The sequence below is a fragment of the Desulfosarcina widdelii genome, assembly GCF_009688965.1.
Taxonomy (GTDB): Bacteria; Desulfobacterota; Desulfobacteria; order Desulfobacterales; family Desulfosarcinaceae; genus Desulfosarcina; species Desulfosarcina widdelii.
In genome coordinates, this window is record NZ_AP021875.1 from 5,874,165 (window position 1) to 5,931,835 (window position 57,671).

Genomic DNA, 57,671 nt, shown 5'->3' on the forward strand with positions numbered 1-57,671 from the left:
CGAAGAGATGCGCCTGCTGCAGCCCTCTTCCATGGTGCAGTTGAGCAAAAAAAATCCGGACCGGTTCATCAAACGTGCATTGAAGATCGTGCGCACCGGGTTCGGGCAGCCCTCGATCTTCAACAGTGACGCCATCGTCCAGGAACTGGTGCGCCAGGGCAAGAGCCTGGCCGACGCCCGGGAAGGCGGCGCCAGCGGGTGCGTCGAGGCCGGGGCGTTCGGCCGCGAGGCTTATTTTCTTACCGGCTATTTCAACCTGCCCAAGCTGCTGGAGCTTGCCCTGCACAACGGCGTCGATCCCCGGACCGGGTGGCAGCTGGGGCCGGCCACCGGCGATCCCCGCGAGTTTGTCGATTTTGATGCCTTGCTTACCGCCTGGAGCCGTCAGCTCGACCATTTTATCGATATCAAGATTCGCGGCAATAACATGATCGAGCAGATCAACGCCCGGCGGATGCCGGTACCCTTCCTCTCCCTTTGCATCGACGACTGCATTGCCAATGGCCGGGATTACAACGCCGGCGGCGCCCGCTACAACACCACCTACATCCAGGGGGTGGGGCTGGGCTCGGTCACCGATGCCCTGGCGGCCCTCAAGACGCACGTTTTCGAACGGCAGACAGTGAGCATGGATGACTTCCTGGGCGTTCTGGACGCCGACTTTGACGGGCATGACGCTTTTCGGCGGGAGCTTCTGGACAACACCCCCAAGTACGGCAACGACGACGATGCGGCCGACGCGATCCTGCAGATGGTTTTCGAAGCCTATTACCGGGCTGTCGACGGCCGCCCCAATACCCGCGGCGGCGTCCATCGGGTCAATCTGCTGCCCACCACCTGCCATGTCTATTTCGGCAGCGTCATCGGCGCCCTGCCCGACGGCCGCCGGGCCGGTTCGCCGCTGTCCGAGGGCATTTCTCCGGTCCAGGGGGCCGACCGCAACGGTCCCACGGCAGTGGTCCGGTCGGCAGCCAAAATCGATCACTTGCGCACCGGCGGCACCCTGCTCAACCAGAAGTTTTTGCCCCAGGTGTTGGCCGACGATCCCGGCATCACCAAACTGGCCCAGATGGTGCGCACCTATTTCCGCATGGACGGCCACCACATCCAGTTCAACGTGGTGGACCGAAAGACCCTTGAACAGGCCAAGCAATATCCCGACGACTATCGGGACCTCATCGTACGGGTCGCCGGCTACAGCGACTATTTTGTGGATTTGACAGCCGAGCTGCAGGATGAGATTATTCGACGGACTGTCCATGAAGAGATGTAAGCGATGACCTTCGAAACCATCCGCAAAAGTTCGGCGCCGGAAATGGTGGCCGAGCAGATCGTTGCCCAGATCACCGCCGGCGAACTTCAGCCCGGAACCCAACTGCCCGCCCAGCGGGATCTGGCCCGCATGCTGGGGGTAGGGCGCTCGTCGGTTCGCGAGGCCATCAACGCCCTGGTGGTGATGGGCTACCTGGAGCCGCAGCAGGGCAAAGGGACTTTCATCAAAGCGGTCCTTCCCGACGCCAATGGGGGGCTGGAGAAGCTCAATGCCGCCTTTGCCGCCGGTTCCATTTTCGACCTGATGGAGGCCCGCGAACTGCTGGAGTGCCGGTCGGCGGCCCTGGCCGCGGAACGGGCCGATCCCGGTCAAATCCGGATGTTGAAGCGTGTCACGGCCAATGTGGAAGCCTCGGACGAAACCTACGCCGCTTTTCTCGATGCGGATATCCGCTTCCACACGGCGGTGGCCGATGCCGCCGGCAACGTGGTGCTGTGCGAATTGACCAAGCTGGTTTTAGAGAAGGTCGTTGCCCATCACAAGCAGTTGAAGACCGCCCTGCTGCCGGCTTCTTACCGGGAGGTTTCCATTCGGACGGCCGAGCGGGTCGTGGAAGCCATCGAGGCTGGGGACGGCGATGCCGCCGCCCGCTGGATGGCCCGGCATCTTGGGGCCATTCGGGATGAACTGAAACATATTATCGGGTGAATTAACTCAACCAACTTTAGAGGTATTTACCATGCAAATTCGTGTTCTCACTGCTGCAGACGTCCGTGCTTCTCTGTCCATGAGCGCCGCCATAGATGCGGTGGCGGCGGCTTATTCTCAACTGGCCGCCGGCAAGGCCACCATGCCCTTGCGGTCCCGCGTCCACACGGATAAGGGCGTCTCTTTGCTCATGCCGGCCCATCTTCACGACACTGGCGACTTCGCGGTGAAAATCGTTTCCGTATACGGCGGTAACCCGGACCTGGGGTTGCCCACGGTAACGGCCACGGTGCTGGCCATGGATTCCCGAACCGGCATGCCCCTGGCCCTGATGGAGGGAGACAGCCTCACGGCCCTGCGCACCGGTGCGGCCGGGGGCGTGGCGGCCCGCTACCTGGCCAGAAAAGATGCCAAAACCGTTGCCTTGTTCGGGGCCGGCGTCCAGGGGCGTGCCCAACTCCAGGCAGTCATGGCGGTCCGCGATATTTCGCAGGTAGCCATCGTCGATCCTTTCGAGGCGTCTGCCCGGCGCCTGGCCGAAGAGATTGCCGGCTGGCCTAAGGCGCCGGAGGCGGTGGTGGAACCGTCCCCCCAGGCCGCCGTTGCCCAGGCCGATATCGTATTGGCGGCTACCACTTCCAAAACGCCGCTTTTCGACGGCAACGATCTGAAGCCAGGCACCCACGTGACTGGTGTGGGCGCCTTTACTCCCGAGATGCAGGAGATCGACCCGAAAACCATCCATCGGGCGCGGGTGGTGGTCGACCAGCGCGACGCGGTGCTGGCCGAAGCCGGCGACATTATCAAAGCCGAGGCGAAAATTGACGCGGAAATCGGTGAAATCGTCAACGGGGAGAAGCCCGGACGAGAGAATGACGAGGAGATCACCTTCTTCAAATCCGTTGGACTGGCCGTGCAGGACGCGGTGACCGCTGCGGCAGTGCTGAAGGCGGCCGAGGAGAAGGGGTTGGGGACGGTGATCGAAATGTCATAGGTAGAGGGTTGTCTATAAAGGGCCAGACTCGTCATGCCGGACTTGATCCGGCATCCAGAAGGATTCAAATCTCTGGATTCCGGCCTTCGCCGGAATGACGCTAAACTGGAAATATAATACTTTTACAAGACGATCAGGTATGTCGATGCTGGAAAAAATGCGCCAATGGACGCCGCCGGAACACTGGCGGAAAATCACTACCATCGACGCCCACACCGGCGGCGAGCCCTTTCGCATCATTACCGGCGGATTGCCAAAATTGGCAGGCGAAACCATCCTGGCGCGACGGCGAGCCATGATCGAGCGTTTCGACCACCTGCGAACGGCCCTCATGTGGGAGCCGCGCGGCCATGCCGATATGTACGGCTGCATCGTCACCGAGCCGGTGTCCCCCGGAGCGGATTTTGGGGTTCTCTTTTTGCACAACGAGGGCTACAGCTCAATGTGCGGCCACGGCATCATCGGCATGACCACTGTGGCGGTGGAGACGGGCATGGTCAGGGTCGTTGAACCGGTAACCACGGTGCGTATCGACGCCCCGGCCGGTCTGGTGACCGCCCATGCCCGGTTGCAGAACGGCCATGTCAAAAGCGTCTTCTTCCACAACGTCCCTTCGTTCGTCTATGCTCTGGACCGGACGGTCGACGTGCCCGGACTGGGAACGGTGCGCTACGATATCGCTTACGGCGGGGCGTTTTACGCTTTTGTCAGGGCCGAGGACCTGAACGTCACCACGGCACCGCAAGACTTCAATGTTCTCATAGACAAGGGTATGGCCGTCAAACGGGCCGTCATGGCCGCCGGCCCGGTTATGCACCCCTTCGAGGAAGACCTGAGTTTTCTTTACGGCACCATTATTGTCGGTCCGCCCCGCAGCAAGGGGGTACATTCCAGCAACGTGTGCATCTTCGCCGAAGGGGAGGTGGACCGCTGCCCCACCGGCACCGGGGTGAGCGCCCGCCTGGCCCTGCACCATGCGCGTGGAGAGGTCGGCATCGACGAATCTATCGTCATCGAGAGTATTTTGGGGACCCGCTTTACCGGCAGGGTCGTCGAGGCCACCACGTTCGGGGAGTTCGATGCTGTCATTCCCGAAGTGGAGGGCAGCGCCTGGATCACCGGTCGCAACGAATTCCTCATGGATCCGGAAGATCCGTTGAAAGACGGATTTATTTTCCGTTAGCATAAAACCCCGAGAAGCGAGGAGGACTCACGCCATGGAATTTATCGCCACCCGCAAAGAGACCCAAATTCTCAACCCTGCCAAAGACCTGGCCTTGCGATCCATTCCCAGCGAAATTCGTGTCGATCCATTGACTGGAAGGACGGCCCGCATCTGTCATTTCATGAAGCTGCAGTGGCAAAAGCCCGATTTCGATCAGTTGGTCGCGGGGACTGAGAAGACCTGTCCCTTCTGCCCGGACAAAGTCCTGAAAATCACCCCCTTGTTTCCCAGGGAAATCCTGCCGGAAGGTCGGTTGATCGACGAGGACCGGATTCTTTTTCCCAACATCGCACCTTACGACACCCTGGGCGCTGTGGCCACCATGGGTGACCGCCACTATATTCCCATGACGGAGATTTCCGTCGAGCGTATCGTCCGCTCGTTCAACCTGGCTTTTGACTTTTTCCGCCGGGTCGAAGCCGTCGACCATCCGGAAGCGGTCTACCACCTGATCAACTGGAACTATATGCCCCCCGCCGGAAGTTCCCTGATTCATCCCCACCTGCAGGTGTTCTCGACCGCATCGGCTCCCAATTTGATGCGCCAGGAGCTGGATGCCGCAAAGGGGTATCTGGAGGCTAACCAGAGCAATTACTGGGAGGATTTGGTTGCCCATGAAAAGGCGGACAGAGAGCGGTATCTCGGTGCCATCGGTCGGACCCATTGGATGAGTGCCTACGCCCCCATGGGCGTGGCCGGAGACGTTCTGGCCGTGGTTTCGGGAGCGCGCTCCACCCTGGAACTCACCGACCAAGATCTTCGGGATCTGGCCGATGGTCTCACCCGTCTCATGGCAGGCTACGACCGGATGGGCATTTACAGCTTCAATATGAATTTTTTCACGGGGGCCAAAGACGATGCCGCCGCCCGTTTCCATCTTCTCTTCTCGCCCCGGACATTTTTTAACCAGGCCTTGGGAGCCACGGACGTTGGCGCCCTGCGAAATCTGTTCAACGAAACGATTTGCATGGCCTTCCCGGAAGAGATTAAGACGATGTTGGAACCTGATTTCGACCTACTTTAGTCGGGAAATGATCAGCGCAGTGCCTTTTTGACGGTTTTGGCCATTTCAAGAAGGGTGTAGGGCTTTTTCAAGTAGCATGCGGCCCCCAATTTCAGGGCCTGGACAACCCTCTGGGTTTCGGAATAGCCGCTGGCGATGACGGCCCGCTGCTTGGGATGCGTCTTTAGAATTTGCCGGTAGGTTTCCAGACCATCTATTCCAGGTTCCATGATCATGTCCAGGATCAGCAGATCGGTCCGATTATTGGCCATCCATGCAACCGCTTCTTCGCCGCTGGCAACGGCGTCGGTCCGGTAACCCAGTTTTTTCAGCATGCCGGTGGCGACAATGCGCTGCTCGGCAACGTCGTCCACTACCAGGGCGTGGTCACCGTTGCCCATGAATTTTTCGACCGCCTCGTCTTCACGATCACGCTCGGCAATCTGACGGCTGGACGGAAGATAGAGGTCGAACCGGGCACCTTTTCCGGGGTGACTGATTACATCCACATAGCCGCCGTTGTCCTTGGCCGTTCCCCAGACCACAGCCAGACCCAAACCCGTTCCGCTGCGTCCCATCACCTTTTTGGTGAAAAACGGTTCGAAGATCCGTTCCATATCCTTGGTCGCCATCCCTTGCCCGGTATCCGAAACGGAAAGGACGGTGTAGGCTCCGGGTTCGATCAGCTCATAGCCGGTATGGGCGGAATTCAGGATACAGTTCCGGGTTTCAATGGTTACCGTGCCGCCTTCGGAGATGGATTCGGCGGCGTTAGACACGAGGTTCATTACCGTTTTGCCAAGTTGGGCAACAGCCCCCGTAACGGTGCTCAAATGCGGATCTAAAACGGAGGCGAAGCGAACACCGGGATGGTACCTGGCCAATTCGGCGTGTTCGGGGCTGCCCAGGTATTCGGTGACAACGGCGTTCAAGTCGGCCACCTGCCGGGTCGGCACGCCGCGACGAGCCAGGGTTAACAGGTCTTTGACGATGGCTGCGGCCTTTTCTCCGGATTTTTTAATGGTTTCCAAAGGCGTTCGCAAAGAGCTGTCCTGCGGAAGATCCATGAGCAAAAGTTCGGGATAGCTCATGACGCCCGAGAGAATGTTGTTGAGGTCATGGGCCACGCCTCCGGCCAGGGTACCGATGGCCTCCATTTTTTCCGACCGCTGGATTTTGGCCTGCAGTTCCTGCTTTTCCTTTTCGGCGGCCTTCAATTCGCTGATATCCATGACGGCGACAATGGCTCCCTGGCTGGCGTCTTTAGGCGTCAGGGGCCGAATTTTGATGTGGCAGGGCAGATGGGTGCCGTCTTTTCGAACGAGGTGGGTGTCGGGCAGGTCGATGGAGGACTGACCGATCCGGTAAGCCATTTGTCTGACATGGTCCACTTTGGCGATGTCCGGGAAAAAGCGGAGAATGTCGGGATCGACGGGTTCGCCTGAGTCATAGCCGATCATTGAGATCATGGTTTCATTGGTCCACTGCGATTTTCGATCCTTAACCTGGGCGATGCCTACCGGCGAGGCCGCCAAGGTGGTTTTTAACGTTTTTTCACTCTCTTCCAGGGCCTGCTGGGCTTTTTCGCTGGCCCGGGAATACTGATAGGCCATGTACCCCAAAACAACGAAATTGACCGCGATGTTGATGATATCGGCACTGTTTTCCAGAAAAGGGGAGAGGGAGTGGGACGGAGAAGCCGCCTGAAAATGGATATTCAGGGCCAGATAAGTACCCATCAATAAGCATAGGGAAAGGATGTTGATCGCTTGTTTCCACGGTGCGATGAAAACGAAGACCGTAAGACTCAAAATGTAATACTGAAAGCCACTGTCCCAACCGTAGGCCAGGGCACACAGGCTGGAATGGAAGGCGACTTCAGTCACCCACAGCCCAAAGGCCAGGGCATGCTGTCGGCGATGATTCAAAAACAGGCAAAAGGCATCCAGAATCACGCAGAGAAGATTGTAAAAAAAGACATGGGCGGCGCCCAGAACCCAGAAGATGGGAATGAATGCACTGTGTCCCACCAGTGCGAAGACGAACATGAAATTGCTGGCAATAAAGTAGCGATGATAGCGGCCGGGCAGGTCGAATGGGATCCCGAACAACTTTCTGAAAAGGCGTTGACGATAGGTGGGTGGAGCCGCTGCGTCCAAAATGACACTCCTTCTTGGGTGCCCGTTTCCCGGACAACAGTGGAGTTATCGGCAATTTCTTTCAAATCTGAAGGAGGATCTGTATTGCCTTCATCGTGATGAACAGGGGTAAAAAGACTTTTCTAAAGCTGGGAGATCGTCAGGTAGGTGACGGGGTCCAGTTCGATGGTATTCGATGACTCAAAGCCCAGCCGTGTTACGATCTGATCCAGGGCGGAGAGAAAGGCGGTAAAATCGATGAGGTCGAAGCTGATTTTACCGGCGGGCGATGGGTTTTTGGGGCATGGTTGTTTTCATGAGGGCTCCCCGGGCAGGGATTTGCCTGGGGAGCCCGTTTTTGTTTGGGGTTATGGACTCAGGGGCGGCATAGATCTATTGGTCGGCGGTTTGCAGGAGTACATCCAAAGCGCCGCAGTTTTCGCATTCAACGTTGTGCCAGAGATACCTGTCCCAGCCGTGCCTGTAATGTCTACCATGCCTGCCATATAAAGGACTTGCCACCATAGCCGCGACCCACTCGGCGAAGGGAACGCCATCGACCTCTTCTGTGTAGAATTTCGGTGATCGTAGAATGGTGTGGTCCGTACCCGCTGCAATGTAATAGCGATAGTTGTAGGTATAATCGGCCGTAGCATAAGCGAAGCCGATCATCTGCTGGTGCCATTCGAGCCAAGGGGCATAGTCATCAATATTTCCATCATCATCTGCAACCGGCCAATTGTAGGGAGCGTTTTCATGATTGATATTTTTCATCACGTTATAGAAAAACACCTGGGTGCCGTCCCAGGCCGTGGTGTACTGGGCCAGTCGGCTGAAGGGGTGCCACCAAGCCAAGGTGGTGTAGATTTCGGCGATGGTGGTGTCCACTTGATAGCCATCGGGGAAAATCCATCGGGGCATCTGGACATTCCAGTTAAATACCCCTTCCGTGTTGAACTGGCCAGCCGTCACCCCGTTGCCCGCATCGCCCAGTAGATAGACCCGGGACCAGGGAAAGGCTTTCTTGATATAGGCAAAGGCCATGGCGGCGCCGTAGCTGCCGGCACTGGAACCGGTGACGAAAATGCGTCCGGGGTAGCGGGCGTTGTCCTTGAGCCATTTGAGCACCACCTGGAAATTGACGAAGCCGCGATGTTTGATTGTTTGCGGTACACCGCTATATGCCCCTAAAGAATCAGCATATTCCGCATCGTTGGCCCCCCAGTGCAGATCGCCGGTGCAGTAAGGGATGTATACGAATCCCCATTTCTTGAAGGGGTTTTTCGGGTTGCCGGTGTCAAAGATGCCCATGTCCGTCGTATCGGCGAAACTGGCTAAGGTTTCCTGCTGGTCTTCGGAATAGGTGTGCACATACAGGCAGTTCATGGAGTCCCAGCAGGCACCACCTCCCTGAAAAAAAATTACCAGGTCGTTCTGTTGGCCCTCTTTTGCAAAAAAAGTAAATTTTGAGTCATATGTTATTATTTGACCCGTTTCTGGATCTTTATGGGGTGGACAAGAAGAACATGAAGGGGTGAGCCCGAGGTAGGTAAAATTTGGGTACACTTCATCGGGATCGATCTCCGTCCACTCGCCTGTCGTGCCCGGGCCGAAAAAAGGCCGGTGCTTCTTGTGTTTGGCCAATGCCGGCGAGACGATCAGCAAGAAGGTGATCGAAAGGAGTATCGGCAGCAAAAATCGGACGTTTTTCATGATCGAGTGCTCCTGTATGATGTGGGTGTTGAAAAAAGGGACACAAGACAGTGGCCACGGGAAATCGGATCGCCTTTTCTATTGGTGACGCCGAAACCACGCACCAACTTTAAGGCGCTGCGGCGGCCCGCCAGGAGGAATATTTGATTGTATCGGAATCAGGGTTGCACAAAGTTTAGTGGAGTCTGGCGGGTGAGTCAACCCATATGGCACAATCAACTTTGGCTTCGCGGCAACGCATTGGTGTTTTACCGGCCCCGGAGAAAGGGATTTTCATCGCGGCCGTTAGGGTTCGATCCCCTGCCAAAGGTTGGGATGATAGAGACGATTCGATTCAAGACTGTCATTTTTGGTTGGTTTTGGTTGGTTTTAGGAAGACAACCCAAACGATATTCAAAACAATTTGACTCCGGCCAGGGCTGCTTTTAAAGATAAGAGGATGGTTTTTGTGCATTTGTTCGATTGTCTTCCCGCCTCATCTGGAAAGAGAAGCGAAAATTATTTACCTGTCAACCGGAGGAGAAGTCATGCGCCAATCATTTTCAAAACGACCGATGGTTTCCATCCTGTTTACCGTTTTCCTGATCACCGCAGTCGGCATCCTGCCTGCGGCCGCAGGGGAGAAGGTCATCATTTTTCACGCCGGCAGCCTGACCGTACCGCTGGCCAAGATTGAAAAGGACTTCGAGGCGGCCAATCCCGGTATCGTCGTCCTGCGCGAAGCCGGCGGCAGCACCAAGATGGCACGCATGATTTCCGAACTGGGCAAGCCCGCCGACATCATGGCCTCGGCCGACTTCAAGGTGATCGACAAAACCCTGATTCCGAAACACGCCGACTGGAATATCCGGTTTGCCACCAACCAGCTTGTACTGTGCTATACGGACAAGAGCCGCCATGCAGACGAGATCAATGCCGACAACTGGTACGAAATTCTGGCCAGGAAAGGGGTCGTCTGGGGCCATTCGGATCCCAACCTGGATCCCTGCGGGTACCGCAGCCTGATGGTGCTGCAACTGGCCGAGAAATTCTACAACCAACCCGGATTGTACGACCGGCTGATCGCCAACCGGCCCGAGAAGAACGTGCGGCCCAAATCCGTCGAACTGGTTTCGCTGCTCAAAACCGGCAACATGGATTACGCCTGGGAATACCTCAGCGTGGCCGTGCAGCACGAATTGAAGTACGTCAAACTGGACGATCACATCAATCTTGGCAACTACAAATATGACAAGTTCTACGCCCAAGCTCAGGTAAAAGTCACCGGCAAAAAGCCCGGCACCTGGATCACCCGCACCGGTAAATCCTGCACCTACGGCATTACGCAGGTCAAGAACGCCCCCAATCCCGACGGCGCCACCCGCTTTCTGGAGTACATGCTTTCCGCCGACGGCGGGTTGAAAGTCCTCAAGGAGATGGGCCAACCACCATTCGTTCCCTGCCGGGTGACGACCCAGGCCGTCAAGGATGCCCTGCCCGGAAACCTCGGGAAGCTGGTGGAGGTTCGTGAGTAATACGGTTCAAAGCGCAGCCCTGCCAGGGTCCAGGTCTCGTAGTCGGCAAAGCCGGGACCCGTTTCTCTGGCTGGCAGTGGCCAGCAGCGCCGTCATTGTTGCCTTCATCCTGGTTCCCCTGGTGGAGATGATGACGCAGCCCACCCTGGCTTCCCTCAAGGAAACGCTGATGGACCGGGATGTCATCCGGTCCATCAGGCTCAGCATCGTCACGTCAAGTTCGGCGGCCCTCATCGCCCTGGTGTTCGGCACGCCGCTGGCCTACCTGCTGGCCCGTCGCCGATTCCCGGGCAAGAAGATTCTGGAAAGCGTGATCGATCTGCCTATCATGATTCCCCATCCGGTGGTGGGCATCGCCCTTTTGAGTATCGCCGGCCGGAACCATCCCATCGGGCGGGTGATGCAGTCGGTGGGCATCGAGGTCATGGGGACTGTTACCGGACTGATTGCCGTTCTAACCTTTGTGGGATTGCCCTTTTACATCAATACGGTCAAGGCGGGGTTCGAAGAGATCTCGCCGCGGCTGGAGCATGTCTCCCGAAGCCTGGGGGCCTCGGCCGGCGGCACCTTCTTCCGGGTGACGCTTCCGCTGGCCTGGCGGCACATGGTTGTCGGGGCCATCATGTGTACGGCCCGGGCGGTGAGCGAGTTCGGCGCCGTGGTGATCGTGGCCTACCATCCCATGACGGCGCCGGTGATGATTTACGAACGGTTCACCGCATACGGCCTCAAGTACTCCCAGCCGGTGGCCGTTTGGTTGATCCTGGTCTGCCTCGTTCTCTTTCTGCTGCTGCGAATCTTCTCGTTGAAACCCAAGGCGGCGTCATGATCCGGATCGAGAACCTCAGCGTCCGCCTGCCGGGATTTTCTTTGGGGCCCGTGGACCTTTGCGTCGAAGAGGGAGAATTTTTCTGCCTGCTGGGCCCCACCGGGTCGGGAAAAACCCTCATCCTGGAATCGGTGGCCGGCCTCGTCCGGGTTTCCCACGGACGGATCATGGTTTCGGACCGGAACGTTACCGGACTACCGCCGGAACGCCGCGGTGTGGGCATCGTTTACCAGGACTGCGCCCTGTTCCCCCACCTGAGTGTCGAGAAAAACATCCATTACGGCTTGCGCTACCACAACGGCGTCAATTCGGACGGGCATGTCCGTTGCCGCGATCTTGTCGAGCGTTTAGGATTGGCCCATCTGTTGAGCCGGTCCGTGACCACCCTCAGCGGCGGGGAGAAGCAGCGGGTTGCGTTGGCTCGGGCGTTGGCCACGGCCCCCTCGGTCCTTTTGCTGGACGAGCCCCTGGCGGCCTTGGACCCCTGTTTCCGGGAGGAGATCCGCGATCTCTTCCGCAGCCTGCACAGCGAAACCGGAATTACCGTGCTGATGGTGACCCACGATTTTACCGATGCTCACACCCTGGCCCAGCGGGTGGCCATCCTTCACGACGGCCGTATCGAACAGACCGGCAGCGCCGACACGGTGTTCCGGAAGCCGGCCACGACCTTTGTCGCCGATTTCGTGGGCATGCAGAATGTCCTCCCGGCCCGTGTGGAAAGCGGTATTCTGATCGTCGACGGCCTGAACCTGGCCATGCCGGCGGAAAACGGTCACCATAGCTTTGCCGCCATCCGTCCGGAGCATGTTCATGTCCTGCCGAAAAGCCACGATGCCGGTGAAGAAGGAATTCCCGGCCGGATTCGTTCCATCGTCAACCAGGGTCTGTTTGCCGAACTGGCCGTGGAGGCCTCCGGCGTGACCGTCAAAGCCGTAATGCTGACCAGTTCGCTGATGGAGAATGAGTTTCGCCAGGGAGGGCAGGTTTCTCTGCGCATCGATCCGGCGGACGTTCATTTGATCTGAAAGCGGTTGTGCGTCACTAAAAGCAGGACATCACGTAATTTTTTCTTTCAATGGTTGAATCGAATGTCGAGCTACTCTCATTGAAAGAAAGGTTTTTTATGGGAATTGGATCGACTCAAATTATAGCACTCTTATTAACAGGTGTTGGTGTTGGTTTCGCTTCCGGATTGTTGGGCGTCGGCGGATGCTTCATTATGGTGCCCGTTCAGTTTTGGGCGCTTACATCGATTGGCGTTGACCCCACTATCGCGATCCGAATCGCTTTTGGAACGAACCTCGCGGTTGTTCTCCCCACTGCAATTAGTGGTGCATTTGGACATCATCGTAAAAAGGCAGTTTTATGGAAAACCGGCATTATCCTTGGAACATCCGGGCTGTTTGGCGCCTTTATAGGAGGAATTTTTGCGGCACGCCTTCCAGGCAGTATCCTTAAGATTGGATTCGGTTTGGCCATCTTGGCCGGCGCTATCCGGATGTTGACGGCGAAGCCTCCCCAGATTGAAAGAGAACCAATTGATAACAAACTGGCATACGTCCTGTGGGGCCTTCCGTTGGGAATCGTATCGGGTATCATCGGCATTGGGGGCGGCGTTTTGATGATACCCGTAATGGTGCTTGCCTTGAGGTTTAAGATGCACCAGGCCGTTGGAACCTCAACGGCGTTGATGATATTTGCATCGGCGGGCGGTATTCTGTCCTATCTTTTCAATGGGATAAATGTCGCTGGGTTACCCCCGTATTCAATTGGCTATGTTAACCTTTTGCAGTGGATTTTATTGGCCGGAACCAGCGTTCCCATGGCGCAGGTAGGCGCCAGGGCGGCCCACAAAATTCCGGCAAAACAGTTGAAGTATATTTTCATAACGGTGATGATCTACATGGGGTTAAAAATGATCGGGGTTTTTTCCTGGATGAATCTTCCGATTTAGGTCCGGATGTTACGAAGCAACAATAGGGGCGGAACAATGAACATTCCGCCCCCTATGCCTGCTCAGAAGCTTCGTTTGGCACCGGTCAGACCGAAATCCAGAAGTTCGATGACCGTTTCGCCTTCATTGGATACGGATTTGACCATAGCGTTGATCGGCACGGAAGGATGGAGCCAAGAATCGGAAAGGTACGTATTGCCCATGAAGGAAACTTCACTGTGCATTTTTGAAGTGCCTGCAAAGGTCCCTGCCGGGACCTTCACCGTTCCCCCATCAATCGCCTCCTGATTCTGGCACTCCAGACCTGACAGTGCCTTTTTATAAAGGCCTTTGGTCATCGATAGCATCGGGCCTTCGATCGTTTGAACATTTTGCCCATCAGGTTTGACTTTAACCCAGATAATGTCCAGGTCATCCAGTTTGCCGGTTTTATTCACCGTTTCCATTCCCACCACCAGCATTTGGGTGATGCTTTCTGCGCTTTGCGTCAATGAATGGGTTTCAATGATCCATCCATTTTGTTCTTTACCGACAATGGCCATCTTCATGATGCTGCGCTCGGTTGGGCTTGTCATCCCGGCAATAACATATTGGCCCACCTCGTAAGGGATGGGCCGTTTGAATTTCCCAGCGGCCCTGAAATTTTGAGATTTAGCGGCATTGAATTGTGTATCGATCTTGTCGACAAAAATCGGGTTGGGGGTTGGTGCGGTGATGCAGGAGACAAGGCATAAAACAAACATGGCTGTGACGATAGTACGAATCATTGATATTTCCTCCATGGTAAAGTGTGAATTGTGTTTGCTTTCAAGCAAGCAACGACCTTTCCTTCGTAGAAAACCTAAAAAGAGAAAATTTAAATTTACCTATCATAGCGGTTTTTTAATCAGCGGTTTGTTAGGTTAAAGTTAGGAGAAGGTTTGCTGTCGTCAGCCTTCGTCGAGCGGCATCTTATGAGCCAGTTTTTAATATTCGGGATTAACGACTAGATACTTTAGATGAAATTAACCATTTGAATTCACATTGGAAATGGTTGAAGAGTGGGGTCTTTTGGTTTATAGTAAATGCGCAAAAAACAGATACGGGTGGAAGCGTTCATGAAATAATGCGTTTCATTCGAAGCAAAATTATCTTAATCACTGAAGTTTCGCAGCTAATTTTTGGATATTTTAGAGGGATAATAAGTTGAAAATATTAGGAAAATAATTGAAAAGCGGCTCTGAGTTTAGTATATTAGACATCGCCAAACACCTAATATCACTAAAGAAAGAACCGCTATGAATTACCCTAATACATTTTCCCTCTCCTTGCAAAAACAATCTGATTCGGGCCGGATCATTGACGACCATGAACTCAATCGTGCGTTCACCGAACTCAAGTTCCGTTCATTGGCCCGACAAAGCAACATCACCAAAAAAAGAGGTTATGAAACACTCTCGCTCATATTTGTTTTCGTACTACTGCCTTTTCTCAAGCGAAGCCTCAACAGTTTCTGTAATGGCGGCTATATACAAAACTACGTCCAGGCCCATAAAGACACGTTCTACCGGTTCTTGAACAATGAACACTTCAATTGGAGAAAGCTGGTCCAGATGTTGGCATCAAAGATCATAGCCATGCGTAAGAATGTCCCATTGAAAGAAAAAGTATTGATCGCCGATGACTCCATCTGTCCCAAATCGGGCAAAGAGATCGAATTGGTCAGCTATCATTTCGATCACAAAGTCAGGCGTTCCATTCTTGGCAATCAGTATCTGCAATTGGGCTTTCATGACGGGTTACATTTTTTCCCTATCGATGGTGCCTTTCATACATCCAGTCACCGGCCCAACACTGATATGCGGAATATCGACAAGCGTACCAACGGCTGGAAACGACGCAAGGAAACGCTGAGTAAAAAAACCGACGTTCTGGTTCAGATGCTCGACAGAGCCTGGAAGTCGGGCCTCGATGCCAGCTTCGTCTTGTTCGACAGCTGGTTTGCCCACGACGATATTATCCGTCGCATCGTTGATGTCGGTTATGGCGTCATCTGCCGATTAAAGCGCAACCGGGTCAAATACGGTTATCAAGGCGGCGCATATACGCTCAAACAACTATGGCAGCAGGTCGCCAAGAAACAGACTGTCTGGATCAAGAATCGCACGATTAAGGGCGTATGCCTCAATGTCACGTTGAAAAAGACCGGCTCGGTTCGGGTACTGTTCGTTTCCGATGGTCGCAAACAGTGGCAGGCTCTGCTTTGCACCGATACCGAGCTGGAGCCATCCCGGATTCTTGACTATTACGCCCGCCGTTGGTCCATCGAAGTATACTTTAAAGATGCCAAGCAGATGCTTTACATGGGAAAAGAGCAAAGCAATACGTTTGACGCTTTGATTGCCAGCCAGAGCCTGGTTATGATTCGGTATCTGCTATTGGTCTACATCCAGATAAAACACGGGCTGAACGCCTGCGTTGGTCCGCTGTTTCGGCAAACGTCGGACGATCAGTCATTGTGGATGTTCAGCCGTGCCGTCTGGGACCGTGTCAAAGAACTAATTTTTAAGTCAAGCGATATACTTTCGTACCGTATCGAACCTGATTTACTTTTTCATTTTATTGATATCATAGAAGATCTCATCGCTGAACAAAGTCGATGGGTTACTGCGAAACTTTAGTTAATCATCATCAATATCGGAGTTAGAGTTGATCATAAGAGAAGAAACTGCAGCGGATATTGAAGCGATCACCGATGTCACGATTGCGGCATTCGAAAACCACCCGATCAGCAGGCAGACCGAACAATTCATCATCCATGCGCTGCGTGCCGCAGGTGCGCTCAGCTTGTCGCTTTTGGCGGAAATCGATGGGCAGGTCGTCGGGCACATCGCTTTTTCGCCGGTAGTCATTTCCGACGGAACGACCTCTTGGTAAGGCCTGGGGCCGGTTTCGGTTCTGCCGGATTGTCAGAAGCAGGGCATCGGCAAGGCATTGATCAACGAAGGCCTGTCCCGGTTGAAGGCAATGGGCGGTCAAGGCTGCGCACTGGTCGGCGATACGAACTATTACCGTCAGTTCGGCTTCAGGAAGTTTCCTGAACTGGTTCACGAGGGTGTTCCACCGGAGGTTTTCCTGGCATTGCCGTTTAACGAAAAAATACCCGAAGGTGTTGTCGTGTTTCATGAAGGATTTCGGGCAACAAGTTGACTCGACCCAATCAGAGGACCTTGGCAAACAGGAGAAGATAATGAAAGCGGTTAAGCGATACCTGATCCAGCCGGTTCTCAAGCTTTTGATTCGGAAAAACCTCGTTACGCAGCCGAAAGTCGTCGATCTCGAAGAGAGCCAATGCATTGGCTATAAGATCACCACGACGTTCAAAGACAATCAGAAAAAGAGGGACATCCCACCCTTTTACCATGAGGTATACGACAACGATAAGCTAAGCGCCTTCAGGCAGGACAACGACGATAAAATGTACTGCATTTTCGATTTCCACGAAAATGGTCAGGACTTTGACTATTACGTAACGGTAGAAAATAAAAAAGGCATCGGCGATGAGAACTATGCGCATGTCACCTTGCCCCCAGGCAGGTATGTTCAAGTAGAATTCATGAAGCGGAATCACGGTGCTGCGGCCCTGGTTGTCGGTTACACCAAGAAAATCTGGATCGAACTGAATGGTTATAGGGAGCGCAATTGCCCGATCTTCATTTTGTACGACGAAAGGTTCCACAGTAACTACAGGAAATATGGATGCGAGGGAGATAATTACCTGGGCGATCCCCTGGCCGTATTGCATATTCCGGTGGAATAGTGCCGGATGCCAGCATCGGGCGCTATTCTTCGAGGACTTGCTTTATTTTCGCGGAAAGTTCCGCTATTCGGTAGGGCTTCTGGATAAACGCATCAGGATAGAAGGTTCAAGGCGCTTCGGCAGTACATCTCCACGCCGTCAATCAGAATATCTTCATTGAAGCCGAAACGCGGATTGTGGATGCCGGCATAGGCGTCGCTGCCGGCGCCCAGGCAGAAGAAGCACCCCGGAGCCTTTTCCAGGAAATAGGCCATGTCCTCGCCGCCAAGGGTTTTCTCCGGCACCACCACCTTTTCGGCACCCACCACGTCGGCGGCGATCTGCTCCATGTGCGCGGCCATCTCTGCATCGTTGACGGTGGGGGGATAGCCCGATTCGAATTGGGTTTCATAGCCTGCCCCCATGGAATCGCACACCCCTTTGACGATTGTTTCTATCGTTTCGGGCCATTGCTTCCAGATGGTCCTGTCGAAGGTTCTGGCCGTGCCGGACAGAAAGGCGCGTTCGGGGATGACGTTGAAGGCGGTGCCCGATTGGAACTGGCCCACGCTGATGACCGAGGGGCTCAGCGGATCGATTTTACGGCTGACGATGCGCTGCAGGGCATTGACTACCTGGCAACCGATTTCCAAAGCATCCACGCAAAGATGCGGCATGGCGCCGTGACCGCCCTTGCCCTTGATGGTGATGTCGAAGCGAAACATGGAGGCCAGCAGAGCACCGGCCCGGATGCCGATGGTCCCCTCGGGAATCGTCGGCCAGATGTGGCAGCCCAGGGCGTAATCTACGTGAGGTTCTTCCATGACCCCGGCTTCGATCATCGGTTTCGCCCCGCCCGGCCCTTCTTCAGCCGGCTGAAAAACGAACTTGATACTGCCATTAATCCGGTCTTTGATTGCATTCATGGCCGTGGCGGCCACCAGGGCCATGGCCACATGGCCGTCGTGGCCGCAGGCGTGCATCACACCGGGATGCTCGGAGGCAAAGGGCAGGCCGGTCTCTTCATCAATGGGCAGGGCATCCATGTCGGCCCGGACGAGCAGGCAGGGACCGGGGCGGCCGGTTTCCAGCAGCCCGACCACGCCGGTGCTGGCGATGCTCGTGGTTACGTCCAGACCTTCCCGCCGCAGGTAATCGGCTATATAGGCACTGGTTTTTTCTTCTGTGTAGGCCAGTTCAGGGATGCGGTGCAGGTCCCGGCGTACGGCGACCAACCTGTCTTTGTAATTCTGGAGCTGCGATTTGATGTCCATACGTTCTTCCCGATTAACGGTCGATGGCCTCGCCGCAAAAGGCGCAGCAATCCCATTGATCGATACGATGGCCATGTTGCGCCTTCGTATCTACGGATAGTAACACTACGCGAAAAACAAGCTGCAGGCAAGCACGGCGAAGATAATTCCGGCCGCATCGGCAGTCAGGGCCGCGGCCATGGCATGGCGGATGCGCCGCACCTGCACCGCGCCGAAGTAGACGGCCATGACGTAGAAGGTGGTTTCGGTGGAGCCTTGCAGGGTGGAGACCAGCACCCCGGTGTAGCTGTCCGGACCGATGGCCGGGTCGTTGATGATGGAAGCCAGGATGCCGTAGGCGCCCGATCCGCTCAAAGGACGCATCAGGGCCATGGGCAGGGCCTCGGCCGGCAGACCGAATCGTCCGGTAACCGGTGCCAGGGCGCCGACCAATAAATCCAGAGCCCCGCTGGCCCGCAGCATGCCCACGGCAACCAGAATGGCCACCAGGTAGGGGATGATGCGCAGGGCCACCTGAAAGCCCTCCTTGGCCCCGTCTACGAAAACCTCGTAAACGGGCACCCGCCGAAGGGCGCCGAAAACCAGAAACCCCGCCATCAGCAGGGGCAAAATCCAGGGGGAAAGGGATTTGCCGAAAAGAACCGCCGCGAGAATCAGGGATGCCAAGGCCGCCAGCGCCAGAATACTCACCCAAAGGGGATAGCTGTCCTGCGCCGCTTCAAGAGATGCGGTCTCCTCCGGTTGCGATTCATCCACCGGCTTGTCATCTTCGCCTTCCGTGGTAGGGGAGATCGGTGCAAAACGCTGATAGCCTTTGGCCGCAAGAATGGCCACGGTGGTCGAGCCGATGGTGGCCAGCAGGGTTGTGGGCAGGATGATGGCCGGGTCAGCGCTGCCCGCCGCAGCCCGCAAGGCGATCACCCCGGTGGGCAGCAGGGTCACGCTGGAGGTGTTGACGGCCAGAAACAGGGCCATGGCATCGGTGGCCGTACCCGGCTGCCGGTTGAGACGATCCAGTTCCTGCATGGCCCGGATACCGAAGGGGGTGGCAGCGTTGCCCAGTCCCAGGGCGTTGGCCGACAGGTTGAGGACCATGGCGCCCATAGCCGGATGGTCGGCGGGAACATCGGGAAACAGGCGTACCATCAGCGGACGGATCAGGCGTGCCAGGATGGTGAGCATTCCTCCGGCTTCGGCTACCTTCATCAATCCCAGAAAGAGGGTCATTACCCCTACCAGGCCGATGGCCAGTTCCACGGCACCGCCGGCCGATTCGACCATGGCGGAAGAGAGGGCTTCCATGGGGGCGGGGGTCTCGCCTGACGGCTGGAAGACGACCTGTTTCCATCCGGCAAAGAGAACCGCCGCCAGAACGATGATCAGGAAAATGCGGTTCACGCGTCTGCGTCCGCCTTTCCGGCGTCATCAAACGGCTTGAGCAGGATGCGGGCATCGACAATGCTCAGTCCCTGGTGGTGGACGATGACCGGATTGAGGTCCATTTCCTGGATCTGGGGATAGGCCTCGATGATATCCGAGCAGGTCAGCAGCAGGTTGACCAGGGCCTTTTTGTCGTAGGGCTTGTCTCCCCGAACGCCGTCCAGAATGGGATAGGATTTGGTATCCTTGATCATCATCTGGGCCGACCGGCGGGTAATGGGAAGGACGCGGAAGCTGACATCCTTTAAAATTTCCACCAGGACGCCGCCCAGGCCATACATGATCACGGGGCCGAACTGGTCGTCGATTTTGGTGCCGATGATGACTTCGGCGCCTTTTTCCACCATGGGGGACACCAGGACCCCTTCGATGGTCGCATCGGGTTTATAGGCTTTGGCGTTTTTAACGATCTGCCGGAAGGCTTTTCTCACCCGCTCCTTTCCCGAAAGGTTGAGCATAACGCCGTTGGCATCGCTTTTGTGCAGAATGTCCGGCGAGGCGATCTTCAGGGCCACCTTCCCGCCCATCTCTGCGGCCGCCTGGGCCGCCGCTTCGGCCGTGGTGACGATCCGGTCCCGGGTGACCTTTGCGCCATGCAGGCCGAGCAGCTTCTTGGCCTCGGCTTCCAGCAGCGCCGTCCGACCGTCTGCGTAGACACGGTCGAAGATCTTGGATGCTTCAGGTTTGGCCTTGGCGCCCCAATCGAAAACGAAGCTGGAGACGGCGTGGTAGCTTTTCAGATAGCGGCCGTACTGGGCCAGAACACCAATGCTCTTGCAGGCCACATCCAGACTGCCGTAAACCGGCACACCATAGTAGCGCAGCAGATCCAGGCTGTGGGGCTTTTCCGAATTGTAGAGGCTGTGCACCACGATGGCTTTCTTTTTGGATGTTATCATTTTGCCCATCTGGTGGGCGGCGTCCTCTTCCATCAGGGCCAGACTTTCGGCAAAACGGATGCCGTAGCCGCCGAACAGGCCCACGATGAGCAGCCCGCCGACGTTGACGTCGTTCAAAACGAGGTTGGCGCACTCGGCGAAGATGCGCGGGTTGTCGTCGGTTCCGCCAGCCACATCGATGGGATTTCTCACAGCGGCGCCATCGGGGAGAATGGCGCGCAGCTTGGCTTTGGTCTTCTCCTGCAGTTCGGGAATATGCACACCCAGATCGGTGAGGGTGTCGGCGGCAATGGTGGCGTGGCCGCCGCCATCGGCAAGGATGGCGATGCTGTTGTTTTTTATGGGGGGCAGGCTGGACAAGGCCTCGGCAGCGGGGAAGAGTTCGTCCGAATTCTCGATGACAACGATGCCGGCCCGTTCAAAGGCACCTTTGGCCACCCGGGACATTCCGGCCAGGGCCCCGGTGTGGGAGCCAGCCGACTTTTTTCCGGTGGCCGAGCGGCCGCTTTTCAGCAGAACAATCGGCTTTTTCTCGGTGGTCCTGTATGCCTGCTGCAAGAATTTGCGCCCTTCGCGCATGCCTTCCACATACATCAGGATGGCTTTGGTGTCGGGATCCTGGGAGAAGAATTCCAGGTACTCGTGAAAGCGGATATCCGCTTCGTTGCCCACGCCTACATAATAGGTGAAGCCTTTGCGGCTCTTCAACTTGGCCTCGGTGATCAGGGTCAGGGCCATGTTGCCGCTCTGGGTCAAAAGGGCAATATCGCCTTTGGGCGAATCCTTGAGGCCCACCAGGTTTAGATTGTCCTTGAGGTTGATCATCCCGGAAGTATTGGGACCGATCAGGCGGATGTGGTGCTGCCCGGCCACGTCGAGCACATCGTTTTCCAGCGCTTTGCCCCGGGCGCCGGTTTCGCCGAAACCCGTGGCCAGGATCACGGCGCCCTTGACCCCTTTCTTGCCGCAGTCTTCCAGGATCGACGGAACGGTCCGGGCCGGCGTGGCCACCAGGGCCACATCCACTTCACCCGGAATTTGGGAAACCGAAGGATAGCAGGTCAGACCCAGAATACTTTTCTCCTTGGGATTGACCGGATAGATCGATCCTTCGTAATGTTCGTCCAGAAGGGTGCGGATGGTCTGATAGCCGCGCTTGGTAGGCACCTTGGATGCGCCGATTACCGCCACGGAGCGGGCGTTGAGGACGTGTTCGAGTCCCATTATCTTCTCCTTTTATTTCTTCCGGTCTTCGAATTCCTGCAGCGATTCCTGTCTTTCCTTGGTCGAGACGCAGGCCAGGCAGGCCTCCACCTCGAAGTCCATCAGTGCTTCCAGGCTGACTTCTCCCAGGGCCATGTTGAGACCCTTCTTGATCATTTTCAGGGAGAAACCCGAATTGGCCGCGATTTTGTCGGCCATTTCCATTACCGTTTCCATCAGGCTGTCCAACGGTACGGCCCGGTTGACCAGCCCGATGCGCTGGGCTTCCACGCCGTCGATGTATTCGCCGGTAAAGAGCAATTCACGGGCCTTGCCCGGACCGACCAGATCCTGGACCAGTCGAAAGGCGCCGCCGGTGACCGATGAGGTGACCTTGGCCTCGGGACTGCCGATCTTGGCATCTTCGGCGGCGATGCGGATGTCGCAGGCCAGGGCCAGCTCGTAACCGGAGCCGATGGCGTAGCCGTTAACGGCGGCGATGGTGGGTTTTTCAAAGCGGATGATGGCCCGGGAGGCTTCCTGGAGCGCCACCAGATAATCCCGGTAGTCTTCGATGGAGCGAGTTTTGGACTCCTTGAGATCGGCGCCGGTGGAAAAGGCGCGTCCTTCGCCGGTGATCACCACCGCCTTGATCTGCTCATCCTCGCGGGCATCATCCAGGCAAGCCTGCATATCCAGCCATAGGCGCTTGTTCATGGCATTGAGGACCTTGGGCCGGTTGAGCCGGATGACGGCCACCCCATCCTTTTTGTCGTAGATGATACATTCGAGATCCATCGTTTCTCCTTTGTTGACGTGATCGGGCGTGGATACCCCCACCCGAAGGGGCAGCCCATAAACGCCAAATGCCAAAGACCGGCAGTCAAATGTCAGTCGGATGGTTCCACTCAATCAATGCGGGATCGGAGGAGATTGCATCCGTCATTTGAGCGCTGGCATTTGGCATGTTGATCGGGCACCCCGTACCCCATCGTTGCAACGTTGGGATGTACTGTCCGGTTTCCACCCGTGCCGACCGCATCCGCCGACCGTTGGCGGAAGACGCAACACTTGGGCCTCCCTTTGCGTAAATTTATCGGCGGGTCAAGAAAAAACTTGCCCATCAGGCCCATTTTTCCGTTGCTTCTCTCACCAGGCGCGCAATGGGCAGGCGCCGGGGACAGCGAACCTCGGCGGCCGTGTAGTCCGCCCGGATCAACTGCCGGCGCACCTTTTGGGGAATGGCCGCCAGTTTGGCTGCCGGATCATGCGTGTCCCCGTAGCTGTAGGCATACATGAGGTAGCGCATGACATCACCCACGGGAAGATTGCCGGCGACGGCATTCTCACAAATCTGCGTACAGCCGGCGCAGTAGCCTGAAAAAGTTGCCCGGGCATAATCGTCCAGAACCTGCCGGTCGTTTTCGGTCAGTGCGGTGCGGTCCACGGCAGCGGCAATATTGGCCATGAGAATCGACATGGTGGGCATCTGCGAACAGATTGCGGCAATCTGTGGATTTTCCCAAATGGCCTTGAGCTTGGCCTGCTTGTCGGTGAATCCTTTTTGCACGAAACGTCCGGCCAGTTGAAGTTCCCGGTCGCTGTCGGTGGCCACGGGGCCGCCGCCCTGGGTTTTCATGGCGGTGAGCCCGATGCCGGCATCCACGCAGGCGGCGACCGCCCGCTTCATCGTCTCGTCGTGCATGAGGCGGTAATTGTAAGTCATCATGATGCCGTCGATCCAGTTCAATCTGGAGGCGTCCAGCAGGCACTGCTGCATGTTGCTGTGAGTGGAGAAGCCGAAGAGACGGATTCTGCCTTTCCCTTTCTGCTCTTCGGCCCACGCGCGCATGTCGCTGTCCATGATGCCGGCGTCGCGAATGGCATGTACGAAAAAAAGGTCGATGTGGTCGGTGTTCATCCGTTTGAGGGAAGTGGCCAGATCCCTGCTCATTCCCCGGGGACTTCGAGAGGTGGACTTGGTGACCAAAAAGATTTTCTCCCGCTGGTCAGGATAGCGGGAGAAGAACTGCCCGATTCCTTCCTCGCTGCGTCCGCCGCTGTAAACATGGGCGGTGTCCCAGTAGGTGACGCCCCAGCGAATGGCCTGCTTGAGCAGGGTTTGGTTGGAAGGGATGTCGAACATGCCTCCCAGTGACAGGATCGGTACCTGGATGCCGGAACGTCCGAAAGTCCTTTTCGGCATGTCCTCGGGGCCGGCGGCCATAAGCGGTGCGGCAGCCTTTGCCGGATTGACGGATCCCAGCGGGGCCATGGCGGCGCCGATAGCGGCTGCGCCGGTGGTTTTGAAAAAAGAGCGGCGGGACAACGTTTTTTGATTGGTTTTCATTGTGGCACCTTAGATCGGTTTAGGGTTTCGAGTTTATCGTTAAACTAAAGAAGCAACCGATGCTTGCTTTCCCGGGTTTCATTTTCCGCAGTAACCCGTATGGCCCGACGGCCCTTGACCGGGCATTCGTGTTCGCAGACCCCGCAGCCGATACAATGGGCCGGGTCTACGAAAGGCAACTGAAGCCGCACCAGCAGGTTGATCCGGTCTCCTTCTACGGCCGTTTCGGTGAACGGATTTTGCTCCAGGACGATTCCGCCGGAACCAATGGCGCTGATTCGGGCCGGCGGCAGATTTCGTTCGTTGCCAACACTAAGATAATAGTCCCCGGTGGCAAACTGCTCTGCCGGCAGGGCAGTTCCATGGAACAGCAAGCGGTTGTCCGTCATGCCCTGAAGATGTAATTCTCCCTCCAGCCGGACCGGCCGGTATTCGCTACGGGTGAAAATCGCTTTAGGACTGACCGGACAGTTCTCCTGGCATACGATGCAGGGACGGTCCATGGCCCAGGGCAGGCAGCGGCCACGATCGATGAATGCCGTACCGATGCGGACCGGACCCCGTGAAGTGAATGACTTCCGGCCCAGGCGTTCGTCGACGGAAAGGGGCCGGATGGCGGCGGTGGGGCACAAGTTGCCGCAGGCGACACAGCCCTGCTGGCAACCGCTGGAGCCCATGCGAAAGTTGAGCATGGGTGTCCAGATGCCTTCGATACCGGCCTGAAGACTCGCCGGCTGGATGACATTGGTGGGGCAGATGCGCATGCACTGGCCGCATTTGATGCAGCGCTGGAGAAATTCGGCTTCCGGCAGCGATCCCGGCGGCCGGATGACATCCGGGTTCCAGGTCGCGCCGGTCAGACCGGCCAGGCGGAACAAAGGAGCCGCCGCCATGCCCGAAACCAGGGTTGCCGCCACCGCCCGTCTGGAAAGGTCCGGAGCGGCCATTTCTCCGGCTGCCGATGGATGCAGGTGATATCCCATCACCCCGTGGCGGCAGTCATCCAGGCAGTTCATACACAGCACGCACTCGGCGGTGCGGATGGTCGCCGCCGGCTCACAGCCGCCTTCGCAATGGCGGTTGCAGGCGCCGCAGGCTGTGCAGCCATGGGGTTTCTGGCCGATGCGCCAAAGGGTGTTTTTTCCCAACAGGCCGAACAGTGCCCCCAGCGGGCAGACAAAGCGGCAGTAGAACCGGGGAATGCGCAGGTTGAGCAAAACGGCAGTCCAGAAAAGTGCGCCGATAACCAGGGCACTTGGATAGATCCGACTGACGGTCGAAAGAGATATTAAGCGGCCGTCCACCAGGGGCAGCAATGTCAGGTTTACCGAGCGGTAGAACAAAGGGATCGGGTCCAGCAGCCCGGTTTGAAGCGTGGCGGCCAGCAGCCGGGAACCGTCGGTGAACAGGTCCAGCAGCAGCCAGGTTCCGGCAACGGACACCACACCGGCCACCCACTGGATACCGGACATGGTTTTGGTGAAGTGTATCACGGTGCCCAGAAGCAGCATTCCAAGGCCAATTCCCGCGGCGACTATGGGCATGACGAGAGGAAATGCCAACAGGCGGCCCAGCAGGTCGCCGGCAGCGGCGCCGAGCAGGAAGATCAGGATGGCATACTTGATTCCCTGCCCCCTTCGGTAGCGGTTGGCCGCCATCATCCGGGAGGCTTTGCGGCTGCGGTTGGCCAGCCACCCCACGACCTGGTGAAGCGTCCCGAAAGGGCAAATCCACCCGCAGAAAAAACGGCCCAGCACAATGGTCAGCACCATGGTCAGCAGGCCCCACAGCAGACCGGCGTATAGCGTGCCGGTCGTCAACAGGGTGGCCAGTCCCACCAGCGGATCCAATTGGATCAGCCAGTTGACCGGCCATCCGCGTAGCTGCCACCACTGCTCGCCCAGGGTGGAGACGACACAGAGCCAGAGAAATAACAAGAAGAAGAAAATTTGGCTAAGTCTTCTGGTGGTTACGATTCTCATTAGCCCGTATGGATCTCCTTCAGCTTTAAGGACCGGTAGTCGGCCGTTCCGGCGCCGGCGGCTTCGGCCTTGGCGATAAAGGGCAGATCGCCGGGTTGTTTGTCCAAAAGGGCGGCTCCGGCGGCATCGGCGGCCACGGGGTCGGTGCTGACGATCAGGGTGCCCGTGGGCTTGAGGTCGGACAGCGACCCGCCGGTGGGACCGTTGGAAATCATGGTCTGGATCCCATCAAGCACCACTGCCGTGGGGCGGACCAACAGGGCCAGTTCCTGGATAATCGTATGGATGTCCTGGTGGAAGATGTTGCGTCGTCCGCCCAGCAGTCCGTACCAGTTTTTCAATGTCATGCTCGCGCCGCTGCGATGATGATCCTTGACCGGAGCCATGCCGATAACGCGGTCCACTTTGGTCAGGGGATCATAGAGGACCGGCCAGTTGCGGATCAGGCGGCCGCCATCGAGGCTGAATCGCCGAAACAGAGCTTCGCGGGGCAGCACGACCCGGGCCCCGGCCCGGCGAGCAGCGGCCCCAATGCCGGTCAGTACGAAGCAGGAGGCCGGGTCGTTAATGGGGTTGTCCGTGACCATCACCTGGGAAGCGCCGGCTTCCAGGCACATTGCAACGGTTGCTTCCACCAGATCCGGATGGGAGGTGGCGCCCAAAGACGGCGGTGAAGCGAAGGCGGCATTGACTTTGAGAAGCACCCGCTCGCCAGACTTGACGAAGGCCTCCATGCCGCCCAGGGCCGCAAAGGCCTGTCGGACTGTGGCGGCGCGATCCGTTCCCCTGGCGATGCAGATGCGGCCCTTCATCTCGGTTTGCGAATAATCGGGGATTCGGAGCGATCCGCTCTCAGCGACACCTCCCTCCGGCGGTCGGCTGTCGTAAAATCCGATCCCCAGGGCGCCGGCTGCGGCGACGGACAGTCCCGCGCGGGTGCAGCGCCCCAGAAACTCGCGTCGATCGATTGATGGCTCGGTCAAGAGGAGTTCCTCTTCGGTTGTTTGGTTCATTTCTTCAAATGCGCAGCCAACCGCCCGGCAAGAACCATCGCCGCTTCGAGGCTGTCGGCCTCATGGATGCCGGCAAAACAGTCTCCCCGGGAGAAAACGATTTCATAGGTGTCGAAAAACTGCAGGGCAACAGCCCCCTCCAAAGGTATGGCTTCGTCGATCCGGACAGCGCCGAAGGAAATCAATGTACGCTGATATTCCCTGGCCAGCGCCGATGCGGCGTCGGCATCGTCACGGCGGGAGACGAAGGCCGTCAGGCGAGAGCCGTTAAGGTTGTATTCCTCGGTGTAGATCCGGTTTAACTGTTCGTAACCGAAGGCGTTGGCCGCGATCAGTTGGAGACTGCCGGGACGCATGTCGTCCTTCGGGAACAGGTCGGCCCCGGGGGCTTCTGCGGCAGCGCCGCCCCTTTCTTGCAGGAATTTACTCGCCAGTTCTCCCATGGCTGCCTGAAGGTCCAAGGAAGCATCCGTTCCAATCAGCTCTATGTAGAATTTTTTATGGGCCAGAAAAAGGGCATTTTCCGTGCGGTAGGCATTGGGCGCGATGTCGTCGGGGTGGGCATCTTCCCGTCGCTGCATACTGAATACCGAAAAGGCGTTTTGCTGGGTTCCCATGTCGTAGACGAATACTTCCACCCAGGTGCCGGCCGTCGCATCCATTGCGAACCGCTGGGTTTCCAGGGAAACGAATCCAGAGGAGAGGTAGAGATCGGCACGGCCGTTGATCTTTTCGTAGAGCGTTTCCGGGCCGAAGCGCTCCGGTGGAGAAAAGGGGGACATTTTCAAACCCGCAGTGTCGATCAGCGGCGGACGATCCGATTCGGATGAAAGCGTGTGAAGATGGGATTCAGGGCGCAGGGCGATCACCGCCGGATTGATCCGGTACTGACGCACGAACACGCCGGCTGCAACGACCACGAGAATCGCCATGACTGCAACGGAGAGCCGGGTTTCGGTTTTTCCCGTTTTTTTGCGTACAGCGGTTTCCATAAACACGATCATCCATCATTAAACAGGTGCATCAATCGGTGGCCTTTTTCCAGTAGAAGGATTTTTGTCCAGTTTGTCAACGGAAGAATCGCAAGCGTTTACGGGGCACGGTATCTGCCTTGTTCCCGGCTGCTTGAATGTCAATCGGTACGTTCTGCATGTCCGGCATCGTGCATCGGAAGAGCCCTGCAATCGCTTACTGGACCGCGACCCACCACTCGTCGGCAATTTTTCCCTTGAATCTTCCCGATTTTTTTTCTTTAATAAAAACGATCCATTCTGAGCTTCGCACTGTTCCTGAGCCCCACTTATTCCTGACTTCACTATTGCCATTTTATATGATCGAGAAGGTCATTTCCAACCTGACCGAAATCCCGTTTATCCTCCGATACGATTGTTTGTGTCGGGTGAGCCGCGGTTGAAAAAGAGCATTCGAAGGGGAGGTTTGTCATGCAACTGTTCGATGCCTCATTGGCCTTTGCATTGACCATGGCCGCTTTGGCGACGGTTGTCACCGTTATTATGGAAGCCGGACTGCGGGTTGCGAGAATGCGCAAAAAGAATTTTATCGAGGTGATGAAACTTCTCAACAAGGAGATGGAGTACAGCCCGCTGAAAATGAGCGAAGAAGATCGCTGGAATTTTATCAAACGGGTCATCGATAATCCTGCAGAAGCATCACTGGATAAGCTGAGGGCAGAATTGGAAAACCTGCCTCTTGCCGGACGACTGACATACTTCGGCCGGGATAAGGCTGCCGGTAAAAACTTCCTGCAGCGCGTGGGGTGTTTTCTCTTGCAAATTTTTGGAGATCGAAAACGGGCCGGCCTCTTTGACAGGGTATCTTTGGAGTATATGCTGCGTTGCCTGGCCGAAAGCGAGGCTGTGAAAGAGGCGTCGTCCCGGACGATCTCCACTGTAAGGGCCGAATTCAACCGGCTCGCCCGCAAATACGAGGAGTTCAGTTCGTCCGTATCAGCAAGCTTCAAGCAGCATGCGCAGCAATGGTCGATCGCTGTCGGCATCCTTTTGGCTTTTGCTGCCAATATCGACGGCTTCCGGATTTTTGAAAATTACCGGACCGATCCCGAACTGGCAACAGCGATCATCCAGAAGCATGAAGCCTTCCTGGAAGACAACCAAAGTGCCCAGGATTCATTTGAGGAACTCAACGCGCTTTATATTCAAAAAAGGGATATAGACAAGCAGATCGAACAGGCCAAAGATAAAAATGACGACACCCTTGCCCGGCTGAAAGAGCAAAAAAGAGAAGTTGAAGCGGAGATCGAGAAACAATCCGACATCGCGAAAATCCAGGAAGCGCTTCAAATCGCCAAACAACAGGTGGCCGACCTGACCACCATGGGGGTGCCCATCGGATGGGAATTCTATCCGAATTGTCCATACAGCAAGAGTGGTACGTATGAGAAATGGGAGAGTGCCGGATCGAAATGTAAAAACATTACTCAACGAAAATTGGAAGCCAAATCTATTTTTATAAGAGTCTGGTTCACGGCGAAAAACGATCCATCCGGGTTCGCGGTCTGGGTGATGGCCGTAGCCTTTAGCGGGGTATTGATCGGCCTGGGAGCGCCATTTTGGTTCGACATCGCCAAACGGCTGGCCCAGGTGCGGAAAGGACTCCAAAACCTAGACGCTTCGGCCGAGTTCCGGTTTTCGGCCAGGGACGCCAACGGGGATCCGAAGATGCGAAGGGAAATTGTTGATACGGTCCTCGCCGATGCCCAGGAAACCGCAAAAGGCGGGACGACCACCGGTGAAAATGGAAAACCTGAGCCTCAACTGGGTCCGAAGGCCATTCGCTTATAAGTCATGAGACAGGAGCAATCATGAATCCAACGCTCATCATTTCAGGTATTCAGGCAACGCTGAGAGCGGCACAGGCGGGTGCGCAGCTTTATGGCGAACATGCTCGGGATCGCAAGGTGTTTCTACCCGATCTGGAACTCCCGGAAGGTTCCAGGGCCGCGCAACTGGTCGTTTTCTTAAAAGACAAACCGCAGCTTGCGGGTACAGCTTCGGCGTTTTCCGTTATTTGGGATGCCGAGAACAGGGAACTCAAGAGCACGAAGCCGGAGCTGGTCGATGCGGCGTATACGGTTATGCTTCAACACAAGGCCAAACAACAGCTTCTGGATAAGGGTAAAGAGGAAAACGAGGCGAAATTCGAAGCAGACATGCTTGCATCCGGACGAATGGTCGAACAGTGGCGTGAGGAGCGACAACCGCCCAATGCGTTCGTTCGTATGGCCCTGACCCTGACGGATATCGGACTGGAATTCATCCAGGCGGATCCAACCCTCTTTGGCATTGGCAGCCGGGGAGAAAAAATGATTGTGGCCTTTGCCAACAGCATGTCGGCTTTAATCCCGGATGATGTATCCGCATTCGGGTCAAAGACCAATTTTGCCGACCGTGTGCTCGGCATTTTTCTGCGGGCCGGCCTGGGAAGCCTCGCCGGCAATGCCAATATTGTTTTGAAAAATGAGGATATCGCCGGACTCATAAAGGGCGTGACCAAACCCATGGTAGACGCTTTGCCCGAATCTATTGCCGATCAGATGCGATACCGGGAATTGGTCGATGCACTGGCAGGCCCTTGTGCCGAGGCCGCTTTTGCATTGCTGGCCGAGGACACCGAGCGTTTTTTCGGGAAAGATTTTGCCGACGACAAAGCGCTGGGCGTGGTGACTTCCGCACTGTTCGAAGAAATCCAGCGGACCACGCACGACGGCACAATCGTTGATGTGTTCAACGAACAAGGCCTGATTCGTATGTACCAGGCCGGTTTACGTGTCGCCGTCGAGCGGCCGGCACTGTTTCTGGGAGACGACCCCTCGGCCGAAGCCGAACTTTTCAGAAAGCTCCTGAGCGGTTCCGCCGCGACCTTGCGCGCGCATCCTCACTTTAAAGGCCCAATCGGAACATCCTTGGCGGCAATGGTTCTCGAAGTTGTCGGTGAAAACGCTACCGTCCTTTTCAAGTTCGATCCAGGCGAACCCTGGGAGAACGTTGCCGAAATTGCTATGCAGCAGGTAATCTCCGGTCTGTCGACCGCCCTGGAGAACCTGGATGAAGACGGCACCCCAAAAGGGGCCTTGAAAGCATTCAGCGACAGGCAATTGCTTGAACTGGCGCGAATCATTCTTCAACAGGCCGCGCAGACGCCCGGTATGCTGGGGGTGAAAGAATCCGAATTGCAGGCGGTCATTGGCGGAATTGCGAAAGCCATGGCGGCGGACGACAACCTGCTGCTGTCTTCCGACGAATGGATAAAGATCGCCGGTGTGGCCGCGGAAAAAGCCGCTGCCAACCCGGGCAGGCTGTTTGGATTATCCGTGTCTGCAGATGATCCGGGCCAGGCCCTGGCCCTGTCGGTCATCCAATCCGTTTTAAAAGTGGCCGGCGAAACCTGGACGCAGAAAGGGCGTGCGGGCCAATCGGTTCTTTTCGGTAAAACGCTTGAAAAGGTACTGGAGGCCTCCCTCGAGGCCCTGGCCGGCAATGTCGCCGCCGCAGTCAAGCAACCGGAGGTGGTCGACCGGTTTCTTGAGCGACTGAAAGATAGGTCCGTTGCCGCGCCTGAGAAATTCGGCAGCGATGCTATGCTGAACGTATTTCGAGGATTGATCGGCAATGTTCTCGCAACCGGAAAGCTGCCCACCGAAGATGAAATTGAAGCAATCCTGTTCGCAAAGGAGGCCTGATCATGAAAAAACACCTTGTTCCATTCGTTTTCGGAGTCGGCGTCCTGATTCTGTTTGGCTGCGCTACGGCCAAGGATGTGCAGCGTGCCACCGACCTGATCCGGACGGACAACCAATTGACCCGCCTGCTGGTTGAAGTCCGCCCCAAGGATCAGGAAGGCTCGGCGACGTATCTGATCGGCATCGCGACCCATGCCCAAACAGAGGCCGAATCTTTAGAAGGTTTGAGAGGAAAGCAAGCGGACGCCATCGCTTATTATCGCATTGCAGCCACGGCGTACTGGAAAAGCGGTGCCCCGGAAGTCGTTGACGATCTGTTCGAAGCGACTCTCAACGGTATGAACTTGTGCGCCGAACTCAAAGAAGGCGGGCCGGACCGGGATTGCATGTTCCTGCAACTGGTGATTCCTTTCGCCGGCCTGGAATCGCTGGCCAACGGGGTCAACCTGAAAGATACTTTGGGGAAGATCGACTTTTACGACGACAAGGATACCGGAAGCGAAACCGAAATGATGAGAAATGCTTTCGGCGACCTGGAAAAAGCCAGAGCGTTGATCAAAAAGATATACCAGTTCGAAACGGACGATCGGTTGAAGAAGCATCCAGCTATGAGAGATTACTACTGTACAAATGTCGAAAAGGCCAGGAATTATCATATTGGCCATACAGGAGAACTCATCGGGAAAGTGAATGATTATGATCAGAGACCGGCTCTGCAGGATGCTTCCCCGCTGGGAATAACCATCGAGCAGGCCAGGGCGCTGAATACGATCGGACAGATAAGTGAGATGTACATGGGTGAACCGGCCGGGGAACTGAAGATCGATGACGACCGGTACCCCAAAATCTGCAGGCCGTAACGATCACGCGAAAACAATCCATCCGGATGCGCTGGGTTCTCTTTTTTAATGCTCGTCCATGCGTTGCCTGAAGCGGCTCTGAAAACCCTTTAAATTCATTGGTTCCATGCATCATTGGTTTGACCGGCAGACAATTGCCGACTGACGCAAGGAGGTGAACATGAGCCGAACCATCAATAAACGCGGCCTGGACCTGGTCAAGCGTTTCGAGGGCTTTTATTCCGAAGCTTACCTTTGCCCCGCCGGCGTGTGGACCATCGGCTACGGCCATACACGGGGGGTGAGGCAAGGTCAGACCGTTGCCGAGAATGAAGCGGAGTCCATGCTGCAGCAGGATCTGGCCGAAGCGGCCCGGGATGTCGAACGCCTGATCTCGATTCCGCTGACCGACAACCAGTTCGCGGCCCTGGTCAGTTTCGCCTTCAACGTCGGGGCCGGCAACCTGCAGGCAAGCACGTTGCGGCGAAAATTGAGCATCGGCAACTACGAGGAGGTTCCTTTCGAATTAAGCCGCTGGGTCAAGGCTACGGACCCCGTCAGCGGAAAGAAAAGAACCCTGCGAGGACTGGTCCGGCGACGGGCGGCCGAAGGAGAGTTGTGGCTTACCCCGGACGAAGCGGACGAGACCGAGGCTGCCCTGGCCATGCCGCAACGGATCGACAATGTCGATACATTTGAGGATACGTCGGTGCCAAACCTGGCCATGGTGACCGGGGGGATGAAAAACCTGGGGTATAAAATCTATGACGGCATCGACCGTTCCGGCCGCAAACGTAACTACGACCTGAACCTTTTCGGGGTCCGTACTGCCGATACCGTCGCCGGCGCTTTCGATGACTGGTTGGGCGTCTTCTGGATGAATTGGGACACGGACGCGTGGGAATTTCACATCTGGCAGGCCACCACCGATCCCGGCATCTACTATCTGGACCAGCCACTCAATGTGAGCGGAACCGCCATCATGGTGGAGGGCCAGTATCCCTCCAGCTACCAGATCGGTTTGCATAAAGGCAAATACGAATCCCTGGTGCAATGCAAACCCATCAAAGCCTACCGGGACAACGACAAAGACGAAATTCTGGACATGATGCCGGACACGATCCAAAAGGGATTTTTTGGCCTCAACATTCACCGCGCCTCGGCCGATCAGCGCTCGATCAGAGTCGGCAAGTGGAGCGCCGGATGCCAGGTGGTGGCCGACCCGCGCGATTTTGCCCGACTGATGGACATCTGCCGCCTGGCCGAGGAAGTGTGGGGCCCGACCTTCAGCTATACCCTTTTGCTGCAGGAGCAGCTGCGCTACGAAGCCTGATTTTTTACATAGATCATAAACCCACAAGGAGGAATCCATGGCTTACAGGACAAGATACAACCCGAATTTTGGAGAAATCGGAGCCCATGTTTCGCAGCGATGGCCGGAAAAGAAGATCATCGGCCTGAAAGGAAAACAGACGCACACGCTGGGCCTGGCCCTTTCCGGCGGCGGATACCGGTCGGCCATTTTCAACTACGGCATCCTCAGGGGGCTTTTCGAGATCGGCGTGATCGGGAAAATCGACTACCTTTCGGCGGTATCGGGCGGATCATGGGTCTCCATGCCGTTTTCCACCTCCAATGACCTGAGATGGTTTTTCGACGACATCCCGACCCATCCCAACCTGATCGAAGAGGGCTTCGAAGCGTTGTTGCCCAACCCTGCCCGCGTGCTGCAGGAAGCTGCCCTTTCCAGAAAAAATGCCAACTATATCAGCAATATTTACGGCAGGTTGCTGGCAAAGACCTTCTTGAGGGAGCACGGCCAGCAGTCGCGCTACCTGCCGCTGGCCGATAAAACCATGGTCAAGGACAAGGACAGGCCCTTTCTGATCGTCAACGGAACCGTCAATTATCGCAGCCCGGAAAGCTTCAGCGTGACCCAGGAGTGCTTCGAGATGACGAAACTCTATTCGGGATCACGGTCGCTGGGGTATATCCATTCCAAGGATCTATTGGCCAGTGTGAAAACCATCAGAATCCGCGATGCAATCGCCATTTCAGGGGCGGCGGTTGCCGTTCACCTTCCGGCGCTGGGTGGAGAAGTAGCCGGGCTGGGGCTGAGCCGAGAAGTTGTGAATTATGCCAGGGAAGTAAAAAGCCGGGCCAACGTCTCCGAGACGGACCATCTGGATGTTTCCGACGGCGGGCATTACAACAACCTGGGCATCGAATCTCTCATCAACCGGGGGTGCGGGTACATTATCGTTGTGGATGCCGAGCACGACAAAGAGGATAAGGACGCCACGCGTTCCAACCAGTCCTATCATGGCTTGAAAACGCTCATTAAGCGGCACCATATCAACACCGCGTTGAGTGAAGATGTGATCGGTCAACTGGACGAAGCCAACAAGCCCCTGCATGTTCTCGACGCCCCGGAGGGCATCCCGGACATTCTTTATATCAAACTGAAATCCTGGGATGAATTCGATCGCCACGCCCAGGGAAAACCGTACAACCAACCCGGATTTCTGCAGAATCTATTCAACCAGGGCGCATTCTCCTTCGATCCCCAGTTCAGTACGGCCAAACTGGACTACGATTTCGCCGAACACCGAAACCTCTCGGAATTGGGGCGGTTTATCGTAAAGGAGCATAAAGATACTATTGTCGAATTCGCTGGAAGGTCGAACTAGGAAATTCGGAAATACGGTTCTAAGGATAGTTCAAGTTCCGTTTTTTGCCGGGTCTCCAGTTTTGTCATTCCGGACGGAGCGAAGCGGAGATCCGGAATCCAGGAAGGTTCATGGGGTGGGGTTACAAACCGAGGTAGGCTTCCCTGATTTCGTCGGAAGCTTTCACCGTCTCCGGGGTTCCATGCGCCTTGATGGTTCCTTCGTGCATGACATAGACGTAGTCGGCAGCTTTCAGCGAAGCGTCGGCATTTTGTTCCACCAGGAGAATGGTCAGGCCGATATCGTCTTTCATTTTGCGAATGGTTTCGAACATCAGCTCTACCAGCAGGGGAGCCAGCCCCTGGCTGGGTTCGTCCAGCATGATCAGCTTGGGTTTGGTCATTAAAGACCGACCGATGGTAACCATCTGCTGTTCTCCTCCGCTGAGCGAACCGGCCATCTGGGCCCGTCGCTCCGATAATCGGGGAAACAGTTCATAGACCTTGGCCAGGGAGTCTTCACGGTGCGCCTCGGCCCGTTTCAGGTAGGCCCCCATGTACAGGTTTTCTTCTACGGTCATATTGGGAAACAGGTGCTTGCCTTCCGGCACCAGCGCCAATCCGAAGCCCACTTTTTTATGCGTCGGCTCCCGCGTAATGTCCTTTTCCTCGTAGATAACCGATCCGTTCCAGGGTGAAACGGAGCCGAAAATCGTTCCAAGCAGGGTGCTTTTACCGGCACCGTTGGGGCCGAGAAGCGAGGTGATGGTGCCGGCTTTGACTTCCAGACTGGGCTTCCAGAGAACCTGCATGGGACCGTAACCGGATTCGATATCGTTGACCTGCAGCATGCTTATTTGCCTCCCGCGCCACCGAGATAAACTTCCACCACCCTGGGATCGTTCAAGGCCTCCTGCGTCGGGGCGTCCACCAATTTTGCTCCCTGATGGAGAACGATTACTTTTTCCGCCATACCGAGAACAGCCCGCATGATATGTTCGACCATGGCCACCAGAGCGATATTCTCTTCTCCGGCGATTTGCTTCAAGAACGCCACCATTTGATCGATGTCGCTGGGGTGCATCCCGGCCATGGCCTCGTCCATGAGCAGAATCTTCGGCTTCATTGCCAGAGCACGGCCGATTTCCAGCATCTTTTTCTCGATGGGTGTCAGCGTTCCGGCGGCTTTATCCCGATGGGCCGTAAGATCCAGTCTTTCGATGAGCTGATCGGCAACCTCCATGGAGGCGTCCACACTGAGTTCTTTGCCCATTCTGCCGAACATGGCCCCCACGGCGATGTTCTCCCGGACCGTTTCCGAACTGAACGGCCGCGGAATCTGAAAGGTCCGGCCGATACCCAAAGGCGCACGCTTGAATGGGGGCATCCGGGTAATGTCGGTGTCCTCGAAAAGAATATGCCCCTCCTCAGGAAAAAATACGCCGCTGATCAGATTAAAGAGGGTGGTCTTGCCCGAGCCGTTGGGGCCGACGATGCCGACGAACTGGCCGGTGTCGATCTCCAGGCTAACGCCGTCGACGGCCACAAGGCCGCCAAAGCGTTTGGTTACGTTGTCGAGCTGAAGCAGAGTCATTGGATCGCCACCTACGCTAAATGATGTAACGGCCAACGGCCGTGTTTCTTGTCTTCGCCTTCAGCATGCCGATCACACCTTCCGGGAATACGACGATGATGACGATGATGATCGGCGCGAAAATCAGCAGCTGAAACCCGGGGATAAAGATCGACAGATAGTATTTGGACATGCCGTAAATAAGGCCGCCGACCAGCGGGCCCAGCAGGGTTCCCGCCCCGCCGAGAAGTACGATGATGATCGCTTCGATGGTGTAATGAATTTCGAAGACTTCAGGCGGAAATACATAGGGCGTTTTCAAGGCCCACGAAGAGGCCCCCACCAGTCCGGCAAAGCAGGAACTGGTAATAAAGGCGATGATTTTGAACTTGGTCACATTGATGCCCATCACCTTGGCCGCATCCTCATCTTCTCTCAAGGCCGTCAGGGCATACCCGATCTTGCTGCGCATGTAGATCAGGGTCACCATGGCCGCCAACACCGCAATCACCAGAACGATTACATCGGCCCAGAAGGTCGCCAGCGCACTGGCCGCCTCCCGGCCCAGGATCTGATTGAGCTGGGCCATGAAGATGATTCCTTCCGAGCCGTTCCAGATGCGGGCCCCTTCGATCAGAAAACGGAATCCCTCGTTGACTCCGATCGTGGCAATGGCGAAATACGCTCCGCGCAGGCGCAGGGCCACGGCGCCGACGGCAACGGAAAGCAGGGTCGACATGAGCATGGCCATGGCAAATCCGATCACGATGATGCCGACGCCGAGATTCTCTATGTGGGCCAGTCGGCTGATGGCCAGCGCCATGCCGTAGGTGCCCACCCCCATAAACGCCACATAGCCGAAATCGACATAGCCGGTCATGCCCAGAAAGATGTTGAACGCCTGGCCCAGGGCACAATAGAACAGGAGCATGGCCACCAACTGCCACATCCCCGACACATTGCGTCCGACCAGAAACAGGGCGGCGTAAAGCACCAGGACGGGAATCATCGGATAATATTTGATCAGTTTGGTTTTCATTTTCGCGCCAGCAATCCGGTAGGTCGGATCAGTAAAATGATCAGAAGGATGACGAAAGAGAGAAACCGCGTCAGGGCAAAGGGCTCAACGCCCGGCAGCAAGGCAAATAGGGTGTAGGAGCCGTTTTCGATCAGGCCGAAGACCAGCCCTCCGAAAAATGCGCCGTAAGGCGACGAGAGCCCTCCGAGCACGGCGATGACAAAGGCCTTGAGGGTGTACCCGCCACCCATGTAGGGGTTGATGCCGACCGGAATGAACATGGTCAGCAATACACCGCTGGCAACGGTCAGGCCGATTCCCAGGGCAAAACTCCAGGCGTAGGCGGCGCCGACGTTGACCCCGCACACCCGCGCCCCTTCACTGTCTTCGACCACGCTACGCATGGCCGATCCGGCCCGGGTGCGATTGAACCACAGGTACAGCAGGACAGCGATGGCCACACTGCCCAGACAGGCCAGCAGCTTGGTCACCGGAAGAACCGTGATCCCCAGATCGATCTTGCCAACCGCCCAGTTGTAGCCCCGAAATTCCGACCCGAACATGAGTTTGATCACTTCCTGCAGCAGCACACCGATGGAGAAGGTCGCCAGCAACGTGGCCAGTTCGGGGGCCTTGATCAGCCGCTGGATGACGGTATAGTAAAAAAGGAGGCCCAATCCGAGACCGATGGCGAAGGCCACCGGGATGGCCAGCACCGGATTGATCCCCAGGGCGGAAAACAGCCAGAAGGCAATGAAGGCGCCGACCATGACAAAGGCGCCGTGGCCGACGTTGACCACTTTGAGGACGCCGAAGATCAGACTGAGGCCCATGGTGGCCATTCCATAGACGGCTCCCAGGACAAGCCCCTGAAACAGATTCCCGGCAAGTTGTTCGAATACCATGCGCGACTCGCTCTTGATGGATGGGGTGAAAGTCAACGCTCGGAGCCGAAATTGACGCCGAGATTGCCGCGGCGGTTCGATATCCGCCGCGACCCCAATTGGTTATCGGAACAGCGGTTTTTTAGGGAAGAGCAACCTTGCCCTTGGCTTTTTCGTCAAATGTGGGCATCGGATAGCAGACCTTGCCGGTCTGGGCTTCTTCGGGCCACACGATGATTCGTTCGGCTTTCTGCCATTGGACGTCCACCATGGTGTGGCCGACCTGCATGCCGTTTTCATCGACATCCCATCCGCCGTAAAACGACATGAATTCCAGATCGCCCAGGGCCTTGCGGACCGTGGCCGAGTCAACGGAATCGGCCTTTTCGACGGCCAGAACATAGGCCAGTACCTGGGCCCCGGCTTCGGCTGCGTGATAGTCGGGAACCATCTCTTTGCCGGCTGCTTTCTTGAAAAGCGCGACGAATTCGTCTTGGCCGGGGCCGATCCATGGCAACCCGACCTTCTTGGCCTCGGATTCGGCATATTTGACGCCGTATTCCCAATGGGAGGGACCCATCACGCCTTCGGCCATGCTTTCCAAGGCTTCGTAAAAAGCGGGCAGGGTGGCTGCCGCAATCAGCGACAGCGCGTTGGTGTCGATGCCCAGATCGGCCATCTGCCGATTGAACAACTGCCCGTCTTCAAAGTGCCCGCCGCCGAGAACGAAGTCGGGTTGGGTCGCCTTCATGGCCGAAAGCAGTGGGGTCAGGTCGGTCACGCCTTTGGGATAGGTTCTTTTGAAAACGATCTGAAAGCCAAGTTCCTTGGCATGGGCTTCGGCACCTTCCATGACCATTTTGGCAAACTCGGAATCCTCGTAGGCCAGCGCCACCTTTTTGGCCTTGGGGTCGATTTTATGGATCATGTCGAGGGTTCCTCGGTGATAGCTGGAGGCCGGACCGATGGTCTGAACGATGTACCGGAATCCCTGTTGGAAAATCTTGTTGTTGGCGCCGCCGTGGTCCATGTAGAGCATGCCCCGGGCTTCGGTGACGGGGGCTCCCCGAAGCGTCAGGCCGGAACTGTAGGGCGCGAAGACGACATCGACCTTGTCGACCGTTGCCAGGCGGCCGATCAGGCTGGTGACCGACTCCTTGTTCGATTCGCAGTCGTAATAGGTATACTTCAGCGGAATCTTTTTCCCTTTCAGACTAACGCCTCCGTACGTGTTGTTGACCCAGTCTACACATGCCTTGATCCCGGCTACGGCCTGCTCTCCGGCTTTGGCGTATTTCCCGGAAAGGCAGGCCGGATGTCCGATATCGATCGAATCGGCGGCATCCACCGTGGGGATGCCGAGGCCAGCAACAATAAGAAAAAATCCCAGTGCGATCCGTGCAACCTTTTTCATCGGATACCTCCCCTCCAACGGAAGGCGAAGCCTCCCGTCAATCTGTGAGTTTTGCCCGCGCAAAAACAGATCCCTTTTCGCCGGCTTTTGCCAGCCGGGGCATGCCTTGCGGAAGCAAAGAAGATGAAAGCCACACAAGAAAACTGCGCTTTCGTTAGCCTGTGTAATGAGTTTATGCTCATATAGCACTTGCCGGTACGGGTGTCAACTCGATAATCAGAATATGAATCCTCATCAATTTATAGAGCAAATTTCTAAGCGGGTATAGTTCGCCATTTGTTGAAAACGTGCATAATCCGAGGAGACTTCTCGATGGGGATTTCCAGGCGGTCGCAGCGGTGGTTATCCTGCAGGTGCCGAAAACGACATTGTTGCGGGAAGAAGGCTGGTGCTTTACATGAAAAATGGGTAATGAAGGTGGAAAAAGGGTGTACGGCTGCCTTTTGATAGCGGATTACAGGAAAGGCCACCATGATTCCATGGCAACTGATCGATACGACAACGATACCCGGAAGCAAGCAACGGTTGCGGCTGATGCAACGGGGTGACGAATTTTCGATTCGGGGGGATAGCTTCGAATTGATGAACAGCCGGCAGCATGGGTCGGAGGACGCCCTTGCCCGTCTGGCCAGCGGCTGCCTGAACGGCCGGTCGAAGACGTCAATGCTGATCGGCGGCTTGGGCATGGGGTTCACCCTGGCGGCCGCCCTGAAAGAACTCGGAGCGGACAGCCGGGTCGCGGTCGCGGAACTGGTGCCGGCGGTGATACAATGGAACCGCGGCCCGCTGGCGGAACTTGCTGGAAATCCGCTGTCGGATCAGCGGGTTACGGTTCACGAGACCGATATTGCCGGGATGTTGAAATCGGCTGCGGCGGTTTATGATGCTATCGTATTTGACGTAGACAACGGGCCCAATGGCCTCACACGCCAGGAAAACGACTGGCTATACGGCCCGGATGGACTGAAGGCGGCGTATACGGCGCTTCGTTCCGGCGGTGTGCTGGCTGTCTGGTCGGCGTCACCGGACAGCGCATTTCCCATGCGCCTGCGTCAGACGGGCTTTTCGGTGGAAGAAATTCTCACACCGGCTCGTAACAGTGGAAAAGGCAGCCGCCATACCATCTGGCTGGCAGCCCGCGATTAAAGCGGGATGAACGGTGAATGGTAATACGGTTAACCCCACAACGACAAAGCGTAAGCTTACCTGTTAATTCAACAACGCATTGAGGTTGCAGTTTCTGTGATCTGTTCTGAACCCTGACTTTTCAATGGAGGAAATAATTTACCATGTGGAAGCCTTCCGTTTGTACAAAAGACTGTCCGGATACCTGCGGACTTCTGGCCAAAGTGGAGGACGGCCGGATAACCAAGGTGAAGGGCGATCCAGACCATCCATTCACCCAGGGTTTCATCTGTAAAAAAGCCGGTTATTTCCCTCAGCATGTCCATAATGAAAAGCGGATTCTCACGCCCCTGATACGAAGGGGGGCGAAGGGGACGGGCCGTTTTGAGCCCATCGCCTGGGATGAGGCATTGGATCAGGTAGCGGACAAGATCAAAGAGGTTTCTGCTGAATTCGGTCCCGAGGCCATCCTGCCATATTTCTATGCTGGACACATGGGCATGATCCAGCGCAACGCAGGCCACGCCTTTTTTCACAAGCTGGGAGCCAGCCGACTTTTGGCGACCATATGTGGGCCCGCGGCCGCCGTCGGGTATCAGGCCACCCTGGGCTCCGGCCCCAGCACAGACCTTGAATCCGCGGTGGATTCGGATTTCATCATCATCTGGGGTAACAACAGCCTGACCACCAACGTGCATGCCTGGCCCTTTTACAGGAAAGCCTGCAAAAACGGGGCCCGGCTGGTGGTGATAGACCCTTATCGGACACGTACTGCCAAGGCAGCAGACACGCACCTCATGCCCAAGCCAGGAACCGACGCCGCCTTGGCCCTGGGCATGATGCAGGTGTTAATCAGCGAGAATCTCATCGATCGGAATTACATCACCGAAAATACGGTGGGTTTTGATGAAATGGCCCGGCGGGCTGCCGAATATCCACCGGAAATTGCCTCAACGATCTGCGGTGTCCCGGCCATCGATATCCGTGGGCTGGCTGTGGCCTACGGCAAGGCCCGGGCACCTTTCATCCGCACCGGCTGGGGGCCGGCCAGGCAGTTGCGCGGGGCCATGGCCATGCGCACCATTGCCTGTCTGCCCGCCCTGGTGGGGGCGTTTAAACGACCCGGCGCGGGCATCACCCGCTCATTGGGGGGCGGTCCCTCGAACCTCACCCGCTTGACCCGGCCGGATCTGTGTCCCAAGAGCACCCGGGTGGTAAACATGGTGGAGCTGGGAGACGCCCTCACCAGACTGGAGGACCCGCCCATAAAGCTGCTCTATAACTTCATGAGCAATCCGGCCGCGGTCGCTCCCCAATCGGCCCTCGTGCACGAAGGGCTGAAGCGGGATGATCTGTTTCTGGTGGTGCATGAACTTTTTATGACCGATACGGCTTTATTCGCAGACATCATTCTTCCCGGAGCCAGTTTCCTTGAGATGACCGACATGTACAGGGCCTATGGCCACAACTATCTGCGCCTGGCCCGGCCGGTCATTCCGCCGGTGGGCCAAAGCCGGGCTAACCTGGCCATTTTCCAGCAATTGGCCGGACGCATGGGTTTTGAGGAGGAAGTCTTCAGTCTGAGTGAGGAAGATTTCATCAAGGATTTTTTGCGTGAAGAACACCCCAGCCTGAAGGGATTCGATCACGAAGCCTTTTGGCAGGAAAAGGCGGTGCGCTTGAACATTCCGGCCAACCCCTATGCGGACGGCTTCAATACCCCTTCGGGCAAAGTTGAGTTCTTTTCCCAAACCTGGTTGAACAAGGGCCTGGATCCTCTGCCGTGCGGCCAGGCCTGGCGGGACCCGGAGGGCGGAAACAAATACACGCTTGAACTGATAACCCCGCCCCATCATCTGTTCTTAAACTCAGCCTTTAACGAGATCCCTGAGATCAGGGAACTGGCCGGACGTGCCAAGGTGCTCATCAACCCTAAAGACGCCCGGGAACGAGACATCAGCCAGGGCGACCTGGTGAGAGTATACAATGGCCGTGGCGAGTGCAGCCTGTATGCGGAAGTAACCTCGGACACCCAGCCTGGCCTGCTGGTGGCCGAAGGTCTTCACTGGCCCAGGCTCGCGCCCGGGGGCAAGGGAGCAAACCAACTCACCAGCCAGCGGCTCACCGACCAGGGCGAAACCTGCGCTTTCCACTGCAGCCTGGTGGAGGTGGCGCCAGCATAGTGGTTGCCCGATGGTCAGACCAGGCTGAGTGCCTAAATGGTGCAGGGCCATGTTAAAAACAAGGCCGTTTTTCTCGAATACCTTGAGCATTATATCAACACTGTGCCGAGTGAAGAACCGTGTAGATTCGTAGATCGGTTGAAGCCGAAAATCAGCAAGTCTGCCGAAAGCGTTTCCGATATAGCTGCCGGATGAAGATTACGGCCTGATTGTTAATTGCCTCGTTTGCTTCTGGTTGGAAGTACCGCGTTGGACATATACCTGTAGATTGAGGGATTGCTGAGTTCCGTCAAATTGCTGGCCCGGTTGATGTCGCCCTTTATAAAAGCCACAACATCTAATAGCAACCGAACCCGCCCTCCAGCCGGCCAAAACATATAGACTTCTGCTGATTTCAAGCCGGCCAGCTGGTACGGCAAGATATCGAAAGTTTGCAATCTGATGAAAAACTCGAGGTTGCCATTTACTGATCACCAGATCCAGTAGCTCCTTTTTTGGTACGCATCCTGCGTACCTGAGTTGCTTTTATACACTAAACTTAGTAGGATTTTTAAATGGAACAGGGAAATAACATTCCAAATGATATTGTGATACCTCAAGAGTTGGCTGATGATGGACAGGTAAACATCACCCTCAAGCCATACCGGCGCCTGCTGCTCGGCCTGCTAACCGTCGGAATCCTCTCGGCGATCTGCGGGCTGGCTACCAACGTGCGGGGAGCTGAGAAAGGCGATGTCGCTGTCGTGGCGAGCACCGAAAGCCCTCCCTACCGGATGTTCGAAGGGGGTCCCCCCAGAGGTGTCTTTATCGATATTATTGAGGCCGTGCTTCGGAAGGCGAACCTGACGTCCCGCTACCACGTTCTGCCGTTCAAGCGTTGCCTGACCGAGCTAAAAACCGGAGAGGCGGATCTGTTTATCGGACTTTTCTACCGGCCCGAGCGGGAGGCGTACGTCATCTACCTGAAACCGACGATCGCGCCATATGTCACCAAAGTGTTCTATCTCAACAAGGGACGCGCCCGTTACATCCAGAAGTGGGAAGACCTTTACCAGCTCAGGATCGGCATCCGCGCCGGGTATAAGCACCATCCGGATTTCGACGCCGATCAAAGGATCCAAAAATTCGAAGTGACCACCGACGAGCAGAACTTTCACAAACTGGCCCTCAACCGCATCGACGCGGTGCTCATAACCGAAGAAACGGGCGTTTACCTCATCGGCAAGCTGGGATATGCCGAGCGGTTCGCACCGGCCCCGCTGCGGCTTGAAAGTGACAACCCGGCCTACATCGTCATGTCCCGCAAATCCCGGCTGAAGCCGCACATCCCGGCGCTCGAAACCGCCATTGCCGCCATAGCGGCGAATGGCACGCTGGAAGCCATACGCCAGCAGTATCTCAGGCACAGATAGGAACTTGCTTTTTGTCGATCAACCATAAAAATCCTCCAAAATCTGAAATATTGAGATCGGGGTACATCTTACTTAATTCCAACTACGAACATGCTACGGGCAAGCCTATATGTTCAAAGTTGTGCTATCTATTAGCCGGTTTGGTCAACTCGAAATTCCTTTTAAGGGCAGATAAGTGAAGTCTGATTCAACACCCAATCAAATTTGGGCCATTACGCCTACAACCAATCGCCAGTTCACCATCATTGCAGAACCATTGCGATAAGAAGCGCGCTTGGAATCTTTTTGGCTTCAGTCTTCCCCCTCCCTCTCGAATGAAATCGTCAGTGCATAGGCCCCTTCCTCAAAACGGCTGCGGATGGGGAACCCGCTCTTCTCGAATACCTTGAGCATGGCATGGTTGGTGGCCAGCACGTCGGCCGTCATGCCGCGTGCGCCGCGCTGGCGGGCCAGGCGGGCCAGCATCCGGAACAGGTAGGTGGCGATCCCCAGCCCTTGGTAGTCCGCATCCACGACAAAGGCCACGTCCACATAGGGCTTGTCCTTGTGGCGGGCGAAACGGGCCTCGGCGATGATGCGGCCCTGTCCCGGCGGTCCCACCAACCCCACCACGGAGAGAACATCCCGGTAGTCCACATTGACGTAGGATTGCATCTTGGCATGGGGCATGGTCTTGATGGGGGTGAAATATCGGTAGTAGATAGCCTCGTCCGAGAAGCGGTAGAACAGTCGCCGCATCTCCTCTTCATCGGACGGCTTCAGAGCCCGGAAGCGAACGGTGGTGTCGTTTTTGAAGGTGTGGCGCTCCGAAATCTCGGATGGATAGAGATGGGCGCTTTCGGCCAGAAAGATCTGGTCCTGGTAGAGGATCTTTTCCACCTTGGCTGCGTTGACCAGCCCTGGGCGGTCGTCGGGATGGGCGATTTCGATCAGCGCCTGGGCGCGTTCCCGCAGGGTCCGGCCGGAGAGGGTGGCGATGCCGTATTCGGTAGCGATCATGTCTACCGAATCGGGCATGTTGAGCTGGTTGGGCATCGCTTCGATGGAGACGCGGATGTTGCTCTGGCCCTCGCGGTTGCGGCTGGGCAGAGCGAAAATGGTATAGCCGCCCCTGGAGATTTCAGCCCCGTTGAAAAAATCCATGGCCTGGCCCGGGCCGGAGGTGACCTGGCCTTTGCCGGCATGCATGGCGATTTGCCCGGAGAGGTCTACTTTGCGGGCCGGGAAAATGGCCACGAAGCGGGAATTTTTGCCGATTTCAATGGGATTGATAACGTTTTCGATGCTCTGGAATTCCACCAGCGGATTGCGGTCCAGCCAGCGCATCAGTTCCCGCGAGCCCATGGCATAGCAGGTCAGCGACTTGCCGCGGAAGGTCGATTTGCGGCGATTGGTGACCGCGCCGCTTTTGATCAGGGTCATGACGGCATCGGTGACAAAGGGTGAGTGAATGCCAAGGTCCTTTTTGCCGGTGAGGTGGCGGGGCAGGGCCTCGAACAGGGGGCCGAAACTGAAACCCAGGCAACTGCCGTCCTCGATCACCGCGGCGACATTGGCAGCCACGCGGTCGAAGACATCATCCACCGGCCAGGCCGGCAGGAGCGGCACCGGGTGGTCGCTTTCCACCAGCAGGTCGAACGCCTCCACCGAAACGAAGGTGTCCCCGTAGGTGCGGGGTACTTCCGGGTTGATTTCGCCGATAACCAGCGGGGCCTGCTCCATGACCCTGCGCCCCACATCCACGGCGATGCCCAGAGAACATAGGCCGTTTTCGTCCGGGGGCGTGATCTGGATCATGGCCGCATCCAACGGCAGTTGATGGTTCTTTATCAGCCCGGGAATGGCGGAAAAGCGGCTGGGAATCAGGTCCACCCGTCCGGTCGTAATGGCTTCGTTGGCCACCCAGCCGGAGAAAAAAGTTTTCAGGCGGTATTTGTTGGACCGCAACTCTTCCAGAGAGACAGCATCCCCGAAGCTGACCAGTTGAATCAGGGTGAGGTCCTGCAGGTTCAACGCGTCGGAAGCCATGAGACGTTTGACCAGGGTGCGTGGTTCGGCGGCGCCGGTGCCCAGAAAAATATTCATGCCCGGCTCGATGTGAGATAAGGCCTGGTCCGGTGTGACGGTTTTGGTTTCAGGCATGGCGGCTCCAAAAATAGCAGGTTTTGAGGGTTCAAGTGGAGAAGAAATGGAAATGTCCTAAACTTGATGGTTTCGCAAAAGGTCCAGGACTCGTCATGCCGGGCTTGACCCGGTATCCAGAACATATTGATCAAACTGGATAGCGCTAAAGCTTCACTACGTGCGCTGGCCTCCGCCGGAATGATGAAAAAATGGGATTTGATGCTTTTTGCGAAACCATCAAACTTGATTCTTGAACCCTTCTCCTGTCAGAAATCAATCGACGACATTCGGTTGAAGTGTTATGAACAGCTGCTTATACACAATGCCGGACATAAAGGAACTTTACCATGAAAACCGATTTCGACCGCGAGATCAACCGCAAAAATACGCAATCCGCCAAATGGGGCGTCATTCAGGACCCGGACGACCCGTCCATCTGGCATACTACCGACGACTATTTCGGTGAGAACCGGATACTGCCCCTGTGGGTGGCGGATATGGATTTCCCCGCGCCCAAACCGGTGGTGGATGCCCTGGTAAAGCGGGCGCAGCACGGCATATACGGATATACCCTGCGAACGGACAACTACAACCAGGCGGTGGTGGACTGGATGCAGCGGCGTCACGCCTGGGCCGTCGATCCCGCCTGGATCGTCTCCACACCGGGGGTGGTGCCGGCGATCAATTTTCTCATTCAGACATTTACCCGACCAGGGGAGAAGATCCTGGTGCAAAGGCCGGTCTACTATCCCTTTTTCAATGCCATCGAAGACAACGGCGGAGAGATCGTCTCCAGCAGCCTGGTGCTGGCAAACGGCCGCTACGAGATTGATTTCGACGATTTCGAACGCAGGGCGTCCGACCCGGCGGTGACCCTGTTTGTCCTCTGCAGCCCCCACAATCCGGTGGGACGCGTATGGACCCGTGAAGAACTGGCCCGGATGGGCGAGATCTGTCTGAAGAACAACGTCTTCGTCGTCGCGGATGAAATCCACGCCGACCTGATCCATCGGGGTGTTAACTTTACACCCTTTGCCTCCGTCAGCGAAAAATATTCAAGCAGCACGGTCGTCTGCACGGCGCCCAGCAAAACATTCAACCTGGCCGGCCTGCATACCTCCAACATTATCATTTCCAACGACCGCCTGCGACGGCGGTTCCAGCAGACGCTGAACCGTTGCGGGATCGGCAAATGGGCCAATCCCTTCGGTGTGGTGGCCTGCGAAACGGCCTATCGGGAGGGAGAGCCGTGGTTGGAGCGGGTGATGGCCTATATCGGGGACAACCTGGATTTCCTGCAGGATTATATCGACAGGAACATTCCCGGTATCCAGGTCGTCCGCCCGGAAGGCACCTACCTGGTATGGCTGGACTGTCGGGGGCTGGGGCTGGACAAATGGGCCCTCAAGCGCTTCATGATGGAAAAGGCCCGCATCTTCCCGGACGAAGGATTTATTTTCGGCCCCGAGGGCGAGGGCTTCGAGCGAATCAACATCGCCTGCCCGCGATCGATTCTCAAAGAGGCCCTGGAGCGCATCCAGCGGGAGGTGGAAACGCTTTAGATCCGATATCCCGGACCGGTGGATGCCCATTTCCTTAGAAGTCACAAAGTCGTCATGCCGGACTTGATCCGGCATCCAGAACCCATTGAAAGGATTGGATAGCGCTAAAGCTTCACTACGTGCGCCGGCCTGCGTCGGAATGACGAAAAAAGGAGTCTGTTAATTTTACGGAAATATCAACGGTTGAACAGGACAAACCCCGCCACGATCAGCGCCATGCCCACCAGATGGAACAATTTCAACGTTTCGCCCAGGAAAATGATGGCCAGGATAGCCGCGAAAACGGGAATCAGGTTGATGAACAGCCCGGTACGGTTGGCCCCGATGACGGCCACGCCGCGGTTCCAGCAGAAATAGGCCACGATGGAGGGGAAAAGGGCCACGTAGGCGATGCTGCCGGCCACGCCGGGCGTCAGGGCGAAGCCCCCGACGACCGATATTTCCCATAGGTAGAGCGGCAGCAGACCGAAGGCCCCCAGCCCGAAGGTGTAGACCAGAACGCTCAAGGGGTGAATCTTTGGCCGTTTGAGCAGCAGGACCGAGTAGAGGGCATACAGGACCACTGCCAGAATCATCAGCAGATCTCCCCGGACCAGCGCCATATCAATCAGGGCCTTCCAGCTGCCCTTGAGCACCACCACCGTGGCGCCCAACACGCAAAGCGCCACCCCGGCGGCCTGAAGCCAGGACACCCGTTCACCAAAAAAGACCATGGATATCAAGATGATGACCGCCGGCATGGTGGTCTGAATCAGGGCGCCGTTGATGGCCGTGGTGGTGTGCATGGCCATGTAAAGCAAGGTGTTGAAACCGGTGATGCCGAACAGCGCAAGCGGCACCATGACCTTCCATCCGGCCAGGGCGGTTTTCCAGTCTTTTTTTACCGTGGGCCCGGCGAAAATCAGGAGAATCAAAAAAGCCGCCGTCCAGCGCCAGAACGCCAGCGCCACCGGTGGAATCATCGATGTCACGCCCTTGGCCACAACAATGTTTCCTGCCCAGCACAGGGGTGCCACGGCGACCAGGAGAAAGGCGGGCAGGGTGGATGTTGGGCGCGTTTGCATAGCGGCGGCCTGTATGGGGCGTATAAAAATTGCCGTTAATCGGCAGGTATTCGATGGTCCGGACAAGAATTTCGACGTTGTACCGGAACCCAGCGTTGTTTGCAAGCTGCCCGTTGCGGGGACAGCCGCTTTGATGGTGACGCCGAGAGGCGTGAACCTTAGTTCGTTGACACCGCCTTCAGATTACGTCATAACTTCCAAAACAATCCATCCGAATAAAATCGAAATCGTCAAACAAGGGAGGCCTCACCATGAAGCAGGGCAAATGCCCCAAATGCGGATCGACGAACATCTATTCAGCCGTGGATCTTCCCCTGAAAAGCGGCCCTTTCGGCAGCAATTCCATTCCCGTCAGCCTCACAGCCATGGCCGCTCTGGACAACTACGTGTGCGTGGACTGCGGCCTGGTGGAAAGCTACGTGGCCGACGAATACATGCTGAAAAAAATCGCCAAGAAGTGGAAGGCGGTGAACGAGACGGCGGACGAAGAATTGTAATCCAAGGATAGACGATGCCCTTTCCTTTTTCCAGCAGCCGCATCCGCGGCATTCGTCATTTTGGTCTGATTTCGCGCGTACTCATCAAGCACGGCATGGGAGAAATTGCCGACCGGCTGAAAGGACGAACCGGCACCAAAATCAAGTCCGGCCTGCCCGATCCCGTGCGGGTCCGCCGCACCCTGGAGGAGTTGGGTCCCAGCTTCATCAAGTTGGGCCAGCTCATGAGTACCCGTGCCGACCTGTTCCCCCCGGAGTACATTCACGAACTCACCAAACTGCAGGACCAGGTGCCGCCGGTGCCTTTCGAGGAGATCCGCCGCCTGGTTGAAGCGGAGCTGGACCAGCCGCTGGAGCGGCTTTTTGAAAGCATCGACGAAAAGGCAATGGCCGCCGCCTCGGTGGCCCAGGTGCACAGCGCCCGGTTGAAAAGCGGCGAGAAGGTGGCCGTGAAGGTGATCCGGCCGGGCATCGAGAAGCGCATCCGCAAGGACATCCAGGTGATGTACTATTTTGCCGCCCGCTTCGAGCGCAGTTTCGATCTGGGGCGTATCGTGGGGGCCGTCAACCTGGTCAAGGAGTTCGAGCGCACCATTTTCCGCGAATTGGACATGCTCATTGAAGCCGGCAACATCGAACGGTTCAGCCGCAGCTTCGCCGAAGTCGATGAAATCTGCATCCCCAAAGTATATTGGGACTTCACGTCCAAATCGGTGCTGGTCATGGAGCATGTCGAGGGAATCAAGATGGACCGGGTGGATGAAATCCGGCGCCAGGGCATCGATCCGCAAGAGGTGGCCATGATCGGCCTGCGCTCCTTTTCCCGCCAGCTCATGGCCGCAGGCATCTTTCACGCCGACCCCCATCCGGGCAACACCATCGTCATGCCGGACGGCCGGGTGGGCCTGGTGGACTTCGGCATCGTGGGGTACCTGGACGAAGAGACCATGATGCAGGTCGCCCACCTGTTTCTGGGCTTCGCCGAGCACGACTACGACATGGTCATGGAGGCCTTCGAGGCCGCCGGCCTGATCGATCCCCGCATCATGGATATGAAAAGCTTCCGGGTGGACCTGAAGGACATGGCCGAACCGTTCTATGGCCGCTCCCTGAAAACCATCTCGGTCAAGGATGTCTACGACCAGGTCATGCGCCTGGTTTTCAAGTACCGCATCCGCCTGCCGCGCAACCTGCTGCTGCTGTTCAAGACCTTTATCCAGACCGAGGCCCTGGGCAAAATTCTCGGTTCCGAGGCCAGCCTCCTGGAAGTGACCCGGCCCTATGCCAGGAAACTTTTGCAGCGGGGCTACGAGGCCCACAAGGTGTTCAAGAACATGGGGCGGGACATGAAGCTGTTCAGCGGCTACCTGCGCCAGATGCCCCACCTGGCCCACGGCCTGTTCAAACGCCTGGCTACCGAGACCCCCAGCATCGAGCTGAATCACACCGGATTGGACGATACCTCCAAGAAATTCGAGCACGGCATCAACCGTCTGACCTTAGGGCTGGTGGTGGCCGCTTCCCTCATCGCCGCCTCCCTGATTCTCAACTCTACCCGCAGGGTATTGCTCTTCGAGGTCGATTTCTTTGGCGTGCAGACTCTCTCGGTAACGGATCTGTTGGGCTTTACCGGATACATCATCGCCACCTTCCTGGGATTGTGGCTGGTGTTCTCGATTATCCGTTCCGGGAAGTTATAAAGTCGGACAGGCACAACAACCCGCAACTCGCCCCAAGTTTTCAATCTTCCAGATTCGGTAATCTTGACGGGGTTCAATGCCCCTTTCGTTCGATGATCGTCAGCATCTCCCGGCCGGCGGCCATCTCCGGGTGGGCCGCCTGAAGGCGCTCGGCCATCAGTCGCGCCCGGTCCCACTGTCCGCGCTGCATGTAAAAAACCGCCAGCGCATAGAGGTAGTCCGGGTTGTCCGGCTCCACGCTCAGCGCACGGTTCAGGGCGCTTTCGGCTTCATCGTCGCGTTTGATCTGCTGGAGAAGCAGCCCCAGGTTGTATTGAATTCGCGAGCGCTGCGGTAAACCGGCGGCTGCATCGCCCAGGAATACCACCGATTCCTCCAAGCGATTTTCCTCGGCCAGCAACAGACCCAATGAGTATTTGATTTCGTAAAAGTTCGGGTGATCGGTGACGACCTCCCTTAGCAATCGCTCGGCATCGTCGTTTTTGCCCTGGCGATTGTAGAGCATGGCCAGGTTGACCTTGGCCGGGTAAAACTCCCTGTCGATGGCGATGGCCTTAAGGTAGTGCTGCTCCGCCCGGGCAGGATCTTGGAGGTTGATGTATAAATTGCCCAGGTTGTGACGGGAGGGGGCGAAATCGGCGGTTCGCTCCATGGCCCGGAGATATTCGGCCAGGGCTTTTTCGAATTGCCGGCGGGTGTCCGCCGGCAATTTCTCTCTCGGAATGGCCGCCAGCGCGGCGGCAGCTTCGTTGCGTACCGCCCGGACCGGATCGTAGAGCATGGGCGACAGCAGTTTCAGGCGCTCGGCAGGATCAGGCTGGGGCAGCTGGCGCACGGCGGTCTGCCGAACCATGGAATCCTCGTCGTTCAGCGCCGCCGCGAATTGGGAAAGAACCTTGTCGCCACCATAACCTGCCAGTTCGGACAAGGCCGTGGCCCGGACGATGGTCGGGTAAAGCCGGTCCCCGGCCAGGGAGACCAGCGCATCCAGGGCTTCCGGGTGGCGCTGACGGCCGGCATCGAGAACTTCGCCGTAATGGGGACGCTGGGTTTGGCCATACCATTTGGCCATGGCGTCCACCGACCACTGGGTGGTTTTGTTTACATGGCAGCGGTCGCAGGCGTTGGGAACCCCCATTTCCAAGGTCAGATCCGGGCGCGGCAGGCGGAAACTGTGATCGGGGCGATAATCGATGCCCATGTAATGGCGGCCGGGCATGTGGCAGGCTTCGCACTGGGCGCCGCTGCCCACTTCGAAAAGTACTTCTCCCGATGCGGATTTAATCGGCTCGCCGGTTTCGCCCCGAGTCTTGTGGAAATGATGCCCTTTCCGGTTGTAGATGGCCGCCCTGTGGCATTGCAGACACAGGTCGTTGCCGTCCTTGATGCGCCGGATGCTGTGAACGTCGTGGCAATCGCTGCAGCGGACGTCCCGCGCGTACATCTTGCTCTGCATGAATGATCCGTACACATAAACCTCATCCAGAATCTGCCCGTCGGCAAAATAGAGCCCTTCGGTCAAAAGCTGGGGGAGGCCGTAGTCCAGAAAATCGGCATGGCGGTGGATGTTGTCATCCATGGACATGCGCCGGGAGTGACAGGGCGCGCACAGGTCGATCTGCTGCCCGGCGGTGAGATCCCGCGTTTTAACGGCCAGGGCATGATTTTCCGTCGCCGGTCGGCCCATTTCCGGCAGCTTGGCCCAGTCCACATGGGCCGAGCCGGGCCCGTGGCAGGCCTCGCAGCCCACGCTGATTTCCGACCAGGTGGTGGCATACGTGTCCTTGTTGTAGTCGTAATTCTTTTTCAGGTCCGTGGAATGGCACTCGGCGCACATACCGTTCCAATTCTGTCCGTTGTTGGTCCAATAGAGCCAGTCATCGGGATCCAGCGGCGCATCCGGGTAAAGGTGATACCAACGCTTTTTGACCGCGTCCCAGGCAATGGGCAGGCATTGCAGGCGCCCGCCGGGGAAGGGGATCAGGTATTGTTGCAGCGGGTACCAGCCGAAGGTATGGGTGATCTGGAACTCGCCGGGCTTGCCGTCGGCTCCCCGGGTGTGCACGTAATGCTTGCCGTCGCGGCGGTAGAACCGGGAAGTCTGGCCAAAATATGTGAATTCGGCGTCATTGAAATCACCCAGGACGCTATGCTCGTCGGCGAGTGCCATGGCCCACCGGTGGTGAGAACCGGACCACTTGTCATATTCGGTTTTATGGCAATCCCGGCAGGCCTCGCTGCCCACGAATCGAGCAATTTGCCCGTGATCTTCTCCCTTGCGTATGGGTGACGACGGTTGGTTTTTCAGGTGATAGATGGGAAGAATCAGGACGATCACTAGGGTTGCGATGATACCGGCAATCTTCCAGGCGGTATTGGGGTCTTTACTCATCGGCTAAACTCAGGTCTTTTTTGCATAGGCGACTTGGTCTTCTCTGAACCGATCCCGTTTGATGGTCATGGCGGTATCCACCCGCACCACCTCATTTTCGATGAAGATGGGATGCAGGGCCATGGCATGGGGAGCCGGCGAGCGCAGAACATCGCCATGGATGTCGAAGGCCGAGGAATGGCATGGGCACAAAAACTTCTTCTCCTCCTCGATCCAGGGGAGCGTACACCCCAGGTGCGGACACCGCCGGGACAGCGCCAGAAATCCGCCGTCTTCCAATCGGGCCAGATAAAACCGTCCCCTTGGAAAAGCGGTCACCGTCCCGCAGGCAAAGGCATCCACAGCACCGGCTTGCATGACGGTTTCCGGATCCCCGCCCTGCCTGACCCCGCGGTCGGGGCGCAGAAAGGATGTCACCACCCAGAAAAGCTCCGCCAGGGCCGCCAAGCCCAGCCCCACCCAGAGAAAAGAGAGGAACCGCCTGCGGGGAGTGGCAGCGTTGTTGTTCTTTGAATCGGAATTCTCCAAACTTACCTCACTTAAAGGCGACTCACCAAGGTAGAGACAGGGCCATCCCTTCGCCCCTGAACCACACGCCGGTGATTGTCAGAATGGCATAGGATGTCGCCAGCAGAATAAAAACCGATTGAACCGTTTCGTTTTTCGTGGCGTGAAATGTTATTTTTATTACTGCGTAATACCCGCCAATGGCAAGCAGCACCACCAGTGTTGGAAACCACCCATCGGCAAGCGCCGGAGCAAGACCGCCCGGAGAAGATCCGGCACCGGCAAACCACGTATCCGCCAGGATCAAAAGCGGCACGGCGACCAGAGCCGCAGCGGCGGCCACGCCGGCTGTCCTGCGCCCTTTTCGGGAGGCGAACCAGATCCCGCCTGTATCCGTTTTGTAGTTTAGATAGGGAATGGACAGCAGCCCAAAGCCGACGGCGAGTGGGATGACAAAAACTGCGAACACCGGATGGAAATGCAGCAAAAGCTCCTGGAGGCCGGCAAAGTACCAGGGGGCCCGGGTCGGGTTGGGGCTCAGGCCGGGATTGCCCGGTTCGCCCAGGGGGATGTCCACGAGGGCCGCGAGCAGCAGCACGGCCGCAATCAGCACCAGGGCCGTGGCGGTTTCGCGCAGCAGAAGGTCTGGAACCACCGGCGCACGGGCCGGGTTTTCCTGCACGGATTCATCCACAGGCGCATCTATTGGCCGGAGAACCACGAGACCTTTGGCTTTACGGATGCGCCAGAAGTGATAGGCCATCAGGGCCATCAAAACCACCGGCAACACGGCGGTATGCAAGCCATAAAAAAGTTGTAGTGTCCGGGGACCGAGTTCTCCGTCGCTGAGGATCGTTTCCCTGAGATAGGCGCCAACCAAGGGAACGTATTCCAGCATTCCGGTGGAGACGGTCACGGCCCAGTAGGCGAGCTGGTCCCAGGGCAGCAGGTAGCCGGTGAAGTTGGCGCCCAACACAACCGTCATCAGTCCAAGACCGACAACCCAGTTGAATTGGCGGGGTCGGTGAAAGGCGCCGGTACAAAAAACTCGCAGCATGTGCAGGAACATCACGGCCACCAAAAGGTGTGCGCACCAGTAATGCAGATTGCGGACCAGCTTACCGTAAGGCGTGCCGGAGATCAGTGCCTGAACCGAGGCATGGGCGGCAACCGGGGTTGGCTCATAGGCGAATTTGAGAAGCAGGCCGCTTGCCAGCAGGAGCACAATCAGGGTGGCTGCCATGCCGCCCAGGCCCCAGGTGAGAGAAAAGTGCAAGGTTTCCCGCGGGATCGTCGTCGGCCTGAAATGAAGGGCCAGATTCCTCAACAGGAAACGGCTGTCCCGGCGCCCGGCTTGGCTGCGCCATGACGCCGGCAAAATGGATTTGAAAGCCTGCTGCGGCAAGGATGTGCTCCGTTGGGCGGTTCGTTTTTGGCCGTTAGCAATTAGCGGTTAGCCTAAAAACCAATTTTTAACACGTTTGGCCAACGGCTAACAGCTAAAAGCGAACCGCTTATTTCACTTGTCAGGATAAATTTGTTTCCAGTCCTTTTTCATGTCTACCACAGTCCAGTCCTTTGCGTGGGCTTCGTCAAGGGCCTTGTCCAGGCGGCCAATGTGCGAGTCGCGATCATAGGCCCACTCGCGTTCGCCATCCGTGTGGTGGACCAGAAGGGCGAACCGGGCGCCTTGACCGGCCATAGTCCACTGAAGCATCTGCAGGTCGCCGTCGGAGTTGCCGAAGGCAGCGATGGGCCGGCGGCCGATGTGCGCGTTGATGCCGACCGGTTTGCCTTCCTTGTCATCGATGAAATCGAGTTCCGCCAGCCTTACGAGCACGGGTTTTCCGTCGCGCATTTCAAATTTTGTTTTGATGCTGCTGCCCACCACCTGTTCCGGCGGGATACCATAGACCGCTTCCGTCCAGGGGCGCATGAATTCGATGCCACCACCCGAGACAATATAGGTCTTGAAAAATTTTGAGCGCAGATAGGTGAGCAATTCGAGCATGGGCTGGTAGACCATCTCGGTATAAAGCCGATTCGTCTTGGGATGTCTCGCCTGGGAGAGCCAATCCTTCACGATATTTTCGAACTCTGTAGTGGTCATGCCCGCGTGGGAGGCCATGACGATTTGAAGCAACGCTTTTTCACCGCCTTTAAGAGCGGTCTTCAGGTCGCCCTTAAGCACGGAGGCAAAGGGCTCCTGGGTCTTCCATTCAGGATGCTGCGAGGCGAGTGCCTTGACACGGTCGATGGCAAAGACAATCTGGAAGTACATGGGCTGCTCCGACCACAGGGTGCCATCATTGTCAAAAGTGGCGATGCGCTCGGCGGGGGGGACATAATCGGGGGAGCCCGGTGTCGTTGCCTTTTCCACGAAGGCGATGATGGACCTTTTAGACGCCGTGTCGTTCCAGGACGGAAGCGGATCGGCCGCCCGGGCGGCAATCGCCGATGTGGCGAATAACAGTGCGAAAAACAGCCAAAGAATGCGTGTTTTCATAAAATGCCTGCTTTCATGATGGGAAAATAAAGCAGGGCACCCGTTGCTGGCGCCCTGCATTAACGACAGGGTTAGTGGCCTGTCATGGTCATGTTCTTGATCTGTGCTTCGAGGGTGGCTAGGCTCCAGTCGCCGGGCGTCTGGCTGGGCGGATAGTCCTTCATGGTCAGGAGGAATTGGCTGGCCACGA

The 57,671-nt window shown here is 56.8% G+C and carries 47 protein-coding genes (2 of these 47 cut by a window edge); 24 read left to right on the plus strand and 23 right to left on the minus strand.

Annotated features, from left to right (window positions below):
- From hypD to GN111_RS26960, 5 genes are all read left to right on the plus strand, one after another.
- On the plus strand, window positions 1-1,273 hold the 3' portion of the coding sequence (gene hypD / locus GN111_RS26940; RefSeq protein WP_155306712.1) for a trans-4-hydroxy-L-proline dehydratase. The gene continues 1,091 nt to the left of window position 1, outside the view; the window shows 1,273 of its 2,364 coding nt (coding positions 1,092-2,364); its start codon lies off the left edge, out of view; the stop codon is at window positions 1,271-1,273.
- A gap of 3 nt (window positions 1,274-1,276) precedes the next feature.
- Window positions 1,277-1,981, plus strand: a complete 705-nt coding sequence (locus GN111_RS26945) for a FadR/GntR family transcriptional regulator (RefSeq protein ID WP_155306713.1) — start codon at window positions 1,277-1,279, stop codon at window positions 1,979-1,981.
- A gap of 31 nt (window positions 1,982-2,012) precedes the next feature.
- Window positions 2,013-2,975, plus strand: a complete 963-nt coding sequence (locus GN111_RS26950) for an ornithine cyclodeaminase family protein (RefSeq protein ID WP_155306714.1) — start codon at window positions 2,013-2,015, stop codon at window positions 2,973-2,975.
- A 145-nt stretch (window positions 2,976-3,120) separates the two neighbouring features.
- Entirely contained in the window at window positions 3,121-4,158 is a 1,038-nt protein-coding gene (locus GN111_RS26955) for a proline racemase family protein (protein WP_197740432.1), read from the plus strand.
- Window positions 4,159-4,192: 34 nt separating this feature from the next.
- The gene (locus tag GN111_RS26960; RefSeq protein ID WP_155306716.1) at window positions 4,193-5,224 is read left to right on the plus strand and encodes a hypothetical protein; all 1,032 of its coding nucleotides are present in this window, start codon (window positions 4,193-4,195) and stop codon (window positions 5,222-5,224) included.
- Window positions 5,225-5,235: 11 nt separating this feature from the next.
- Here the strand turns inward: GN111_RS26960 and GN111_RS26965 are convergent, their stop codons facing one another.
- Both GN111_RS26965 and GN111_RS26970 read right to left on the minus strand, forming a co-directional pair.
- Entirely contained in the window at window positions 5,236-7,362 is a 2,127-nt protein-coding gene (locus tag GN111_RS26965; RefSeq protein ID WP_155306717.1) for a hybrid sensor histidine kinase/response regulator, read from the minus strand.
- A gap of 372 nt (window positions 7,363-7,734) precedes the next feature.
- Entirely contained in the window at window positions 7,735-9,054 is a 1,320-nt protein-coding gene (locus tag GN111_RS26970) for a pectin acetylesterase-family hydrolase (protein ID WP_155306718.1), read from the minus strand.
- Window positions 9,055-9,581: 527 nt separating this feature from the next.
- On the opposite strand from GN111_RS26970, the gene wtpA reads away from it, so the two are divergent.
- The 4 genes from wtpA (at window position 9,582) to GN111_RS26990 (ending at window position 13,354) form a co-directional block, all read left to right on the plus strand.
- Window positions 9,582-10,568 (plus strand): tungstate ABC transporter substrate-binding protein WtpA, encoded by a 987-nt coding sequence (gene wtpA, locus GN111_RS26975; protein ID WP_155306719.1) that lies wholly within the window; start codon window positions 9,582-9,584, stop codon window positions 10,566-10,568.
- The gene (locus tag GN111_RS26980; RefSeq protein WP_231715569.1) at window positions 10,561-11,397 is read left to right on the plus strand and encodes an ABC transporter permease; all 837 of its coding nucleotides are present in this window, start codon (window positions 10,561-10,563) and stop codon (window positions 11,395-11,397) included. Before wtpA ends, GN111_RS26980 begins: the two co-directional genes overlap by 8 nt.
- Window positions 11,394-12,425 (plus strand): ABC transporter ATP-binding protein, encoded by a 1,032-nt coding sequence (locus GN111_RS26985; RefSeq protein WP_155306721.1) that lies wholly within the window; start codon window positions 11,394-11,396, stop codon window positions 12,423-12,425. Before GN111_RS26980 ends, GN111_RS26985 begins: the two co-directional genes overlap by 4 nt.
- Before the next feature lie 98 nt (window positions 12,426-12,523).
- The gene (locus tag GN111_RS26990; RefSeq protein ID WP_155306722.1) at window positions 12,524-13,354 is read left to right on the plus strand and encodes a sulfite exporter TauE/SafE family protein; all 831 of its coding nucleotides are present in this window, start codon (window positions 12,524-12,526) and stop codon (window positions 13,352-13,354) included.
- Between the two features lie 62 nt (window positions 13,355-13,416).
- Here GN111_RS26990 and GN111_RS26995 read toward each other — a convergent pair whose 3' ends face one another.
- Window positions 13,417-14,169: a hypothetical protein gene (locus GN111_RS26995; protein WP_155306723.1), complete on the minus strand. Its 753-nt coding sequence runs from the start codon at window positions 14,167-14,169 to the stop codon at window positions 13,417-13,419.
- Between the two features lie 462 nt (window positions 14,170-14,631).
- Between GN111_RS26995 and GN111_RS27000 the strand changes: the two genes are divergently transcribed.
- The 4 genes from GN111_RS27000 to GN111_RS27010 are packed head-to-tail and all read left to right on the plus strand — an operon-like array spanning window position 14,632 to window position 17,153.
- Entirely contained in the window at window positions 14,632-16,014 is a 1,383-nt protein-coding gene (locus GN111_RS27000; protein ID WP_155304807.1) for an IS4 family transposase, read from the plus strand.
- A gap of 28 nt (window positions 16,015-16,042) precedes the next feature.
- Window positions 16,043-16,270: a GNAT family N-acetyltransferase gene (locus tag GN111_RS34520; RefSeq protein WP_231715570.1), complete on the plus strand. Its 228-nt coding sequence runs from the start codon at window positions 16,043-16,045 to the stop codon at window positions 16,268-16,270.
- A 57-nt stretch (window positions 16,271-16,327) separates the two neighbouring features.
- A complete protein-coding gene (locus tag GN111_RS34525) occupies window positions 16,328-16,543 on the plus strand; it encodes a GNAT family N-acetyltransferase (protein WP_231715571.1) in 216 nt (71 codons plus the stop codon).
- Window positions 16,544-16,583: 40 nt separating this feature from the next.
- Window positions 16,584-17,153: a GyrI-like domain-containing protein gene (locus GN111_RS27010; protein WP_170302481.1), complete on the plus strand. Its 570-nt coding sequence runs from the start codon at window positions 16,584-16,586 to the stop codon at window positions 17,151-17,153.
- Window positions 17,154-17,245: 92 nt separating this feature from the next.
- Here GN111_RS27010 and GN111_RS27015 read toward each other — a convergent pair whose 3' ends face one another.
- The 8 genes from GN111_RS27015 to GN111_RS27050 all read right to left on the minus strand — a co-directional run bounded on the left by GN111_RS27015 (window position 17,246) and on the right by GN111_RS27050 (window position 28,285).
- Window positions 17,246-18,406, minus strand: a complete 1,161-nt coding sequence (locus GN111_RS27015; protein ID WP_155306725.1) for a M20 metallopeptidase family protein — start codon at window positions 18,404-18,406, stop codon at window positions 17,246-17,248.
- A gap of 105 nt (window positions 18,407-18,511) precedes the next feature.
- Complete coding sequence (locus tag GN111_RS27020; RefSeq protein ID WP_155306726.1) at window positions 18,512-19,804, minus strand: nucleoside recognition domain-containing protein; 1,293 nt, start codon at window positions 19,802-19,804, stop codon at window positions 18,512-18,514.
- Complete coding sequence (locus GN111_RS27025) at window positions 19,801-21,969, minus strand: acetate--CoA ligase family protein (RefSeq protein ID WP_155306727.1); 2,169 nt, start codon at window positions 21,967-21,969, stop codon at window positions 19,801-19,803. Before GN111_RS27025 ends, GN111_RS27020 begins: the two co-directional genes overlap by 4 nt.
- A 12-nt stretch (window positions 21,970-21,981) precedes the next feature.
- On the minus strand, window positions 21,982-22,746 hold the full coding sequence (locus GN111_RS27030; protein ID WP_155306728.1) for an enoyl-CoA hydratase/isomerase family protein: 765 nt from the start codon (window positions 22,744-22,746) through the stop codon (window positions 21,982-21,984).
- Between the two features lie 325 nt (window positions 22,747-23,071).
- Window positions 23,072-24,298, minus strand: coding sequence for an aldo/keto reductase (locus GN111_RS27035; protein WP_155306729.1), 1,227 nt, complete (start codon window positions 24,296-24,298; stop codon window positions 23,072-23,074).
- Window positions 24,299-24,342: 44 nt separating this feature from the next.
- A complete protein-coding gene (locus GN111_RS27040; RefSeq protein ID WP_155306730.1) occupies window positions 24,343-26,280 on the minus strand; it encodes a 4Fe-4S binding protein in 1,938 nt (645 codons plus the stop codon).
- A complete protein-coding gene (locus GN111_RS27045) occupies window positions 26,280-27,263 on the minus strand; it encodes a DUF362 domain-containing protein (protein ID WP_231715572.1) in 984 nt (327 codons plus the stop codon). The genes GN111_RS27040 and GN111_RS27045 overlap by 1 nt, the downstream gene beginning before the upstream one ends.
- Before the next feature lie 26 nt (window positions 27,264-27,289).
- The gene (locus GN111_RS27050) at window positions 27,290-28,285 is read right to left on the minus strand and encodes a DUF6599 family protein (RefSeq protein WP_155306732.1); all 996 of its coding nucleotides are present in this window, start codon (window positions 28,283-28,285) and stop codon (window positions 27,290-27,292) included.
- Between the two features lie 450 nt (window positions 28,286-28,735).
- On the opposite strand from GN111_RS27050, the gene GN111_RS27055 reads away from it, so the two are divergent.
- From GN111_RS27055 to GN111_RS27075, 5 genes are all read left to right on the plus strand, one after another.
- On the plus strand, window positions 28,736-30,115 hold the full coding sequence (locus tag GN111_RS27055; RefSeq protein WP_155306733.1) for a hypothetical protein: 1,380 nt from the start codon (window positions 28,736-28,738) through the stop codon (window positions 30,113-30,115).
- 20 nt (window positions 30,116-30,135) lie between these two features.
- The gene (locus GN111_RS27060) at window positions 30,136-32,013 is read left to right on the plus strand and encodes a hypothetical protein (protein ID WP_155306734.1); all 1,878 of its coding nucleotides are present in this window, start codon (window positions 30,136-30,138) and stop codon (window positions 32,011-32,013) included.
- Between the two features lie 2 nt (window positions 32,014-32,015).
- Window positions 32,016-32,873 (plus strand): hypothetical protein, encoded by an 858-nt coding sequence (locus GN111_RS27065; protein WP_155306735.1) that lies wholly within the window; start codon window positions 32,016-32,018, stop codon window positions 32,871-32,873.
- 160 nt (window positions 32,874-33,033) lie between these two features.
- On the plus strand, window positions 33,034-34,185 hold the full coding sequence (locus GN111_RS27070; protein ID WP_155306736.1) for a lysozyme: 1,152 nt from the start codon (window positions 33,034-33,036) through the stop codon (window positions 34,183-34,185).
- 37 nt (window positions 34,186-34,222) lie between these two features.
- Window positions 34,223-35,542, plus strand: coding sequence for a patatin-like phospholipase domain-containing protein (locus GN111_RS27075; protein WP_155306737.1), 1,320 nt, complete (start codon window positions 34,223-34,225; stop codon window positions 35,540-35,542).
- 121 nt (window positions 35,543-35,663) lie between these two features.
- On the opposite strand, the gene GN111_RS27080 is transcribed toward GN111_RS27075, so the two are convergent.
- The 5 genes from GN111_RS27080 to GN111_RS27100 all read right to left on the minus strand — a co-directional run bounded on the left by GN111_RS27080 (window position 35,664) and on the right by GN111_RS27100 (window position 40,409).
- A complete protein-coding gene (locus GN111_RS27080) occupies window positions 35,664-36,371 on the minus strand; it encodes an ABC transporter ATP-binding protein (protein ID WP_155306738.1) in 708 nt (235 codons plus the stop codon).
- Between the two features lie 2 nt (window positions 36,372-36,373).
- Entirely contained in the window at window positions 36,374-37,114 is a 741-nt protein-coding gene (locus tag GN111_RS27085) for an ABC transporter ATP-binding protein (RefSeq protein WP_155306739.1), read from the minus strand.
- A 16-nt stretch (window positions 37,115-37,130) separates the two neighbouring features.
- On the minus strand, window positions 37,131-38,132 hold the full coding sequence (locus GN111_RS27090; RefSeq protein ID WP_155306740.1) for a branched-chain amino acid ABC transporter permease: 1,002 nt from the start codon (window positions 38,130-38,132) through the stop codon (window positions 37,131-37,133).
- Window positions 38,129-39,016 carry a branched-chain amino acid ABC transporter permease gene (locus GN111_RS27095; protein WP_155306741.1) on the minus strand — a complete coding sequence of 296 codons (888 nt, stop codon included), beginning with the start codon at window positions 39,014-39,016 and terminating at the stop codon, window positions 38,129-38,131. The genes GN111_RS27090 and GN111_RS27095 overlap by 4 nt, the downstream gene beginning before the upstream one ends.
- A 121-nt stretch (window positions 39,017-39,137) precedes the next feature.
- The gene (locus GN111_RS27100) at window positions 39,138-40,409 is read right to left on the minus strand and encodes an amino acid ABC transporter substrate-binding protein (protein ID WP_155306742.1); all 1,272 of its coding nucleotides are present in this window, start codon (window positions 40,407-40,409) and stop codon (window positions 39,138-39,140) included.
- Between the two features lie 471 nt (window positions 40,410-40,880).
- Between GN111_RS27100 and GN111_RS27105 the strand changes: the two genes are divergently transcribed.
- The 3 genes from GN111_RS27105 (at window position 40,881) to GN111_RS27115 (ending at window position 45,129) form a co-directional block, all read left to right on the plus strand.
- Window positions 40,881-41,555: a spermine/spermidine synthase domain-containing protein gene (locus tag GN111_RS27105; protein WP_155306743.1), complete on the plus strand. Its 675-nt coding sequence runs from the start codon at window positions 40,881-40,883 to the stop codon at window positions 41,553-41,555.
- Window positions 41,556-41,698: 143 nt separating this feature from the next.
- The gene (locus GN111_RS27110) at window positions 41,699-43,717 is read left to right on the plus strand and encodes a molybdopterin-containing oxidoreductase family protein (protein WP_155306744.1); all 2,019 of its coding nucleotides are present in this window, start codon (window positions 41,699-41,701) and stop codon (window positions 43,715-43,717) included.
- 554 nt (window positions 43,718-44,271) lie between these two features.
- Window positions 44,272-45,129 (plus strand): substrate-binding periplasmic protein, encoded by an 858-nt coding sequence (locus GN111_RS27115; protein ID WP_155306745.1) that lies wholly within the window; start codon window positions 44,272-44,274, stop codon window positions 45,127-45,129.
- 291 nt (window positions 45,130-45,420) lie between these two features.
- On the opposite strand, the gene GN111_RS27120 is transcribed toward GN111_RS27115, so the two are convergent.
- Window positions 45,421-47,271 (minus strand): bifunctional acetyl-CoA hydrolase/transferase family protein/GNAT family N-acetyltransferase, encoded by a 1,851-nt coding sequence (locus GN111_RS27120; protein WP_155306746.1) that lies wholly within the window; start codon window positions 47,269-47,271, stop codon window positions 45,421-45,423.
- A gap of 329 nt (window positions 47,272-47,600) precedes the next feature.
- On the opposite strand from GN111_RS27120, the gene GN111_RS27125 reads away from it, so the two are divergent.
- Entirely contained in the window at window positions 47,601-48,815 is a 1,215-nt protein-coding gene (locus tag GN111_RS27125) for a MalY/PatB family protein (protein WP_155306747.1), read from the plus strand.
- Between the two features lie 176 nt (window positions 48,816-48,991).
- Here GN111_RS27125 and GN111_RS27130 read toward each other — a convergent pair whose 3' ends face one another.
- A complete protein-coding gene (locus GN111_RS27130) occupies window positions 48,992-49,879 on the minus strand; it encodes a DMT family transporter (protein ID WP_155306748.1) in 888 nt (295 codons plus the stop codon).
- A gap of 251 nt (window positions 49,880-50,130) precedes the next feature.
- Here GN111_RS27130 and GN111_RS27135 point away from each other — a divergent pair, with 251 nt between their 5' ends.
- Window positions 50,131-50,376: a hypothetical protein gene (locus GN111_RS27135; RefSeq protein WP_155306749.1), complete on the plus strand. Its 246-nt coding sequence runs from the start codon at window positions 50,131-50,133 to the stop codon at window positions 50,374-50,376.
- 14 nt (window positions 50,377-50,390) lie between these two features.
- Window positions 50,391-52,076, plus strand: coding sequence for an ABC1 kinase family protein (locus GN111_RS27140; protein ID WP_155306750.1), 1,686 nt, complete (start codon window positions 50,391-50,393; stop codon window positions 52,074-52,076).
- Between the two features lie 73 nt (window positions 52,077-52,149).
- Here the strand turns inward: GN111_RS27140 and GN111_RS27145 are convergent, their stop codons facing one another.
- The 5 genes from GN111_RS27145 to GN111_RS27165 all read right to left on the minus strand — a co-directional run.
- Window positions 52,150-54,468, minus strand: coding sequence for a tetratricopeptide repeat protein (locus GN111_RS27145; protein ID WP_155306751.1), 2,319 nt, complete (start codon window positions 54,466-54,468; stop codon window positions 52,150-52,152).
- 9 nt (window positions 54,469-54,477) lie between these two features.
- Window positions 54,478-54,996, minus strand: a complete 519-nt coding sequence (locus GN111_RS27150; protein ID WP_155306752.1) for a QcrA and Rieske domain-containing protein — start codon at window positions 54,994-54,996, stop codon at window positions 54,478-54,480.
- Between the two features lie 22 nt (window positions 54,997-55,018).
- On the minus strand, window positions 55,019-56,380 hold the full coding sequence (locus GN111_RS27155) for a cytochrome b N-terminal domain-containing protein (protein WP_155306753.1): 1,362 nt from the start codon (window positions 56,378-56,380) through the stop codon (window positions 55,019-55,021).
- Between the two features lie 114 nt (window positions 56,381-56,494).
- Complete coding sequence (locus GN111_RS27160) at window positions 56,495-57,481, minus strand: HAD family hydrolase (protein WP_155306754.1); 987 nt, start codon at window positions 57,479-57,481, stop codon at window positions 56,495-56,497.
- A gap of 71 nt (window positions 57,482-57,552) precedes the next feature.
- Window positions 57,553-57,671: the 3' portion of an arylsulfatase gene (locus GN111_RS27165; protein WP_197740433.1), read on the minus strand. 1,507 nt of this gene lie beyond the right edge of the window; only the last 119 of its 1,626 coding nucleotides appear in the window; its start codon lies beyond the right edge, outside the window; its stop codon occupies window positions 57,553-57,555.

Bases quoted from the DNA above. Each gene is read 5' to 3' on its own strand.
- GN111_RS26945 (WP_155306713.1), top strand. From the start codon at position 1,277: ATGACCTTCGAAACCATCCGCAAAAGTTCGGCGCCGGAAATGGTGGCC.
- GN111_RS26950 (WP_155306714.1), top strand. From the start codon at position 2,013: ATGCAAATTCGTGTTCTCACTGCTGCAGACGTCCGTGCTTCTCTGTCC.
- GN111_RS26955 (WP_197740432.1), top strand. From the start codon at position 3,121: ATGCTGGAAAAAATGCGCCAATGGACGCCGCCGGAACACTGGCGGAAA.
- GN111_RS26960 (WP_155306716.1), top strand. From the start codon at position 4,193: ATGGAATTTATCGCCACCCGCAAAGAGACCCAAATTCTCAACCCTGCC.
- GN111_RS26970 (WP_155306718.1), bottom strand. From the start codon at position 9,054: ATGAAAAACGTCCGATTTTTGCTGCCGATACTCCTTTCGATCACCTTC.
- wtpA (WP_155306719.1), top strand. From the start codon at position 9,582: ATGCGCCAATCATTTTCAAAACGACCGATGGTTTCCATCCTGTTTACC.
- GN111_RS26985 (WP_155306721.1), top strand. From the start codon at position 11,394: ATGATCCGGATCGAGAACCTCAGCGTCCGCCTGCCGGGATTTTCTTTG.
- GN111_RS26990 (WP_155306722.1), top strand. From the start codon at position 12,524: ATGGGAATTGGATCGACTCAAATTATAGCACTCTTATTAACAGGTGTT.
- GN111_RS27000 (WP_155304807.1), top strand. From the start codon at position 14,632: ATGAATTACCCTAATACATTTTCCCTCTCCTTGCAAAAACAATCTGAT.
- GN111_RS27010 (WP_170302481.1), top strand. From the start codon at position 16,584: ATGAAAGCGGTTAAGCGATACCTGATCCAGCCGGTTCTCAAGCTTTTG.
- GN111_RS27015 (WP_155306725.1), bottom strand. From the start codon at position 18,406: ATGGACATCAAATCGCAGCTCCAGAATTACAAAGACAGGTTGGTCGCC.
- GN111_RS27025 (WP_155306727.1), bottom strand. From the start codon at position 21,969: ATGGGACTCGAACACGTCCTCAACGCCCGCTCCGTGGCGGTAATCGGC.
- GN111_RS27030 (WP_155306728.1), bottom strand. From the start codon at position 22,746: ATGGATCTCGAATGTATCATCTACGACAAAAAGGATGGGGTGGCCGTC.
- GN111_RS27035 (WP_155306729.1), bottom strand. From the start codon at position 24,298: ATGAAAACCAATCAAAAAACGTTGTCCCGCCGCTCTTTTTTCAAAACC.
- GN111_RS27040 (WP_155306730.1), bottom strand. From the start codon at position 26,280: ATGAGAATCGTAACCACCAGAAGACTTAGCCAAATTTTCTTCTTCTTG.
- GN111_RS27050 (WP_155306732.1), bottom strand. From the start codon at position 28,285: ATGGAAACCGCTGTACGCAAAAAAACGGGAAAAACCGAAACCCGGCTC.
- GN111_RS27055 (WP_155306733.1), top strand. From the start codon at position 28,736: ATGCAACTGTTCGATGCCTCATTGGCCTTTGCATTGACCATGGCCGCT.
- GN111_RS27060 (WP_155306734.1), top strand. From the start codon at position 30,136: ATGAATCCAACGCTCATCATTTCAGGTATTCAGGCAACGCTGAGAGCG.
- GN111_RS27065 (WP_155306735.1), top strand. From the start codon at position 32,016: ATGAAAAAACACCTTGTTCCATTCGTTTTCGGAGTCGGCGTCCTGATT.
- GN111_RS27070 (WP_155306736.1), top strand. From the start codon at position 33,034: ATGAGCCGAACCATCAATAAACGCGGCCTGGACCTGGTCAAGCGTTTC.
- GN111_RS27075 (WP_155306737.1), top strand. From the start codon at position 34,223: ATGGCTTACAGGACAAGATACAACCCGAATTTTGGAGAAATCGGAGCC.
- GN111_RS27080 (WP_155306738.1), bottom strand. From the start codon at position 36,371: ATGCTGCAGGTCAACGATATCGAATCCGGTTACGGTCCCATGCAGGTT.
- GN111_RS27085 (WP_155306739.1), bottom strand. From the start codon at position 37,114: ATGACTCTGCTTCAGCTCGACAACGTAACCAAACGCTTTGGCGGCCTT.
- GN111_RS27090 (WP_155306740.1), bottom strand. From the start codon at position 38,132: ATGAAAACCAAACTGATCAAATATTATCCGATGATTCCCGTCCTGGTG.
- GN111_RS27095 (WP_155306741.1), bottom strand. From the start codon at position 39,016: ATGGTATTCGAACAACTTGCCGGGAATCTGTTTCAGGGGCTTGTCCTG.
- GN111_RS27100 (WP_155306742.1), bottom strand. From the start codon at position 40,409: ATGAAAAAGGTTGCACGGATCGCACTGGGATTTTTTCTTATTGTTGCT.
- GN111_RS27105 (WP_155306743.1), top strand. From the start codon at position 40,881: ATGATTCCATGGCAACTGATCGATACGACAACGATACCCGGAAGCAAG.
- GN111_RS27110 (WP_155306744.1), top strand. From the start codon at position 41,699: ATGTGGAAGCCTTCCGTTTGTACAAAAGACTGTCCGGATACCTGCGGA.
- GN111_RS27115 (WP_155306745.1), top strand. From the start codon at position 44,272: ATGGAACAGGGAAATAACATTCCAAATGATATTGTGATACCTCAAGAG.
- GN111_RS27120 (WP_155306746.1), bottom strand. From the start codon at position 47,271: ATGCCTGAAACCAAAACCGTCACACCGGACCAGGCCTTATCTCACATC.
- GN111_RS27125 (WP_155306747.1), top strand. From the start codon at position 47,601: ATGAAAACCGATTTCGACCGCGAGATCAACCGCAAAAATACGCAATCC.
- GN111_RS27130 (WP_155306748.1), bottom strand. From the start codon at position 49,879: ATGCAAACGCGCCCAACATCCACCCTGCCCGCCTTTCTCCTGGTCGCC.
- GN111_RS27135 (WP_155306749.1), top strand. From the start codon at position 50,131: ATGAAGCAGGGCAAATGCCCCAAATGCGGATCGACGAACATCTATTCA.
- GN111_RS27140 (WP_155306750.1), top strand. From the start codon at position 50,391: ATGCCCTTTCCTTTTTCCAGCAGCCGCATCCGCGGCATTCGTCATTTT.
- GN111_RS27145 (WP_155306751.1), bottom strand. From the start codon at position 54,468: ATGAGTAAAGACCCCAATACCGCCTGGAAGATTGCCGGTATCATCGCA.
- GN111_RS27160 (WP_155306754.1), bottom strand. From the start codon at position 57,481: ATGAAAACACGCATTCTTTGGCTGTTTTTCGCACTGTTATTCGCCACA.